Consider the following 57,443-nt stretch of genomic DNA (forward strand, 5'->3'; position numbering starts at 1 on the left):
GGTCTTGCCCACGCCGTTGCGGCCAAGCAGACAGGTGACTTCGCCGACCTTCACGTCAAACGTCAGGCCGCGCAGGATGTGGCTACCGCCGTAGTATTGGTGCAGTTTGTCGACTTGCAGCATGTTCAGATTCTCCTCAGATCCCCTGTAGGAGCGAGCATGCTCGCGATGGCGTCGGCACACTCAACATCGTTGGTGACTGATGCACCGCTTTCGCGAGCCTGCTCGCTCCTACAGGAGGATGTATTGGCAGGTCTATCGACCTAGATAGACCTCGATCACCCGTTCGTTGTCCTGCACCTGCTCCAGCGACCCCTCGGCCAGCACGCTGCCCTGATGCAGCACCGTGACGTGGTCGGCAATCGAGCCGACAAAGCCCATGTCGTGTTCCACCACCATCAGCGAGTGCTTGCCGGCCAGGCGCTTGAACAGCTCGGCGGTGAACTCGGTCTCAGCGTCGGTCATGCCCGCGACCGGTTCGTCGAGCAGCAACAGTTGCGGGTCCTGCATCAGCAACATGCCGATCTCCAGGAACTGCTTCTGACCATGGGACAGCAGGCCGGCCGGACGATTGACCGAGCGGGTCAGGCGAATGGTTTCCAGCACTTCGGCGATGCGGTCTTGCTGCTCGCCGCTCAAGCGTGCCCGCAGGCTGGCCCACACCGACTTGTCGGTTTTCTGCGCCAGTTCCAGGTTCTCGAACACACTCAAGGCTTCGAACACTGTCGGCTTCTGGAACTTGCGACCGATACCGGCCTGGGCGATCTGCACTTCGCTCATCGAAGCAAGGTCCAGGGTTTCGCCGAACCAGGCCTTGCCGTGACTGGGGCGGGTCTTGCCGGTGATCACGTCCATCAGCGTGGTCTTGCCCGCGCCATTGGGGCCGATGATGCAGCGCAACTCACCAACGCCGATGTACAGGTTCAGATTGTTCAGTGCGCGGAAGCCGTCGAAGCTGACGCTGATGTCTTCCAGGGTCAGGATGGTGCCATGGCGCGTGTTCAGGCCTTTGTCGGCACGTTGGCCGAGGCCGATGGCGTCGCGGCTGCTGCCGGCGTCCTTGTTGGGCTCCACAGGAAAGAACGCCGGTTCGAGCATGAATTGAGCGGTTGCAGTGCTCCTCATTTCTACAAGCCTCATTGCTCACCTCTTTTATTCAGCAGACCGATCACGCCCTTGGGCAGGTACAGGGTCACGACGATGAACAGCGCACCGAGGAAGAACAGCCAGTATTCGGGGAACGCCACGGTGAACCAGCTCTTCATGCCGTTGACCACACCGGCACCGAGCAGCGGACCGATCAAGGTGCCGCGACCGCCAAGGGCCACCCACACCGCTGCTTCGATGGAGTTGGTCGGCGACATCTCGCTCGGGTTGATGATTCCCACTTGTGGCACGTACAGCGCACCGGCCAGGCCACACAACACCGCGCTCAATACCCAGACGAACAACTTGAACCCGCGCGGGTCGTAGCCGCAGAACATCAGGCGATTCTCCGCATCGCGCAGTGCGGTCAACACCCGGCCGAACTTGCTCTGCGCCAGGCGCCAGCCGATGTACAGGCTCGCCACCAGCAACAGCACCGTGGCGAAAAACAGCGCCGCGCGGGTGCCTGGCTCGGTGATGCCAAAGCCTAGAATCGTGCGGAAATTGGTGAAGCCGTTATTGCCGCGGAAGCCGGTTTCGTTGCGGAAGAACAGCAGCATGCCGGCAAAGGTCAGGGCCTGGGTCATGATCGAGAAATACACACCCTTGATCCGCGAACGGAAGGCGAAGAAACCGAACACCAACGCCAGTAACCCCGGAGCCAGCACCACCAGGCACAGGGTCCAGAGGAAGCTGCCGGTGCCGGTCCAGAACCACGGCATTTCGTTCCACGACAGGAAGGTCATGAACGCCGGCAAACCATCGCCCGAGGCCTGACGCATCAGGTACATGCCCATGGCATAACCGCCGAGGGCGAAGAACAGGCCGTGGCCGAGGGACAGCAGGCCGGCATAACCCCAGACCAGATCCAGCGCCAGGGCAACGATGGCGTAGCAAAGAATCTTGCCCACCAGCGTTAGCGTATAGGCGGAGATGTGCAGCGTACTGTCCGCCGGTAACAGCGACAGCAGCGGCAATGCCAGCAGAAGAACGAGAATCGCCACACCGACGGCGATCGTGACTTTCGGGCCGGCCTTTTGCGTGGCCGTGAGCATCAGGGGCTGGTTCATCAGTCGATCACCCGTCCTTTGAGCGCGAAGAGACCTTGCGGACGTTTCTGAATGAACAGAATGATCAACGCGAGGATGAGAATCTTGCCGAGCACGGCACCGATCTGCGGCTCGAGAAACTTGTTGGCGATCCCCAGGCCGAATGCGGCCAGCACGCTGCCGGCCAATTGGCCGACACCGCCGAGCACCACCACCAGGAACGAGTCGATGATGTAGCTCTGGCCGAGGTCCGGCCCGACGTTGCCGATCTGGCTGAGAGCCACGCCACCGAGGCCGGCGATGCCCGAGCCGAGGCCAAAGGCAAGCATGTCCACGCGTCCGGTAGGCACGCCGCAGCAGGCGGCCATGTTGCGGTTCTGGGTGACGGCGCGCACGTTCAGGCCCAGGCGCGTCTTGTTCAGCAGCAGCCACGTCAGCACCACCACAAACAGTGCAAAGGCAATGATGACGATACGGTTGTACGGCAGCACGAGGTTGGGCAGCACTTGAATCCCGCCCGACAGCCACCCCGGGTTGGCCACTTCGACGTTCTGCGCGCCGAACACCAGGCGAACCAACTGGATCAGCATAAGGCTGATGCCCCAGGTGGCGAGCAGGGTTTCCAGCGGACGGCCGTAGAGGTGGCGAATCACCGTGCGCTCCAGTGCCATGCCGATGGCTGCGGTGACGAAAAAGGCCACGGGCAGCGCGATCAGCGGATAGAACTCGATCGCCTGCGGGGCTAAGCGTTGGAACATCAGTTGCACGACGTAGGTCGAGTAGGCCCCGAGCATCAGCATCTCACCGTGGGCCATGTTGATCACGCCGAGCAGGCCGAAGGTGATTGCCAGTCCCAGTGCGGCGAGCAGCAGGATCGAACCCAGTGACATGCCACTGAAGGCCTGACCGAGCATCTCGCCGACCAGCAGCTTGCGTTTGACTTGAGCGAGGCTGGTTTCAGCCGCGGTACGCACATTCGCGTCTGTTTCGACGCCCGGCTCCAGCAGGTTTTGCAGGCGAGTACGGGCCAGCGGATCGCCGGTTTCGCCGAGCAGGCGCACAGCGGCGAGGCGCACGGCCGGGTCGGCGTCCACCAGTTGCAGGTTGGCCAGGGCCAGGCTCAGCGCGGCGTGAACGCGTTCGTCCTGTTCACCAGCCAGTCGCTGGTCGAGGTATTTCAACTGCGCCGGTTTGGCGCTTTTCTGCAATTGCTGCGCGGCGGCCAGACGGACTTTGGCGTCGTCGGCGAGCAGTTGATGACTGGCCAGGGCCGTATCGATCAGTCCCCGCAGGCGGTTGTTCAGACGCAGGGTTTTCGCTTGGCCGTCGATGGTCAGTTCGCCTTGTTGCAGGGCGTTGATCAACGCGATACGGGCCGGATCGGGCTGCGCGGCCCAAGACTCCAGCAGCCTGGCTTGCTGCACGGGATTGGCGGCGACGAAGTCTTCGGCGTCGGTGGCATGGGCGGCTATCGGCAAAAAGAGCGCGATGGCCAGGAGGAAGCGGTAGAGGGCAGTGGGCATAAAGAGTCGCCTTGCTCGGACTGAATGTGGGAGCGGGCTTGTGTGGCGAGGGGGCTTGCCCCCGTTCGGCTGCACAGCAGTCGTAAATCGATGCCTTGGATGTACCTGATACACCGCAGTCACCGTTTTGGGGCTGCTTCGCAACCCAACGGGGGCAAGCCCCCTCGCCACAAAAAACCATTCCCACAGGGAGTGATGTTGGGCCTGAACAATTGTCAGGCCCAATGGCTCAGTTGCTCTTCACCGCATACTCCGGCTTTTTGTCGTTGCCCGGAATGAACGGGCTCCACGGCTGGGCGCGGATCGGGCCTTCGGTCTGCCATACCACGTTGAACTGCCCGTCAGACTGGATCTCGCCGATCATCACCGGCTTGTGCAGATGGTGGTTGGTCTTGTCCATGGTCAGGGTGTAGCCGGACGGCGCGGCAAAGGTCTGGCCGGCCAGGGCTTCGCGGACTTTGTCGACGTCGGTGGATTTGGCTTTTTCCGCCGCTTGCGCCCACATGTGGATGCCGACGTAAGTGGCTTCCATCGGGTCATTGGTCACGGCTTTGTCGGCGCCCGGCAGGTTGTGTTTCTTCGCGTAGGCCTTCCAGTCGTCGACGAACTTCTTGTTGACCGGGTTCTCCACCGATTCGAAGTAGTTCCACGCCGCCAGGTTGCCCACCAGTGGCTTGGTGTCGATGCCGCGCAGTTCTTCTTCGCCCACCGAGAACGCTACGACCGGAACGTCGGTGGCTTTCAGGCCCTGGTTGGCCAGTTCTTTGTAGAAAGGCACGTTGGAGTCGCCGTTGACGGTGGAGATAACGGCCGTCTTGCCGCCTGCCGAGAACTTCTTGATGTTGGCGACAATGGTTTGATAGTCGCTGTGACCGAACGGGGTGTAGACCTCTTCGATGTCCTTGTCGGCCACGCCTTTGGAGTGCAGGAACGAGCGCAGAATCTTGTTGGTGGTGCGCGGGTAGACGTAGTCGGTGCCGAGCAGGAAGTAGCGCTTGGCGCTGCCGCCTTCCTCGCTCATCAGGTATTCAACGGCGGGGATCGCTTGCTGGTTCGGCGCGGCACCGGTGTAGAACACGTTCGGCGACATCTCTTCACCTTCGTATTGCACCGGGTAGAACAGCAGACCGTTGAGTTCTTCGAACACCGGCAATACCGATTTGCGCGACACTGAAGTCCAGCAACCAAACACCACGGCGACCTTGTCCTGGGTCAACAACTGACGGCCCTTCTCGGCGAATAGTGGCCAGTTCGAAGCCGGGTCGACCACCACTGGCTCCAGCATCTTGCCGTTGACGCCGCCCTTGGCGTTGATCTCGTCTATGGTCATCAACGCCATGTCTTTCAACGACGTTTCGGAGATTGCCATGGTGCCGGACAACGAATGCAGAATACCCACCTTGATGGTCTCGGCGGCCTGGACGGTCCAGGTCATGCCCATCGCGGCAATGGATGCCGAGAGTGTGAAAGCCTTGATCAAACTGCGACGCTTCATTGTGCGATCTCCATGAACTCATGTGTTTTCTTGGTTGGCAGATGCGGACGGCTGAAGTGTGTTTTGCAAGGGCTGTGCCCGGTTGGGAAAAGGCGGGGGAACCTTGTACTAGAGGGCTTGCGCGGGTTTATGGCGCACCATGAGGGGACATCGGGAGTGGTCCGGTGCGCTGAGGCGCGCCACATTGGGGCGCAGTTTCATGAGCATTGAAAATCAACTGTGGGAGGGTTGTGAATCAGCGGCGGCGCATCAGGCCGATGAAGAACAATCCGCCAATCGCAGCTGTAGCGACGCCGATGGGAAGGTCTTCGGGAGCGATCAATGTCCGGGCGGCGACGTCGACCCAAACAAGAAACAGACTGCCGAGCAACACGCACACCGGCAACAGTCTTCGGTGTTCAGCCCCGACCAGGCGCCGCGCAATGTGCGGCACCATCAGCCCGACAAAACCGATGGAGCCGCTGATCGATACCAGCACCCCGGTCATCAATGACGCAATCAAAAATACCTGCATGCGCACGGTGCGTGCATTCAGGCCCAAGGTCACGGCTGTCTGCTCGCCGGCCATCAGCGCATTCAACGGTCGCGCCATGCCCAACAGCAAAATCAGCCCGAGCAACACACTGGCGGTCGGCACCGCCAGCAATTCCCAGCGTGCCAGCCCGAGCCCGCCGAGCATCCAGAACATCACGGCCGAACTGGCTCGATGGTCACCCATGAACAGCAGCAAATTGGCAATCGCCATCATCACGAACGACACCGCCACGCCGCACAGCAGCAATCGGTCACTGTCGAGGCGACCGTGGCGGCTGGCGATCATCAGCACCACCAGCATGCTCAGCAATGCACCGATGAATGCCGCGATCGGCAAGGTCAGCAGGCCAACGATTTCCCCCACATGCAGCACCACGATCACCGCGCCCAGGGTCGCGCCGGAGGTGACGCCGAGCAAGTGCGGGTCCGCCAACGGATTGCGCGTCACCGCTTGCAGCACTGCGCCGATCAACGCCAGGCCGGCGCCCACCAGCGCGCCGAGCAGCATGCGCGGGACGCGGATCAGCCAGATGATGTGTTCCTGTCCGGTGCTCCAGTCCGGCACACCGTAACCGAACAGTTTGTGCAAGAGGATGCGCCACACCCCATCCAGCGGCACCCGTGCCGGGCCGAAACCCAGGGACACCACGCATGACACCAGCAACAGCGCAGCGAGGACGATCAACGACAAGGCGTAGCGACGGTTGATCATTCGCCGTGGAAACCCTTGGCCAGGGTGGCGACCGCCAACACGTTATCGATCCCCGGCGTGGCTTGCACGTAAGGGATGACGACGAAGCGCCGGTGCTTGATCGCGTCCACCGATTGCAGGGCCTTGTTGGCCAGCAGGAATTGAATCTTCTGTTCGGCGGTGATTTCGCTGTAGTCGACGATCACGATCACCTGCGGATTGTGCTCGACCACGGTTTCCCAGTTGACCCGGGTCCAGCTCGCGTCGACGTCCTCCAGAATATTGCGCCCGCCTGCGGCGTCGATCAGCGCCTGTGGCATGCCCAGCCGCCCCGAGGTCATGGCCCGGTCTTCGCCGCTGTCATACAGGAACACCCGTGGTTTTTCCGCGGGCAGGTCTTTGCCGATGGCCGCCACTTGCGCCTGCATGTCGGTGATCAGGGCATTGGCGCGGTCCTGCACGTCGAAGATCCTGCCGAGGTTGCGCAGGTCGTTGTAGGTGTCTTCGAGGCTGGCCGGCGGGCGCTTCATCACGAAAGCGCAAGACTCGGTCAGCTCATACACATCGATGCCCAGCGGTTGCAGGGTTTGCGGCGTGAGGTCGCCGCCGATGCGCATGCCGTAGTCCCAGCCAGCGAAGAGGAAGTCGACGTTGGCATTGAGCAGGGTTTCCACCGACGGGTACTTGGCCGCCAGCTCCGGCAGGCCTTCGAGGATGACCTGCATCCGGGGTGTCACGGCCTTCCAGCCACTGATGCCGCTGTAGCCGGCCATCCGTGGCTTGAGGCCAAGGGCGAGCATCATCTGGGTCATGTTGATGTCGTGGCTGAGGGCGTGTTGCGGTGCCTGCTTGAAGGTCACTTCGCGGTTGCAGCTTTTGATCGTCAGCGGGTAACGGGTGGCTTCGGCCAATGCCTGGGCGCTGCCCAGCAACATCGCGAGGCAGAAGAGGGAACGCAAAGTCATGGTTGGGTTATCCAGGTGATTCGTGGGTAGCCGTGCAGCGGATGCTCATCGATCAGCGCTTCGACAGCAAAGACATTGCGCAGCAGAGCAGCCGTCAGGACCTCTTTCGGTGTGCCACTGGCAACGATACGGCCATGGTCGATCACATACAGCCGATCACAGAAAGCCGCGGCCAGGTTGAGATCGTGGATGCTCGCCAGGGTGCCGATGCGCAGGCGCTTGACCAACTGCAACAGCTCAAGCTGATAGCGCGGATCAAGGTGGTTGGTCGGTTCGTCGAGGATCAGCAACTGTGGTTGCTGGGCCAGGGCGCGGGCGAGGATCACCCGCTGTTTTTCGCCACCGGAGAGGGTCGCGAAGCCGTGCTCTTCGAAACCCTTGAGGCCGACCGATTCCAGGGCCTGATGGATGAGTTTGGAGTCCTCGAGTGTGTCGCCATCGAACAAGCCTTTGTGTGGCGTGCGGCCCATGGCGACCACCTCGAAGACGGTCAGGCCGAAGGCGTCGGGGAACTCCTGCAAGACCACGGCGATGCGTTGTGCGCACCAGCGCGAGGATTGCTTCCAGACATTCTGGTGATCGAGCCGGACCTCGCCGTGCGCAGGTTGACTGAAGCGCCATGCACAACGCAACAGGCTGGTCTTGCCACTGCCGTTGGGGCCGATCAGCCCGACGAACTCACCGGTGGCCACGTGTACGGAGGTGTCACGCAGCTGGAACTGATGGTGGCAATGGCCGTGACCCAGTGGGGACCAGGTGAGGTTTGTGAGGTTCAGCGAGGACATGCAGTGACTCTTGAGGTGATGCTGATGGCCCCTTCGCGAGCAGGCTCGCTCCCACAGGATTTACGAAACTCCTGTGGGAGCGAGCCTGCTCGCGAAGAGGGCCGAGGTGACATGTGCGGGAGTTTACAGCCCATTGAGCCCCACGCATCTCGCCTGTTTCAAGATGAAGATGAGACGTTCTCAGTTTGCCGGGTGAAGCGCGACAGCAGCACACGATCGAGCACCCACACCGCTACCAGCGAAGCCCCCACCAAGGGGAAGGCCACCGCCAGGGCGAACATGATCACCATGGCGGTTTTCCATTTCGGCAGGTCGTGACGCAGAGGCGGCACGCCGAGTTTTCCTTGCGGGCGACGCTTCCACCAGATCACCACGCCGCTGACGGCACTGAGCAGGATCATCAGGCAGATCAGCAACACGACGATCTGGTTGAACACACCGAACATTTTGCCTTCGTGCAGCATCACGCCGATTTCCGTGGCGCGGGCGACGCTGCCGTAGTGTTCGAAACGTACATCGGCCAGGACCTTGCCGCTGTACTGATCGATGTGCAACGTGGCGTCATTGCGCGGGTCATCGGCGAACACGGCGATGGTGAACACGCCGGTCGCGGTGGTCGGAAGGGTGATGCTGTACCCCGGCTCGACCTTGCGCTCGCTGGCGATGTTTTGCACGTCTTGCAGGCGGACTGTCGGCGCGGCCGGGCCGGCGGATGCACCGTCGTGGGCCATGTGCTCGGCATGGTCGCCGGACATCGGCATCGGTGTGTTTTCCATCGCCCACGGCACGGTCTGGCGGGTTGCGGTGTTGAGGCTGCGCGCCTCGACATCGGACTTCGGCACGTCATCCCACATGGCTGCCGGGAACAGGTTCCACACTTCGGCGTATTGCTTGCCCCAGAAGCCGGTCCAGGTCATGCCGCTGAGCAGCATCACCAGCAACAGGGATGCGCCCCAGAAGCCGGTGACCGCGTGCAGGTCACGCCACAAGACGCGACCACGGCTGTTCAGGCGTGGCCACAAAATGCCTGCCGCCTGACCGCGCGGCCACCACAGGAAAATGCCGGACACCACCAGCACCACGCCCCAACCGGCGGCCAGTTCGATCAGGCGATCGCCAAGGGTGCCGATCATCAGTTCGCCGTGAATCGCACGGGCAATGGCTTGCAGGTTCTTCTTGGCGTCTTGCTCGCCGAGGATGTCGCCGTGGTACGGATCGACAAAGACGTTCAGCTCGTTGCTGCCATTGATCACGACAAACTGGGCGCTGCGTTCGGCATTGACCGGTGGCAGGTACTGTTTGATCGTTGCCTGGGGATACGCATCTTTCACGCGCTTGAGCAGGTCGTCGGCCGGGATCGTGTGATGACCGGCCGGGACATTGAGCAGGCTGCTGTACATCAGCGAGTCGAGTTGCGGTTTGAACAGATAGATAGTGCCGGTCAGGGCCAGCATCACCATGAATGGCGCCACGAACAAGCCGGCATAGAAATGCCAGCGCCAGGCCAGGTTGTAGAAATTCACTTTGGGCTGTTTCATCGCGTGTGCTCCGCTTGGCTGGATCTTTTGGTTGTTTGTTTGGCGGTTGCGTTGCAACCGATCGCGAGCGGGCTCGCTCCTACAGGGGAGCGGGCCTGCTCGCGAAGCGTTTAGAAGCTCATGTCCACCTTGGTCCAGAGCGTGCGCCCCGGTTCCTTGATGGCTTGCGGGTCATTGGCGGGGTAACCGAAACCGGCGTTGCCGGCCAGGTTCAAGTGTTCGGCGTAAGCCTTGCCGAACAGGTTGTCGACGCCGCTGCTGACCTTCCAGTTGCTGTTGATCCGATAGGCTCCATTGAGGGAGAACACGCCGAACCCCGGCGTCTTGTCGAAGTCCTTGCCGACCACGTTGCCTTTGTTCTGGTCGATGCGGTTTTGCGCGGCGACCACTCTCCACAGTGCGCCGGCGCTCCAGTTTTCTTCGCTGTAGGTCAGGCCGAAACGGGCATCCAGCGGCGGCATTTGCGGCAATGCGCTGCCATCGCTGCTGTTCTTGCCCCAGGCGTAGGCCAGGGTCGCGTCGGCTTTCCAGTTGTCGGTGAAGTTGTAGGCGGCGCCCAGTTCGCCGCCCATGATTCGCGCGTCGATGTTTTCGGCTTGCGAAGTCGTACCCATCGTTGTCGGGGTGTAGTTGAACAGGATGTAGTCGCGTACCTGCCCGACGTAGCCCGAGGCCCAGGCTTCGAGTGCTTCGGTCTTGTATTGCAGGCCGAAATCGAGCTGGGTGGTTTTTTCCGGTTTGATCGAGTCGAAGGCATTCACCGATCCGGCAGGGCCGGAATCAGGTGAAAACAGCTCCCAGTAATCCGGGAACCGTTGTGTGTGCCCGAGACCGGCGTAGAGCGTGGTCGGGCTGTCGGCCAGGTCGTGCTCGTAGCGGATGAAACCGCTCGGCAGGGTATCGGCGCGGGTGTCGCCGGCTGTCGGGTTCGGAAGGGTCATCATGCCCGAGCCGATGGTCTGCCGATAATCCTTGGCCGAGGCGCGGTCCAGGCGCGCGCCGTTGATCAGGCGGTCGCGGTCGGCGGCGTACCAGGTCAGTTCGCCGAACACACCGTAGTTATGGAAACCGGCATCCTTGGTGTATGGCAGGTCCTTGTAGGTGTCGATGTCCATGGCGCTGCGCTCGCGATGCTCGTTGGCCTGCGCGTCGATGCCGCTGACCAGTTGCACATCGGCCCAGCGCCAGGTGGCCTTGATCCGTGTGCCGAGGGTGCGGCGGTCGACGTTGGAGGCCATGGGGCCGGCCATCATGCCGGTGCCGGAAGGCGTGCGCAGGGTGTAGTTGTCCATCACGTGGTCGGCGTAGTTGTAGTAGACCTGCGCTTCGACCGTATCCAGAATCTCGCCGATGTTGGACTGCTCGAAACGCAAGCCGAGGCTTTCGCGCAGGAATTGCGCACCATCCATACTGCGTCCGGCGTAGCGGGCTTCACCGTCGCCACGGCCGGCGGTCAGCTCCAGCAAGGTGTCGGCGTTGGGCGTCCAACCCAGCGCTACATCACCGTTCCATTTTTCATAGCGCGATGCCACGGTGTCGTTGTTGCCGTCCTGGTAGTCGTCGGAGTGCGCAGTGTTGCCGATGACTCGGATGTAACCCGACTCACCGCCGGCTGCGGCGTCCACCCGTTTGTCGAAGCGGCCATAGGAGCCGGCCAGAACGCTGGCGTCGACCCGTGTGCCGAGTTCACCGAAGTGCTCAGGCTCGCGTTCGAACAGGATGGTGCCAGCCGAAGAGCCAGGCCCCCACAACACGGTTTGCGGGCCTTTGATCACGGTGAGCTTGTCGTAGGATTCCGGCGAGATGTAGGAAGTCGGAGCGTCCATCCGGCCCGGGCAGGCACCGAGCATCATGCTGCCGTTGGTGAGAATGTTCAGACGCGAGCCGAACATGCCACGCAGCACCGGGTCGCCGTTGGTGCCGCCATTGCGCACCATGGCAAAGCCGGGGATGGTCTTCAGGTAATCGGCGCCGTCACTGGCCGGTACCGGTTGGCGCGGGTCCTTGGGGTTGGTGACGATGGTCAAGGGCGAACTGGGCGCAACGGCGGTAATCACCGTCGGGCTCAGTTCTTCACTGTGACCGGCATGTTCATCGGCGAGTGCAGAGGGCGCCAGCAAAGCACCGCACAGGATCGCGGTGGCGTGCCTGAAACGAACGCCGGATTCGTTCAAGGCATAAGAGGCTTGGGCAGGGCTCAAGCGCGGGACAGCAGAAAACCTGGACATGACAATTTCCATCGAACAGTCGTAAACGACACGGCCGGGCGCCTGAAGCTGTTCCTGTGGGAGCGGGCTTGCTCGCGAGGAGGGCGTGTCAGTCAACACAGATGTCGACTGGCACACCGTTTTCGCGAGCAAGCCCGCTCCCACAGGTTGCTTTGGCTGTCTTGGGGGCCGTGTGAAACCAGAGGTGAGTGTTTACGCGACGACGGGCGGGGCGCGGGTACGGGCGCCGGGGAAGAAAGTTTGCCGGGCGTGGCCCTGGCGCACAGAGGGGGTGGTGAAGGTGTTGACGGGGGGGATGAGGAAGTTGGCGAAAGACACGCCACCGGTCAGCGCCGGGCAATTGAACAGCAGGCTGCAATAGCCGCATTTTTCCCACAGTACATGGTGCCCCGGGGCAGGCGGGCAATGCTCGGCGGAGGCTTGCACGTCATGGTCGGCATGCTCCAGCGCCGACATGTCCATGCTCATACCCATTGGCATGGTCATCGACATGGCGCGCGAGTCCATCGGCATCGACTGAGAAATCAGCGGACCGATGAAGATCATCAGCATGGCGAACAGGCTGATCCAGCTGCCGCGTGTCAGGCTCAAAGCCTGATTGCGCGACCTGGACGACCTGGCGCTAAGCGGGCGCACGGGCGTTTTCAGCTTGGGCGATTACGGATTGTGCGCGTGCGCTGGCATGCTGTCCGGGGCCTGTTTCTGCACCGCGACTTCGACCGTCACATCGCCGGCCTTCTCGAAGTGCAGCGTCATGGGGAAGCGCTTGCCATCAACCAGCAGGCTACGGTCCTTCAGGCCCAGCAACATCACGTGATAGGCCATCGGTGCGAAAGTGACCTCGCCACCGGCTGGCACTGCCACGCTCGGTACGTGCTGCATTTTCATCACGTCACCTTGCATCAGGTGCTCATGCAATTGCGCTTCGCCCGCAATCGGTGTGTCGACGCTGAGCAGGCGATCGTCGGCCGTGCCTCTATTGTCGATCACGAAATACGCCGCGACGGTGGGCGCATTGGGTGGCAACTCCTGGGACCAGGGATGAGCGATTTCCAGTGCGCCGACCTTGTATTCGTGGGCATTGGCAAAGCAGGCAGGCAGCAGCAACGCAGCCAGAACGATGAGTTTGTTCAACATGGCAGTTCTCCGGAACGATTTGAAACGCAGGTCGATTGCGAAAAAATCACACCAGAGGGGATGCGCGGGGATTGAGGCTCGGCCTTTGCTGGCGCGGTGACGGGATTTCGAGAGAGGTCGCAGGCAGGCTTCGGTTGGACTCGAAGTGCGCAAAATACAGCTGTGGCGTATGCCCCGGCAACGCCACCAATGGCGCAGAACCCGAGCAGCACCAGCAATGCTGCATGTTGGAGTGTTCGTCGTTCTGCGGGGCTTTCTGTTCAAGGCCGCCGATGGAAATCGCCACCATCCTGGTGCCGCTGGAGCTGCAGAAACTGCCCCACAACAACTGTTCGGCGGATGACTTCGCTGTTTGCGCCATCGCTCCGGACATCGGCATGGCGAGCAAGTTGAACAGCACTGCGAAGCAGGCTATCCAGGCAATTGCGAGCCGTTGTCGGGACATGGGACAAAATCCGTTTGGTTGAGCGATCAGACGCGGGCTATTTAGCCTGATCAGGGCCGATAAGTAAAAAGGCGACGTGCGGTGTGGTGTCGCAGCACTATCAGACAGCGATGGCGTGCAATCGCAGACCCAAGGCTTTCATAACTTTCATGATAGTCGCGAATTCCGGATTGCCACTACTGCTCAGCGACTTGTAAAGACTTTCGCGTCCCAGGCCAGCATCACGGGCTATTTGTGTCATGCCCTTTGCCCGGGCGATATCGTTGAGCGCTTCACGTATCAGCACGCCGTCTCCAGCATCCTCTTCAAAGCAGGCATCCAGATAAGCCGCCATTTCTTCCGGTGATTTGAGAAACTCGACGGCATCAAAACGCGTAAATTGTTCGGCCATGATTTACTCCTCATTACCGATATGGTGTGCCGGGTGCTCTTGATTGGTTCAGGAGGGGGCGAACAATAGGATTGAGGCTGTAGAGTCGATAGTCAGCTTCGTCTGAGAATACTGCCAGCGGAATCGCAAGGTTTGGTAGGCCTAAGGAACAGTCCTACATCGATAGGGCATCCAGCATATCTGCCACCGAGAAAAATTCCCGATCAACCCCCGGCAACACCGGCCGCTTCAAGACGATCACCGGCACCCCACGCTCACGGGCCACTTCGAGCTTCGGTTCGGTCGCTGTGCTGCCGCTGTTCTTGCTGATCAGCACGTCGATGTTCCGGCGCTCGAACAGTTCACGTTCATCGTCGATCAGGAATGGCCCACGGGCGCCAATCACTTCGCAGCGTTCGTTGCCCGGATACACGTCCAGTGCGCGCAGGGTCCAGAATTGCTCCGGGGGAATTTCATCCAGGTGCTGCAGGGGTTCGCGACCGAGGGTGACCAGCGGTCGGTGGAAGGGCTCCAGGGCTTCGATCAGTTCGACCCAATCGCTGACTTCGCGCCAGTCATCTCCCGCCTGGGCTTGCCACGCCGGACGCCGTAGCGCCCAGCAGGGAACGCCGCTCAAACGCGCGGCAAGCGCAGCGTTCTGGCTGATTTGGGCGGCGTAGGGGTGGGTGGCGTCGAGCAGCAGATCGATCCCTTCATCGCCAATGAACTGCGCCAGGCCCTCGACACCGCCATAGCCACCGACCCGAACCCGGCATTGCAGGTCGGTCGGCACCCGGCCGATCCCGGCCAGGCTGTAGATATGCTGCGGTCCCAGTGTGCGGGCAATGACCAGGGCTTCGGTCACGCCGCCGAGCAACAGGATGCGTTTCATTGAAAGGCTCCCGCGTGGCCAACGATCCCGCCCTGGCGATCGATGGCAAAGACTTCCACCTGGACCTGCGCCGGCACTACGCTGCGGGCAAAATCCAGGGCGTGCCGACAGACCGCATCGCCCAGGGCGACCCCGGCTGCGGCGGCCATGGCCAGTGCCTGCTGGCTGGTGTTGGCTTCGCGGATATTCTGCTGCAACGTCGCATCGGCGCCGACCTGCGCCGCCCACAGTGCCAGTTGCGGCAGATCGATACTCGAATGGCGACTGTGCAGGTCCATATGCCCGGCCGCCAGTTTGCTGATCTTGCCGAAACCACCGCACAGGCTGAGTTTATCCACCGGCACTTTGCGCAGGTGCTTGAGCACGGCACCGACGAAGTCGCCCATTTCGATCAGGGCGATTTCCGGCAGGTTGTAGACCCGACGCATGGTGTCTTCGCTGGCGTTGCCGGTGCAGGCGGCGATGTGCAGATAACCGTTGGTTTTCGCCACGTCGATGCCCTGGTGGATCGAGGCGATGTAGGCTGCGCAGGAAAACGGCCGGACGATGCCGCTGGTACCGAGGATCGACAGGCCGCCCAGAATGCCGAGGCGCGGGTTCATGGTTTTGAGTGCCAGTGCCTCACCGTTTTCGACATTGACCGTGACGTCGAAACCACCGCTGTAGCCGAGTTCGTCGGCCAGGCGCGCCAGGTGTTCGCTGATCATCTTGCGTGGCACCGGGTTGATCGCGGGCTCGCCGACACCCAGCACCAGCCCGGGCCGGGTCACGGTGCCGACGCCGCGACCGGCATGGAAGCGAGTCCCCGGCTCGGTGCTCAGGCGCACCTGGGAGTAGAGCAGGGCGCCGTGGGTCACATCGGGATCGTCACCGGCGTCCTTGAGGGTTCCCGCTTCGGCGCCGTCTTCGGTGAGGCGACAGAATTCCAGGCGCATCTGCACCTGCTTGCCTTTGGGCAGCACGATTTCCACCGCATCGGCCGATGTGCCAGCCAGCAGCAGACGCGCGGCGGCGAGGCTGGTAGCCGTGGCGCAACTGCCGGTGGTCAGGCCACTGCGCAGGGGGGCGGGTTGTTCGGCGGTTTCATCGCGCATCGGAGGGTTTCGTCACGTCCAGCAAGGTAATCGGCAAGGCCTGACGCCAGGTGTCGAAGTCGCCCAGCGGTTGCGCCTGGGCGATATGAATGCGGGTCAGTTCACCGCCGTGTTGCTCTCGCCAGGCCATCAGGGTCATTTCACTTTGCAGGGTGACGGCGTTGGCAATCAACCGGCCTCCGGGTTTGAGTTCGGCCCAGCAAGTATCGAGCACGCCTTCGCGAGTGACACCTCCACCGATGAAAATCGCGTCCGGCCGCTCAAGCCCCGCCAGGACCTGTGGCGCACTGCCGCGAACCAGTTGCAGGCCAGGAACGCCAAGGGTATCGCGGTTGTGTTCGATCAATGTTTGTCGGCCCGCATCCGCCTCGATGGCCAGGGCGCGACAACTCGGATGAGCGCGCATCCATTCGATGCCGATCGAACCGCTGCCGGCACCGACGTCCCACAGCAGCTCTCCGGGGACCGGTGCCAGGCGTGCGAGGGTGATGGCGCGCACATCGCGTTTGGTCAGTTGGCCATCGTGCTTGAAGGCTGAGTCCGGCAGGCCGGCCAGTCGCGACAGGCGCAGCGTGTTCGGCTCGGCAATACACTCGATGGCGATCAGGTTCAGGTCGGCGATCAGCGTATCGCTCCAGTCGCTGGCGATACCGTCGACACGCCGCTCGGCTTCACCGCCCAGGTGTTCCAGCACGCTGAGACGGCTGGGGCCGAAGCCACGTTCGCGCAACAGTGCGGCGATGGCGGCAGGGCTGCGGCCATCGTTGCTCAATACCAGCAGGCGCACGCCGCTGGACAGGTGGGCATTGAGTGCGGCGACAGGCCGGGCCACCACAGAAACAGTGACTACATCCTGCAGGGGCCAGCCCATTCGCGCGGCGCCCAGTGAGCAGGAGGATGGCGCGGGAAGCGTCAGCATTTCGGCGGCGGGGAGTTGGCGGGCGAGACTGGCGCCGACGCCGTAAAACATCGGATCACCACTGGCCAGGACGCAAACGGGTTCGCCACGGTGGGACAGCAGCGGCTCAAGGGAGAAAGGGCTCGGCCACGACTGGCGCTCGCCACGTATGCACGGTGGGAGCAAATCCAGATGCCGCTGGCCGCCGAATATTTTCGAGGCGCGCAACAGCGCATGCCGGGCGTTCTTGCCCAGGCCCTTGAAACCGTCTTCGCCGATGCCTACTACCGTCAGCCAGGGTGTCATGCCGTTCCTCAGTCACGCGTTCAACGTTGTTGGGCGGCATGATAGCGCGGGTTCCTTGAGCTGACTGCCTTCTCTTCCCGACCGGAGTCTTTTCATGCAGCGAAGTAAAGCAGGCATAATACCGCGCACTTTCGCCGTGAATCGCCTCGCCACCTGAACGGGTCCGCCTTGAACCAACGTCCGCTGTCCACCGCCTTGCGTCCCTCGGCTTGCCCGGGGTTGCTGCGTATTGTCCCGGCGCTGGATGGCGGTATCTGCCGGATCAAGTTGAATGGCGGTTCGATCAGCAGCGACCAGGCCGAGGCCGTGGTGGCTGCGGCCGAGTGTTTCGCCAGCGGGGTGATCGAGGCGACCAACCGGGCCAACCTGCAGATTCGCGGTATCGGCAATGAGCAATCGGCGTTGATCGACAACCTGCTGGCTGCCGATCTGGGGCCGCGCACGGCGGGTGGCGACGACGTGCGCAACCTGATGCTGAGCCCCGGCGCCGGGATCGACCGGCGCATGCTGTTCGACACGCGCCCGCTGGCCGGGCAAATCCTCGCCACACTGCAAAGCCACGAAGCTTTTCACGGCCTCAGTGCCAAGTTCGCCGTGCAGCTTGATGGCGGTGAAGACCTGGCGATGCTCGAACATCCCCATGACCTGTGGCTCTCGGCGTTTGCGCAAGACGGTGAGCAACGGCTGGCGTTCGGCCTGGCGGGATGCCCGACGGACAGCCCCGTCGGTTCGGTTGCGCTCGCCGACGGGCATGCGCTGGTGGTCGCGGTCCTTGAGTCGTTCCTTGAACTGGCGCGCCCCGAGCAGACGCGGATGCGCCATTTGCTGACTGAATATTCGGTCGAGGCCGTACTGCTCAGGCTGGCTGAGCGAGTGCCGCTGCAAGCCGTTGTCGGTTGGCAGCGGGTTTCAGGCTCCAGTGATTTGCACGTGGGTGCCCATCCCCAGGGCAAGCCCGGTGTTGTCTATGTCGGGGCTGTCCCGCCGCTGGGGCGGCTCGATCCGGCGATGCTGCGGGGCGTGGCACGACTGGCACGTGAGTTCGGAGACTCCAGCCTGCGTTTCACGCCCTGGCAAAGCCTGCTGCTGCCCAATGTCCGCGGGGAAAACGCCGCTGAGGTCATTGGGCAATTGCAATCTCTGGGCTTGCACTGTGAAACCGATCAGCCATTGTCCCGGTTGATCGCCTGCACCGGCTCGAACGGCTGCGGCAAAGGCCTGGCCGAAACCAAGGGCGATGCGCTGAAACTGGCCACCTTGCTCCGGCGTCACAGACAAACGCCGAGCGTGCACTTGAGCGGATGCGCGCGCTCCTGCGCCGCCGCGCATAGGGCGCCCGTCACAATGCTGGCCGTCGCCCCCGGTCACTACGATCTCTATTTTCGCGATGCAACGCAGCCGGGTTTCGGCGCGCTGCACGCACGCAACCTTACTATTGAAGCGGTCGCGGCCTTGCTCGACGCCCGCTCACGGAGCCCCCTTGATGCTTGATTACATCCGCGACGGTCAGGAGATCTATCGCAACTCCTTCGCGATCATTCGCGCCGAGGCCAACCTCGACCGAATCCCGGCCGATCTGGAGAAACTCGCGGTCCGTGTGATTCACGCCTGCGGCATGGTCGAGGCTATCGACGGTCTGCAGTTTTCCGAAGGGGCGGGCAAGGCCGGGCGTGATGCGCTGGCGGCCGGCGCGCCGATTTTGTGCGATGCGCGGATGGTCTCCGAAGGCGTGACCCGCGCACGGCTGCCGGCGAACAACGCGGTGATCTGCACCTTGCGCGATGAGAGCGTTCCAGACCTGGCCCGTGAGTTGGGCAATACCCGCTCAGCCGCTGCGCTGGAGCTGTGGCGCCCGCATCTGGAAGGCAGCGTGGTGGTCATCGGCAACGCTCCGACCGCGCTGTTCTATTTGCTGGAAATGCTTGATGCCGGTGCGCCGAAACCGGCGTTGATCCTTGGTTTTCCAGTAGGTTTTGTCGGCGCCGCCGAATCCAAGGCTGCGCTGGCGGCTGACAGCCGCGGCGTGCCTTTTGTCATCATGCAGGGCCGCTTGGGCGGTAGCGCCATGGCTGCCGCCGCCATCAATGCCCTCGCCACGGAGATCGAATGATGCAGCAACCTGGACGTTTGATCGGTCTCGGCGTCGGCCCCGGTGATCCGGAGCTGATTACCGTTAAAGCCCTGCGCCTGCTGCGCGAATCGCCGGTGGTGGCCTATTTCGTCGCCAAGGGCAAAAAGGGCAATGCGTTCGGCATCATCGAAGCGCACCTGCAGGACGCGCAGAATCTGTTGCCGCTGGTGTACCCGGTGACCACCGAAGCCTTGCCGGCGCCGTTGTCCTATGAGCAAGTGATCAGCGATTTCTACGATGACGCTGCGCAAGAGCTGGCGGCACACCTGGATGCCGGCCGCGACGTGGCGGTGATCTGCGAGGGTGATCCGTTCTTCTACGGCTCCTACATGTACCTGCACGACCGGCTTGCCGAGCGTTATCAGGCTGAGGTCGTGCCGGGTGTGTGCTCCATGCTGGGTGGCGCCTCGGTACTCGGTGCACCATTGGTGTATCGCAATCAGAGTTTGTCGGTGTTGTCCGGCGTATTGCCGCACGACGAACTCAAGCGTCGCCTGGCCGATGCCGATGCGGCGGTGATCATGAAGCTGGGGCGAAACTTTCCCAAGGTGCGCCAGGTGCTGGAAGAACTCGGCCTGGCCGAGCGTGCGCTGTACGTCGAACGCGCCACCATGGCGAATCAGAAGATCGTGCCGCTGGACCGGGTCGAGCCGATGTCCTCGCCGTATTTCTCGTTGATCATCGTTCCCGGTGAAAGGTGGCAAGGCTGATGACCCGTCCAGTTCCGGCGATTGTCATTCTCGGCAATGGCAGCCTCGCGACCGCGCGCAGCATTCAACAGGTGTACCCCCAAGCCTTGATCCACGGCCTGGCCGAACGGGTCGAAGGCGCGGATCGGGTTTATCACGAATTTGGCACGACCTTGCGCGAGCTTTATCAGCAGGGCACACCGATCATTGCCCTGTGCGCGGCCGGAATCGTGATCCGCACGCTGGCGCCCTTGTTGCTGGAAAAGGGCGCCGAGCCACCGGTACTGGTGGTGGCCGAAGACGGCAGCGCCGTGGTCCCACTGCTGGGTGGCCTCGGCGGGGTGAATGTAATGGCCCGGGAGATTGCCGCCGCGCTTGAAGTCGCTGCGGCGATCACCACCAGCGGCGAGTTGCGTTTCGGCACCTGCCTGCTCAACCCGCCCAGCGGTTATGCCCTTGGCGATCTGGAACTGGGCAAGCGTTTCGTTTCCGATTTGCTCGCCGGCGAAAGGGTGCGCATCGAAGGTGACGCCCCGTGGCTGGCGCAGGCGCAGTTGCCCGAAGACGCCCAGGCACGGTTGGCGGTGCATGTCAGTCATGCCGAGCGGACACCCGCGGCCAACGAATTGCTGATCTATCCGCGCAATGTGGTGGTCGCTGTGGATGCGGGCCTGGCGAACGTCGCGGGGGCGGTGCGCGAGGCGTTGCATCAGGCAAAAATCGCCGTGCAGTCGCTGGCTTGCCTATTGGCCGCCGACAGCGAAATGGCCAGTCCCGAGTTGCGCGAAGCGGCGCTTGAACTGGGCGTGCCGCTGCGTTTTGCCAGCGCCGAGGGTGGTCTCGGCGAGCGCCTGCGTTTGGCGATCGACGAGTCTGTCAGCCTCCATGGCGACGATACGCTGAGCATCGCGATTGCCGGTCATCCGCTGGATCCGTTGCAGATTGGCCGGCCTCGCGGACGTTTGGCCGTGATCGGCCTGGGGCCGGGTGCCGCGGAACTGATGGTGCCGGCCGTGAAGGCGGAACTGGCCCGCGCAACCGACGTGTTGGGATACGAAACCTACGTACGCATGGCCGGGCCGTTTCGCGCCGACCAGGTGCTGCATTGCACCGACAATCGCGAAGAGATGCAACGCGCCCGCCACGCTTTCGAACTGGCAGCCCAAGGGCGTTCGGTGGTGGTGGTTTCTTCCGGGGATCCGGGGGTTTTCGCCATGGCCGCCGCGGTGCTTGAAGCGTTGCATGAGTCCACCGATGCGGCATGGCACAGGGTCGATCTGGAAGTCCTGCCAGGTGTCTCCGCATCACTGGCAACCGCTGCCCAGGCTGGCGCGCCCTTGGGTCATGACTTCTGCGTGCTATCGCTGTCGGACAACCTCAAGCCCTGGTCGATCATAGAAAAACGTCTGGATCTGGCGGCCCAAGCCGACCTGGCCCTGGCGTTCTACAACCCGATTTCTCGCTCTCGCCCGTGGCAACTTGGGCAGGCGCTGGACATCGTTCGCCGTCACCGCGCGCCGCAGACGCCGGTTGTGCTGGGGCGGGACATCGGCCGTCCGGGTCAAACCCTGCGTGTCCTCACCCTCGGGCAGTTGACCCCTGATCAGGTCGACATGCGCACCATGGTATTGATCGGCTCTTCCACGACCTGCGTTTTTCCCCGCGCCGGGGGGCGTGAATGGGTATACACGCCGCGCTGGTACGGGACCAAGCCGGGCTGTTGATCATTACGGCCTCGTTCCGGGGCCGTTTTGCCCAGATAATAATGTGAGCAGTTTTTTGTTGTGTTTGGGGTGGCAACTAATTGTATAAGTTTCCGTTTATGATTGATTGAGTCTTGTTGGTTAATGCTTTAGTTTGAATTTGTCGCATGAGGCGGCTTAATGCTAACTAAGGAATTAATTATGGATGATTCTATTTCAGCGGACGTTTTGTTTGATCCCATATCGCAGGATTCTTATTTTGAGAAAATTGAGAGTCGGCTAGCCGAAGTTTCTTCACGCCCGCGTGCCAGAAGTTTCAGTGAGGGACTCAATGTTGCGATCGATCGTACAGAGCAAGAGCATGATGCGTCGATTATCGGTCAATCCCTCGTAGTGTTCGAGGAGCGTCTCTCCGAGGACGACAAACAGGATGCATTGGATAGTCAGGCCTTTGCCGAGGCCGTCGTTCGCGAGCTGCCTGCCGGCAGCTCCCAGGAGCAGCGTTACGCCGCGTACAACGAGGCATTGACTGCGATCGGTTGGGTTACCGAAAGCTATACGCGCAAAAAGTACGATTCCAAAACACTGACGCTGACTATGAATGAAGCACTTTTACAGGTACTCCAGACCGTCATCAGTGCTGGCTCGGGTAACGTGTTAAGTCTGGTGGCCAGCGGCTTCGAAAAGCTGAAGGGTGACCAGGCAGCACTGAAAATTGTCGATTCGAGCAGCAAGAACAGTCAAGTCGTCAGCTTCAAGGCTGTCCCCTGCATCGTCGCTCCAGGTGGTGGTATGGCTATGGTCATGGGAGGGCTGGACGTCTATAGCAAGGATTACAACGGCGACTTTTTGTTCTTCACCTTCAATACTCAAGGCGTGCATTTTTTTCAGGCAGCTGGAGTTCGAAAATTCAATAAACGTGCTTTCGATCGCAAACGTCAGCAGGTGTATAGCTATATCGATGCGTTTGGTGACGGGCTATTTAAAAAGTTGGTGGATTAACAGCAGCAAGTAAAGTTGTGAGCTGTTCTGGGTTTGTTGAAGTTCGGCTGGCGAGGTGTTGATATGCCGGTACTTGCTGATGCTGTTGTTGTGGGTGGTTGTTTGCTTGCCTTTGACTCAAAGGTGGACTTGCAAGATCAACAGGATATACAGGATTGTTTGCTATATGCCGAATTGACGGCAAATGACAGATACCCTGAACACTCCACACAGAAGGTTTGGTTCGATTGCTACAAGAGACAATTGCTGGAAGTCGGTTTTACCCTGGACGCCATGGTTCACACCGAACCGTTCCAGGTGGCGAATGTTCCTCAATTACTAAGGATTGGTCGTGATGTTATTGTCCGGCTGGGTTCCAAACGCATGGGGGAACTTTTCGAACATACCTACAAGGCAATGGAATTAGACAAATTCGCCTGGGAGTTTTTCCACAATAACGTGATGCAAGGTGGTCAAGGCATTCTCAAATGCGCACCTTGCGAGCGTCTCGCCTCGGGCAAAACGGTTGTTTGTCTTTTTGGCATGCGTGTCAGCACCACTGTGAAGGAGGAGGACTTCTTTTTCTGGAAGGAGTTTGACAAACGGATGCTGATTGTCCCGGATGGCGGTGTCTATGCCTTCAAAAGAAAGATTTTTGAGGATCACCGTGTGCGGGTGCACGAGAAAATCGACGCTTACTCCGACAAATTACTTGTGCACAAACTCAAGCTCTGATTTTTAGGGGTAGAAATGACAGGCCTTGTCTTGACGACAAGGCCTCTTTGCGAGAGTGATGCCCGTCAGGTCAAGGCACCAGATAGCCCTTGACCCCGGTAAAAATGATCTGCGCCGCCAGTGCACATACAAACAACCCCATCAAGCGGCTGACGATCTGTAAGCCCTGATCGCCGAGAATGCGCTCGATGCGGTTCGACAGATAAAGCACCACCCCGACAGTAAAACTGGCCAGGGCAATACTGACAATTGCCATGAGCTTGTCGTCCCAGTGTGGTTGGCTCACGCCCATCACCAGCAAAGCACCGATGGTGCCGGGGCCGACGGTCAGCGGAATGGTCAGCGGGACGATGGTCACATCCTGCTGCACGTTGTCGGTCTGTACTGCCGATTTGCCTTGTGCCATCCCGAGCGCCGAGATGAACAGGACGCTGCCTGCACCGATGCGGAACGCATCCACGGTAATGCCGAAAACACTGAAGATCGCCCGGCCGAACAAATACAGCAGCACACTGGAGACCAGAGTCGCGACCGCCACTTTCCAGGCCAGCCGATGCTGTTCCTTGCGCGAGTAACCGCGGGTCAGGCTGATGAAGCAGGACAACACGAAGAATGGGCTGTAGAGCACCAGCATCTTCAAGTAAACGCTGAACAACACATGGAGCATGGTGCCGGGCTCGCTGGCAAGGGAAGTCGAGGGGGAGTCTATCAGGGGTTGCGCCGTCTGTCGGCTCAGGACGTTTGGGTCGTTGCGCGATTCTGCTGATCACGCTGGGCGACCCAGTGTTCGATCAATTCGCGCAGTTGCGACAGTTCGACCGGTTTGGCCATGTGTCCATCCATGCCGGCCTGACGTGCACGCTCTTTGTGCTCGGCCAGGATATGCGCGGTCAATGCCACCACGGGAGTACGGACCCGCTGGTTGCCGACTTCCCAGGCGCGCAATTGCTGAGTGGCCGAGAAGCCGTCGAGGATCGGCATTTCGCAGTCCATCAGCACCAGGTCGTAACGCTGGGCTTTCATCGCCTGCAAGGCTTCTTCGCCGTTGCAGGCAGTATCCGGTTGCAGGTTGAGCTTGCTCAGCATGCCGCGGATCACCTTGGTCGAAATGCTGTTGTCTTCGGCCACCAGAATGCGGAAATCGCTGGGGACCTTGATCGGCAGGGCAGGGCCGCTTGGCAGTGGCGGGATGACGACCAGGCCTTTGTTGCGTTGGGTGAGTTCGTCGGCCAGGGTGGTCTTGAGGGTGTAGCCGGCCACCGGTTTGGCGAGGATGCGCTTGATCCCGGAGTTGCGCGCGATGATCTTGCTCGGCGCATTGCTGATGCCGGTGAGCATGATCAGCAGGATGTCATGGTTCAGGCTCGGGTCTTCCTTGATCTTGGCCGCCAGTTGCATGCCGGTCATGCCGGGCATGTTCTGGTCCAGCAGGACCACATCGAAGTAATCGCGCAAATGAGCCTTGGTGCGCAGCAGCGCCAGTGCTTCCTTGCCGGAAGATGCGGCGCTTACGTTCAGGCCCCAGGCGCTGCATTGCTGCACCAGCACTTTGCGACAGGTGTCATTGTCGTCCACCACCAATACCCGCGCGCCTTGCAGCGGGCCGTCGAGGTCGGAGGTCGGGTGTTCGAGGCGATCCGGGTCCAGTGGCAGGGTCAGCCACAGGGTGCTGCCCTGGTTGCTGCCGCTCTTGATTCCGAATTCCCCTTGCATCAGGCGGATCAGCTGGCGGGCAATCACCAGCCCCAGGTTGCCGCCCAGGTGGGTGGCCGAGAGAAAATGTCGGCTGTGCAGTTCGGCGTGCATCAGGGCGTCGCGTTCTTCGGCGTCCATCGGCTCGCCGCTGTCCTGCACGGCGATGCGCAGGCGTGGTTTGGCGTTGCGCTCATCGAGCGCCACGACGATCAGGATTTCCCCTTCATCGGTTTTCTTCAGGGCGTTTTCCAAAAGGCTCAACAGCGTCTGGCGCAGGCGAGTCGGATCACCACTGATCACCCGCGGCACTTGCGGCTGGATGAAACTGATCAGCTCGACGTTTTGCTGCTCGGCCTTGGCGCGGAAGATGCTCAGACAGTCTTCGATCAGTGCGTTGAGGTCGAACTGCACATCGTCCAGTTCGATCTGCCCTGATTCGAGTTTGGAAATGTCGAGTATTTCGTTGATCAGTGTCAGCAGCTCGTTGCCGGCGCTGTGGATCGTCTGCACATAGTCGCGTTGCTTGACTGAAAGCGGTGTGCCCAGCAGCAACTCGGTCATGCCCAGGACGCCGTTCATCGGTGTGCGGATCTCGTGGCTGATCTTCGCCAGGAACTCGGCCTTGGCGTTGATCTCGGCATTGCTGGCCGCCAGGTCGCGGCTGATGCTGAAACGGTCTTCGATGATGCGGCGCTGGCGCTCGCTCAATGCAATGCTCATCAGCAGGCCGCTGATGCAGATGAAGACCAGCAAGGTGGTGATCAGGTCGTGGGGTTCGATCAGGGTCAACCCCAGCAGCGCGGGCAGGATGACCAGTGTCCCCAGGTTGAACACCACCATGGCTGCCACGAAGAGGCGAGCCGGGCGATAACCCTTTTGCCAGTGATAGGCGCTGATGAACAGCATGGTCAAGCCTGCCAGGGCTACCAGGCCGTAGGTAATGAAGTTCAGCGGCAAGGTATTGACGAACAGCAGCATCAGGCCGCAGGCGGTGATGAGCAGGACCTCGCCCAGCAGCAACCGGTTCAGCGGGTGCGGCCCGAGCGGGGAGAAGAAGCGATAGGCAAGCATCAGCCCGCAGGGCGCAGTCAGTAGCAGTGCCAGGTAAGCCCCCGGCGTTTGCAGTGCACGCCAGTCCGGTAGCCAGGGGCCAATGAGGTTCAGCAACAGCAGCAGGCTGAGCATCAACAGCCCTTCGCACGTCGCCAGCCAGACGGCACTGTGCGAGCGGGTGTAGGCGTAGCGGATGAGATTGTGCAGGATCAACATGGCGATGCAGCCGAACAGCAGGCCATAGATCAGCGTCTGGGTCTGGTTGGCAGCCGCGATGATCGCCGATTGCAGGGTGATATGGGGGCGCAACTGGTGATCGGAGGCCAGTCGCAGGTAGACATCGAGGGGGTTGTCGCTTTGCGGCAAGGCCAGCATGAAGTCACTGCTGGGCAGTGGTCGCTCGGATTGGGGCTGTTCGTTGCCCGTGCTGGATTGATCGATCAGCCTTTCGCCATCCAGTACGTACATGTTGAGCTGGTGCAGGTCAGGCGCGAACACTCGCAGCAACTGCTCGTGTTTACCCGGTGCAAGCCTGAATCGCAACCAAAGCGCGCCATCGGGTTCGGCCGCGGTGATGCGGTCGAGTTCGATAGGGCTGAATTGATTGGTGTAGCGTGCGGAGCGGATGTCGCTCAGTTGCAGGTCGCCCTGTTCGTCGAGCAATACTGCCCAGCCACTGCCTTGCGCGGCCTGGGCCGGTAGCATGCAGAGCAGGGTCAGCAAAGTGACGGTCAAGCTTATGGCGATCCTGAGCCAGCGCACGGCGAAATCCCTTCGTTAGGTTGATGCCAGAATATAACGATGCGCGGCGCCGGAATAGCCAGGCAATAAACCCTGTTCATTGCCTGGCGCGGTGTTTACCTTATTCCTGATTTTCGCCACGCTCGCGGGCAATGGCGCGGTAGCCAATGTCCTTGCGGTAGAAACAGCCTTCCCAGTCGATGGCAGCCGCCAGCTTGTAGGCCTGCTGCTGTGCAGCGTCGACGCTGGCACCCATGGCCGTGGCGCACAGCACGCGACCACCGGCCGTCACTACCTGGCCATCCTTGAGCGCAGTGCCGGCGTGGAAGACTTTGCCTTCCAGTGCCGCCGCTGCATCCAGGCCATTGATGGCCACGCCCTTGGTGTAGTCACCAGGATAGCCGCCAGCTGCCAGCACGATGCCGACGCTCGGGCGTGGATCCCATTGTGCTTCTACTTTATCCAGGGCCTGGGCCAGGGCGGCTTCGACCAGCAGTACCAGGCTCGACTGCAGGCGCAGCATCACCGGTTGGGTCTCGGGGTCACCGAAACGGCAGTTGAACTCGATGACTTTTGGATTGCCGGCCTTGTCGATCATCAGGCCGGCGTACAGGAAGCCAGTGTAGACGTTGCCTTCCTCGGCCATGCCACGCACGGTCGGCCAGATCACCAGGTCCATGACACGTTTGTGCACGTCGGCGGTGACCACTGGCGCCGGGGAGTAAGCACCCATGCCGCCGGTATTCGGACCCGTGTCGCCGTCACCGACGCGCTTGTGGTCCTGGCTAGTGGCCATCGGCAGGACGTTCTTGCCGTCGACCATGACGATGAAGCTGGCTTCTTCGCCGTCCAGAAACTCTTCGATGACCACGCGCGAACCGGCATCGCCAAAGGCATTACCCGCCAACATGTCACGAACCGCGTCTTCGGCTTCGGCCAGGGTCATGGCCACGATCACGCCTTTACCGGCCGCCAGACCGTCGGCCTTGATCACGATCGGTGCGCCTTTTTCGCGCAGGTAAGCCAGGGCAGGCTCGATTTCGGTGAAGTTCTGGTAGTCGGCAGTCGGGATCTTGTGGCGAGCCAGGAAGTCCTTGGTGAAAGCTTTCGAGCCTTCCAGCTGCGCAGCGCCGGCGGTCGGGCCGAAGCAATCCAGGCCGCGGCTGCGGAACAGATCCACAACACCGGCGACCAGCGGCACTTCAGGGCCGACAATAGTCAGGGAAACGTTTTTCTCGGCAAAGTCTGCCAGTTGCTCAAGTGCCAGTACGTCGATGGCGACGTTCTCGCACTTGGCTTCGATGGCGGTACCGGCATTGCCCGGAGCCACGAACACCTTCTGCACGCGCGGGTCCTGAGCCACTTTCCAGGCCAGGGCGTGTTCACGGCCACCGCTGCCAATGATCAAAACATTCATTTCAAAAACCTCGGATGACGCAAATCTGGGAACTGTAGGAGCGAGCATGCTCGCGATGGTGGTTAACGATAACGCGGGGCCTCTGGAACAGCGCGGCGTCTAATCGATCATCGCGAGCATGCTCGCTCCTACAGGGGAAGCCGTCCTATCAGTGACGGAAGTGGCGCATGCCCGTAAAGACCATCGCGATGCCTGCTTCATCCGCCGCCGCAATCACTTCAGCATCACGCATCGAGCCGCCCGGCTGGATCACCGCGGTGATCCCGGCCTTGGCTGCATTGTCGATGCCGTCGCGGAACGGGAAGAATGCGTCGGAAGCCATGACCGCACCGGCAACCTGCAGGCCCGCATGCTCGGCCTTGATCGCAGCAATGCGCGCCGAGTTCACGCGGCTCATCTGGCCGGCGCCGACACCGATGGTCTGGCGATTCTTGGCGTAGACGATAGCGTTGGACTTCACGTACTTGGCGACTTTCCAGGCGAAGATCAGGTCATGGATTTCCTGTTCGGACGGTGCGCGCCTGGTGACCACTTTCAGGTCGTCGGCACTGATCATGCCGATGTCGCGGCTCTGTACCAGCAGGCCACCGTTGACACGCTTGTAGTCCCAGGCCGCCGCACGGTCAGCCGACCACTCGCCGCAGGCCAGCAGGCGTACGTTGGCTTTGGCGGCGACAATGGCGCGGGCTTCTTCGCTGACCGATGGAGCGATGATCACTTCGACGAACTGACGCTCGACGATGGCCTTGGCGGTCTCGGCGTCCAGCTCGCGGTTGAAGGCGATGATGCCGCCGAAGGCGGATTCGGTGTCGGTGGCGTAGGCCAGGTCGTAGGCCTTGCGAATGCCACCTTCGGCGTCAGGGCTGACCGCCACGCCGCACGGGTTGGCGTGCTTGACGATGACGCAAGCCGGCTTGACGAAGCTCTTCACGCACTCCAGGGCGGCGTCGGTGTCGGCCACGTTGTTGTACGACAGTTCCTTGCCCTGCAGTTGGGTCGCGGTGGCGATGCCGACTTCGGCGGGCTTGGCTTCAACGTAGAACGCCGCGCTCTGGTGCGGGTTCTCGCCGTAGCGCATTTCCTGGGCCTTGATGAACTGGCTGTTGAAGGTGCGCGGGAACTCGCTGCGACCTTCCGTGCCGAGGGTGTCGGCGGCCTGGTTCACGGTGCCCATGTAGTTGGCGATCATGCCGTCGTAGGCCGCGGTGTGCTCGAAGGCCTTGAGCATCAGGTCGAAACGCTGGGCGTAGGTCAGGCCACCGGCCTTGAGGTTTTCCAGGACGCTGGCGTAATCGCTGGCGTTGACCACGATGGCCACGTCTTTATGGTTCTTGGCAGCGGAACGGACCATGGTCGGGCCGCCAATGTCGATGTTCTCGATGGCGGTCGGCAGGTCGCAGCCTGGCTTGTTGATGGTGGCTTCGAACGGGTACAGGTTGACCGCTACCAGGTCGATCGGCTTGATGCCGTGCTCGTTCATGATGGCGTCGTCGATACCGCGGCGACCGAGGATCCCACCGTGGATTTTCGGGTGCAGGGTCTTCACCCGACCGTCCATCATTTCCGCGAAACCGGTGTAATCAGCGACTTCCACTGCGGCGACACCGTTGTCCTGCAGCAGCTTGAACGTCCCACCGGTGGAGAGGATCTCGACGCCCAGGGCTTCAAGCTCCTTGGCGAATTCGAGGATCCCGGTCTTGTCGGAAACGCTGATCAAGGCGCGGCGGATCGGCAGGCGGGTAGTCTGGTCGGTCATCTCAATTTCCATCAAAAGGGTCAGCAAAAAAGGCGACCGGTTTTACGCGGGCGCCTTTCTGGTTTGATTGAATGCTTACAGCAAATCGTACTGCTTGAGTTTCTTGCGCAGCGTGCCCCGGTTCAGTCCGAGCATCTCGCTGGCCTTGGTCTGGTTGCCCTTGACGTAGTTCATCACGCATTCGAGCAGGGGAGCCTCGACTTCGGAGAGCACCAGGTTGTACACATCCGTGACGGCAGCGCCCTCAAGGTGGGCGAAATAATTGTGCAGCGCCTTCTCGACACTCCCGCGAAGGGTCTGGCCTTCTTCGCTTGGCGTATTGAGGTGCTGTTTCAAATTTACGTTGTCGCTCACGGGTGTTGTTCCACTCACTAAAGTCTCGGTCATCATCGTCATGCGGCCACCCACTCTCCGTCCCCTGTCAGGCTCTTGTAACGCTCGGCGAAAAATGCCCGAACGTTGGCGCATTGTGTATCCGTACCATCCAAACGATTGAAGTGGGCGCGAAACTCCCTGGCGCCCGGCAGGGTTGCGAGATACCAGCCCACATGCTTTCGAGCAATGCGCACACCCATGACATCGCCATAGAAGGCGTGCAGGGCGGCCAGATGCTCTAGCAGAATGCGTTCCACCTCGATCAGTTCCAGCGCCGGGAGTTTCTCGCCGGTACGCAGGAAATGGTCGATCTCGCGAAAAATCCATGGCCGCCCCTGGGCGGCCCGGCCAATCAACAAACCATCGGCACCGGTCGCATCGAGCACGTACCGGGCTTTTTCCGGCGAATCGATATCGCCATTGGCGAAGACCGGGATCGACACCGCCTGCTTTATCGCGGCAATGGTGTCGTATTCGGCTTCACCGGTGTACAGGTCGGCACGGGTGCGGCCATGCACCGCCAGCGCCGTAATGCCTGCCTGCTCGGCGATCTTCGCCACCGTCAGGCCATTCTTGTTGTCCCGGTCCCAACCGGTCCGGATCTTCAGGGTAACCGGCACATCGACTGCAGCCACGACGGCCTGCAGGATCTCGGTTACCAGGGGTTCATCCTTCAACAGTGCGGAACCGGCAGCCTTGTTGCAGACCTTCTTGGCCGGACAGCCCATGTTGATGTCAATAATCTGTGCGCCCATTTCAACGTTGGCACGGGCAGCGTCCGCCAGCATCTGCGCGTCCCCACCGGCGATCTGTACCGAGCGTGGCTCGGGATCACCCTCGTGGATCATGCGCATGCGCGACTTGCGGGTGTTCCACAAACTCATGTCGCTGGTGACCATTTCCGAGACGACCAGTCCCGCGCCCAGGCGTTTGCACAGCTGACGAAAGGGCTGGTCGGTGACACCCGCCATGGGAGCGAGGATCAAGCTGTTATGTAATGTGTATGGGCCGATGCGTACCGCCGACATAGGACTTCCCTGTTGTGGGGCCGGATCATGAGAGTTCGAAAAAGGGTTGGCATGATACCCGCTCTCGATGACTGGATAAAGGCTGAATTGAACAAAATCTGAACAGCTAATCTGTTATTGCCCATGGTTTGGTTTGCCAAGGGGAGTCGAAAAGCCGGAGATCGGTGAAGCGTTTCACTCCGGAGAGTGAAAGCTCAGACTGTAGTTCACGGCTTTGGCGCCGGGGTCGAGAATGTCCAGGGCGATGTGGATTGGTGTTTGCGGAGGCATTTCCGCCATGCCTTCGAGATCGCCATTGAGGTATTCACCGGGTTTGAAGCGGCGACTGGCGATCAGGTGGCCATTGAGATCGGCGAAGCGCAATTCCAGCAGCGGGAAGGGCTGGGAGAAGGTCGCGCGGTTATAGATGATTGCATCGACCACCAGGGCGCCATTGAATTCGGGATGGCTGCGCACCACCAGGTTGCTGCTTTTGATTTTGGCGATGTCGACTTTGGAGGGCACGGTGCAGCCAATCTGCGGGCACAGTTGCTGGAACCAGGGGCGATATTGATCCTGTCGCGCCAGCTCGTCGAAATGGTAGGCGATGTACTGGCCGGCGAGGGCGCCAGCGGCAATCAGCACCAGCAGCAGCCACAGCAGCCGTCGGCCCCAGGGCGAGCGGCGTTTTTGCCAGTCCAGCTGCAGCGGGTCGTCGGTCAGGTCTTGCAGCACTTCGGCACGCACGCCCGGTTCGCTGCGTCCGCGTCGCTTGCCCAGTGGTTCGATCGAGGGCAGATCGTCGTCGATTTCGTTCTCGTCGGCGGCCGACAGGCGTTCTTGCTGCAGCGGTGCATCGAGCGGGTCGTGCAAGCGCAGTTGAGGCGGCTGCTCTTCGTCCTCGAGATCAACCGGCTCCAAAGACAGCGAGGGTTCGGTGCGCGAGGTATTGCCCGGTTCGACCGGCGGCTCTGGTGGCTCAAGGCTGTCGAGCGGTTGGTCGACTTGCGCCCGATCGGCCGCCGACTCACTGAACAGGCTGTCGGGCCACTGCTCCTCGTCATCCTGTCCGGTGCTGTCGCGACGGGCGCTCAGCGAGTCGTCGCGGTGGCGGCCGAGTTCGGTGGCCGGCTGGATTTCCCGCTGTTCGAGCCGGGCAAGTTCTTCGTCGAGGTCGAGGCTGTCCAGGTCCAGCTCGGTCGCGCTCCATTGCTTTTGGCTGATGGCGCGCGGTTCTGTGGGCTGCGGCGTCTGGGTGATGACCGGTGCGACTGGCTCTTTGCCGGCCTGCTCCAGCAGCTGTTTGGCGGCATTGAACACCTGCAGGCAGGAGCCGCAACGAACCACCCCGCGAGCCACGCTCAACTGAGCATGGCTGACGCGGAAGCTGGTTTGGCAATGCGGGCACTGAGTGACGAAGCTGTCGGTCATGCGGCGATCCGGATTATGCAGACGGCCATTCTAGCGCCGACGGCCAGTGATGCGCACCCAGCCATCGCGATTGGCGATCGGGTCCAGATCGAAGTCCCTGGCGTAGGCGGCTGCGACTTCGTCGCCCTGTTCGGCGAGGATGCCCGACAGCGCCAGGCGTCCGCCCGACTTGACCAGGCTGGAAAGTTGCGGTGCCAACGAGACCAGCGGGCCGGCGAGAATGTTGGCGACCAGCACGTCGGCCTGTACTGGCGGCAAGTCTTCCGGCAGATACAGCGGGAACAGGTGTTCGGCTATGTTGTTGCGTCCAGCGTTGTCGCGGGAGGCTTCCAGTGCCTGCACGTCGATATCTGTGCCCACGGCCTCTTTGGCGCCGAGCAACAGTGCGGCAATCGCCAGGATTCCCGAGCCACAACCGAAGTCCAGCACGTTGCAGTCTTTCAGATCCTGACCGTCGAGCCACTCCAGGCACAACGCGGTGGTCGGGTGGGTGCCGGTGCCGAACGCCAGACCCGGGTCGAGCAGCAGGTTCACTGCGCCGGGCTCAGGGGCAGCGTGCCAGCTCGGCACGATCCACAGGCGCTGGCCGAAACGCATTGGCTGGAAATTGTCCATCCAGCTGCGTTCCCAGTCCTGGTCTTCGATCACTTCGCTGTGGTGTTCAGGCAGCGGGCTGCCGGTCAGCAGCTCCAGGTGGGCCAGTACTGGGCCAGGCTCGGTGCCACCCTCGAACAGGGCCAGCAGGTGCGTGTGCGACCACAGCGGCGTGGTGTTGAGTTCCGGCTCGAAGATCGGCTGATCTTCGGCGTCCATGAAGGTCACCGACACGGCGCCCACTTCAAGGAAAGCGTCTTCATAGGTTTCGGCTTGTTCTGGGCTGATGGCGAGACGTACTTGCAGCCAAGGCATGGCGGGCACCTTTGAAAATTGTTGATTGCAGCCTAGCGGGCTGCCAGAAGCGCGCAAGTTTACGCGAGAGTGCGGGTTTTGTGGGAGTGGGATGAGCTTGGGGGCGGCGCTTGTCTTGAGTCGTTCGCAATCCTGTGGGAGCGAGCCTGCTCGCGAAGACGGTGTGTCAGTCCACGTCTGTGTCGAATGTAGCGGCCTCTTCGCGAGCAGGCTCGCTCCCACAAGGGGATTTGTGAGGCTTTCAGATACAACAAAGCCGCCCGAAGGCGGCTTTGTTGATGGGGTCGAAGCTTAGTGCTTCTCGCCAGCCAGCTTGTGCTCGAGGTAGTGAATGTTCACGCCTCCTTTGCAGAAGCCTTCATCGCGGGTCAGGTCGCGGTGCAGCGGGATGTTGGTCTTGATTCCGTCGACAACGATCTCGTCCAGCGCATTGCGCATGCGCGCCATGGCTTCGTCACGGGTTGCCCCGTAAGTGATCAGCTTGCCGATCAATGAATCGTAGTTTGGTGGAACGGCATAACCACTGTACAGGTGCGAATCGACGCGAACGCCGTTGCCGCCTGGGGCGTGGAAATGCTTGACCGTGCCCGGGCTCGGCATGAAGGTTTTCGGGTCTTCGGCGTTGATCCGGCATTCCAGCGCGTGACCGCGGATGACCACGTCATCCTGGGTGATCGACAGCTTGTTGCCGGCGGCGATGCTGAGCATCTCCTTGACGATGTCGATACCGGTGACCATTTCCGAAACCGGGTGCTCTACCTGGACACGAGTGTTCATCTCGATGAAGTAGAAGCGACCGTTCTCGTACAGGAACTCGAAAGTGCCTGCGCCACGGTAGCCGATGTCGATGCACGCCTGGACGCAGCGGGCGAAGACTTCCTGGCGAGCCTTCTCGTCGATGCCCGGTGCCGGCGCTTCTTCGAGAACTTTCTGGTGACGACGTTGCAGCGAGCAGTCGCGGTCGCCCAGGTGGATGGCGTTACCCTGGCCGTCGGAAAGTACCTGGACTTCCACGTGGCGTGGGTTGGTCAGGAATTTTTCCAGATAGACCATCGGGTTGCCGAACGCTGCGCCCGCTTCGGAGCGGGTCAGTTTCGCCGAGGAAATCAGGTCTTCTTCCTGGTGTACAACGCGCATGCCGCGACCACCGCCGCCGCCAGCGGCCTTGATGATCACCGGGTAACCGACTTCGCGACCAATGCGCAGGGCGGTTTCTTCGTCTTCCGGCAGCGGGCCGTCGGAACCTGGAACGGTCGGTACGCCAGCTTCGATCATGGCGTGCTTGGCCGATACCTTGTCGCCCATCAGGCGAATGGTTTCGGCTTTCGGGCCAATGAACGCGAAGCCGGATTTTTCGACCTGTTCGGCGAAGTCGGCGTTTTCCGCAAGGAAGCCGTAGCCAGGGTGAATGGCGGTGGCGCCAGTCACTTCGGCCGCGGCGATGATTGCCGGAATGTGCAGGTAGGAGTGGGCCGCCGATGCCGGACCGATGCAGACGGATTCGTCTGCCAGGCCCAGGTGCATCAGTTCCTTGTCAGCCTTGGAGTAAACGGCGACGGTCTTGATGCCCATCTCTTTGCAGGCGCGCAGGATCCGCAGGGCGATCTCACCGCGGTTGGCGATCAGAACTTTTTCCAACTTCGCAGTCATCAAAGGCTCTCCGCGGTTCAAACGATGGTGAACAGCGGTTGGTCGTACTCAACCGGCTGGCCGTCTTCGACAAGGATGGATTCGATCACACCGCTGGTTTCAGCTTCGATGTGGTTCATCATCTTCATGGCTTCGACGATGCACAGGGTGTCGCCTTTCTTCACGGTCTGGCCGACTTCAACGAAAGCTGCCGAGGTTGGCGACGCTTTGCGATAGAAAGTACCCACCATCGGCGAACGGGCAACGGTGCCGTTCAGTGCTGGAGCGGCGGCGGCAGCAGGTGCGGCAGCGGCAGCCGGAGCGGCGGCAGCGGCAGGCGCGGCAGCCGGAGCAGGCATTGGAGCCGGTGCGTAGTACTGCTGAGCCGGGGTTTTGCTATGACGGCTGATGCGTACGGACTCTTCGCCTTCCTTGATCTCGAGCTCGTCGATGCCGGACTCTTCCAGCAATTCGATCAGTTTCTTAACTTTACGGATATCCATGAATCATCAACTCCCAAGGGTCGGTCAGGGGCGTTTAACGCTTGTTGTTCAAGCTTTTGCCTGTGTTTCAAGCTGCTCTAGGGCGGCCTCCAGGGCCAGTCGATAACCGCTGGCGCCAAGGCCGCAGATCACTCCCACCGCTACGTCGGAGAAGTAAGAGTGATGGCGGAAAGGTTCGCGTTTGTGCACGTTGGACAAATGCACTTCGATGAATGGGATGCTCACCGCCAGCAGCGCGTCACGTAATGCGACACTTGTATGTGTAAAAGCTGCCGGATTGATCAAAATGAAGTCCACGCCTTCGCTGCGGGCAGCGTGAATACGGTCGATCAATTCGTATTCGGCATTGCTTTGCAGGTGCAGCAAATGGTGACCGGCTTCGCGGGCGCGGCGTTCCAGGTCCTGGTTGATCTGCGCCAGCGTCGTGGCGCCATAGGTGCCCGGTTCACGAGTACCGAGCAGGTTCAGGTTGGGTCCGTGCAGAACGAGTAGCGTCGCCATCGGCGGTTCCTTTGATATCTGTGTGCAATTGTCAGAACCCGGCGACTATGCCGCAAAGCCTTTGTGACTGTCCAGTTCTCTGCAATAGCCAGCACGATGACCGATGTTTGCGCGAAATATATGACTGCTTGATTAAATTTGGTCATTCGCCCTGGCAACGCGCTCGGCGAACTCTTTGGCGCTGATCTCGCCGATCACCCGCACATCGGCTCGTTCGACGCCATCTTTGCCGAAAAACATCAGGGCCGGTGGACCGAACAACTGGTAGCGGTCGAGCAAGGCGCGTTGCTCGGTGTTGCTGGCGGTGATGTCGAAGCGGAGCAGTCGGTAGCCCTTCAAGCGTTCGAGGACGACAGGGTCGTCCAGCACCTCATGCTCGATGACTTTGCAGCTGATACACCAGTCGGCGTACCAGTCGAGCAGCAGCGGAGTGCCGGACGACCGGGCCTCAGCGAGCGCGCGGTCGAGGTCGGCGGGCGTGCTGACGGTTTGCCAGGCACTGGCGTCCTGCACAAGCTGCTTGTTCTCGACGACGCGCGGCTGGCCAATAGGATTGAAGGGGTCGGTCTGGCCGCTGAATGCGCCGTACCAGCAGGCCAGGGCGTAAAACACCAGGAACATTCCGATCAACTGCCCGAGTCGCTTGCGCGGCGGCTTGTAGACGAACTCCAGCGCACCCATGAACAAGCCAACGCCACCGGCCAGAAGGCCGATCAACAGCAAGGTGACCTGGCCCGGCAGCACGCGGCTGAGCAGGCCAATCGCCAGTCCGAGCAACAACACGCCAATCGCGTTTTTCACGTAGACCAGCCATGGACCGCTTTTCGGCAGCCAGGCCGCGCCACCGGTGGCTACCAGCAACAGCGGTGCGCCCATGCCGAGGCCCAGCATAAACAGTTTCAAGCCGCCGCCCAGCGCATCGCCGCTGGCGCTGATGTACAGCAGTGCACCGGCCAGGGGCGCCGAGACACAGGGCGAAACCAGCAAGCTGGAGACCACGCCCAACACCGCGGCGCCCCACAGGGACCCGCCTTCGGTGCGACCGGCGATGCGGTCCAGGCGACTGCTGATGGCGTGCGGCAATTTAAGTTCGAAAACGCCGAACATCGCCAGCGCGAACAGCGCGAAAAACATCGCGAAAGGCACCAGCACCCAGGCCGATTGCAGCCGCGCCTGCAGATTCAGTTGGGCACCGAACAGGCCCATCAGCGCGCCGAGCAGGGCAAAGCAGGCGGCCATCGGCAGCACATAGGCCAGTGACAGATTGAAACCGCGCCAGCCGCCGACCTGGCCGCGCAGCACCACACCGGAAAGGATCGGCAGCATGGGCAGCACGCATGGCGTAAAAGTCAGGCCCAGGCCGGCGAGGAAAAACAGCGCCAGTTCGCGCCAACTCCATGGATAAGCTGTCGTCGGAGCACCACTGCCGTCGATGCTCAAACGCTCGGTTTCCGGCGGATAGCACAGGCCTTTGTCGGCGCAACCTTGATAGGTCACGACCAGGGTGAAGGCGCGTTGGTCGGTGCGCGGCAACTCGACATCGAGAATGCCGTGGTAGACCTCGACATCACCGAAGTATTCATCGTGCTTTTTCTGGCCGTCGGGCAGTTTGGCCGCACCCAGGGCTACATCGGCAGGATCGGCGCGAAACTGAAAACGGTGACGGTAGAGGTAATAGCCCTCGGTGGCGACAAAGCGCAGCTTGATCGATTGCGCTGTGCTTTCTACCAGGCTCAACCGGAAGGCTTCGCGTACCGGCAGGAAGTCGGCACTGTTGTTGATCGAGCCCAGGTTGGAGCTGGGTCGGTTCTCCAGCAAGCCAGTGGCGCTGGCCGGCAGGACGAACACTAAAAACAGCAGGCAGAGCAAACGGCGCATGACGATCTCGCGTATCGGAATTGGGGGGATGATAGCGGACGGTGGGCAGGTGTGCAGGGGGGAGTTTTGCGCTGACTTTTCTGACGCCTTCGCGAGCAGGCTCGCTCCCACATTCAACCGCATTCCCATGAAAAAATGCGGTCACCTGTGGGAGCGGGCTTGCTCGCGAAGGCGATCTATCAGACGCGGAAGGCTTGAACGGCCGTGTGCAGTCGCCCGCCCAGTACCAGCAGATTCTCCCCTTGCTCACGCCCTTCGCCAATGCGCAGCAAATTATCCCCGCCCAACTGATGAATCCGCTCGCTGTGATCACGAATCTCACTGACCGCGCCGCTTTGCTGGGCGGTGACATCGGCGATGCGTACCGCCGTGTCGGAAATGGTCTGGATCGCCCCGACGATCTTGTCCAGCGCGCCATCGGCGGCCTGGGCCTGGTTGGCCGTGGCCTCGGCGTGTTCGACCTGGGCGCGCATGCCTTCCACTGATTGCCGCGCGGCGGTCTGCAGCCCTGCGATCAGCGTCTGGATTTCTGCCGTGGCCCCGGCGGTACGTTGCGCCAGTGAGCGCACCTCTTCCGCCACCACCGCAAAGCCGCGCCCCATCTCCCCGGCCCGGGCCGCTTCGATGGCGGCGTTCAGGGCCAGCAGGTTGGTCTGGTCGGCAATCGAGCGGATCACCGTCAACACGCCGCCGATGGTCGCGGACTCTTCGGCCAGATGCTCGATCATTTGCGCATTGCCTTGCACTTCGCCCACCAGCGCATGCAGGCCGGTGAGGCTCAGGCCAATGACTTTCTGTCCGTGCTCCACGGCCAGGCCGGCGTGACGGCTGGCGTCGGCGGCCTGGCTGGCGTCACCGGCAACTTGTTGAATGGTCGCTTCCAGCTCGCTGAGAGAGTCGCGGATCAGTGCCGTATCGCCAGCCTGATGTTCGGCACCGCTGTGCAAGTCGTTGCTCAGGTCTGCCAGGGTGCGGCTGCTGCCGGCCACCTGCTCGGCGTTGCGGCGAATGGTCCCCACCAAGTCCACCAGATACGCGCGCAAACGGTTGAGCGACGCTTCTATGTCATGCAATTCGCGGTTGGTGTTGCCCAATTGAATGTCGCGGCTGAAGTCGCCTTCGGCCCAGGTCGACAAGGCTGGGGCGAGGTTGGTCAGGGTTCGCGCCAGTTTGCGCTGCAGGGTGTCGATCAGCAGGGCGATCAACAGAATCAGACCGATCATCACGCCTTGCATCAGCCGTACTTCACCCTGGATCTGCCCGTGCTGGGCGCGCACCACCGGTTCCAGCCCGGCAATGGCCTGTTGCACGTCGGCGATTTTCAAATGAGTCGCGTTGCTGAGGTCGGCGCGTTTGCGGATTTGATCACGGGTGCGCGAGAGTTCGGCCGGGTAGCGTGTGAGCAGGCTGTTGAGCTCGCGCTTGAGGCCGACGCCGGCATCTTCGGCGACGGTTTTTTCCTGGTTTTCAAGGCCCATCATCGAGGCGAAATCATCGGTGTTCGATTCGCTGCTGGTGGTCACGCCCAGCAAGGGCAGGGCATCGAGCTTTTCGGCCTGGGTGCGGATGTTTGTCACTTCGCGTTCAACGTCGGCGGCCAGCTCACTGCGGCCGCTGCTGACCAATTTGTCCCGGGCCAGGGACAACTTGCCCAGGTGCTGCGATGCGATGAGCAGCGGCGACAGATAGGCCGCATTACCGCTGGCGTATTGGCTGAGTTGATCGAGACTGGCGCCCAATTCGCGCTCGGCCTGCAGCAGCAAGGCCTGTGGATCGCCAGCCAGTTTGCCGGCGGCCAACAGGTCTGTGTTGCTGAATTCCTCAAGGGTCGACAGGCTGGGACGCAGAGTCTCGGCCAGGGCCGGTGGCAATTCGCCGAGTTCTTTTTGCAGGTTGGCGATGCCTTGGGCGGCACTGCTGAGGCGCAGTGCATCGCCGCTGCCCAGGTAATCCTCGATGCTGCGGACGACTTCATTCTGAAATTGCTGCGACAGGCCCAGATAGCGTTCCATTAACAGATAGGGGCGCTCGAGGGCTTTCTGCGACCACCACAGCGTAGCGCCGAGGGCCACGCACACGGCCACCAGAAGGAGGGTATTGAGATTGGTCAGCAGCTTCAGGCGCATTACGGACTACCAGCGGCAGAAATGGTAAGCGCCAAAAGTTATTGCGTTTCTGTTACAGGGTTATGACCGTATCGGTCGATTCCGATAAAAAAGTGGCACTTTGCTTTGATGTGCGTGCCGCTTGTACGCGATTGCGTCCGCCGCCCTTGGCACGATACAGCGCTTCGTCCGCCTGGCTGGCCATCATCAGGCTGTCGGAGCTTTCGCAAAGCTCAACCACCCCGGCGCTGAAGGTGCACCACAGATCCTGGGGTTGAGCAGGGTAGTGAATCTCGGCAAAACGCTGACGGATTTCATCGAGCACGTTGTAGGCCGCTTCGATATCGGTGTCCGGCATGACGATGGCGAATTCTTCGCCACCGTAGCGGCCGATGAAGTCGGTTTTGCGCAGGCGTTGCTTGAGAAACAGCGCCAGGCTCTTGATCACCCGATCGCCCATGGGGTGGCCGTGACTGTCATTGACCCGTTTGAAGTGGTCGATGTCGAGCATGGCAAAGCTCAGCGGCTTGTTCTCGCGACGGGCGCGGAACGAGCAGTCTTCGAGCAATTGCAGGATGTGCGTGTGGTTGTACAGGCCGGTGAGGCTGTCGCGGACCATCCGTGCCTTGAGGTTGCGGGCCCTCGCGGCGCGGTTGCGCACGGTGGTGATCAGGTGCCGGGGCTTGATCGGTTTGGTCAGGAAGTCATCGCCACCCTCGCTCATGGCGTCGAGCTGCTTGTCCAGGTCGTCTTCGGCCGACAGGTAAATGATCGGCACGCTGACATAGCGGTCGTTATGGCGGATTACCTTGGCCAGTTCCGTACCGGTGCAGGCCGGCATGTACATGTCCAGGATGATCAGGTCCGGCTGGAAATCCGCGAGTTCGGCCATGGCCTGGATCGGCTCGATCAACGTCCGGGTGACGATCCCGGCGCTGTTGAGCAGGCGCTCGGTGTGCAGGGCCTGGGCACGGGAGTCGTCGATGATCAGCACTTTATAGGGTTCGTACTGGGCAACGCAGGTCAGGACTTCGATTTTCTCCAGCAGGCTCGACGCTTCGAGGGTGCCGGTGAGAAATTCCTGGCCGCCGGCACGCACGGCAGCGAGGCGGGTCGGGGTGTCGGTTTCGTGCAGGCTGAAGAACAGCAGCGGCAGTTTGTGGTCGAGGCCTTCCTGGGCTTCGGCGGCCAGTTTCAGGCCGACGCCGGGGCCGCTGAAATCCACGTCCATGACGATCGCCGCCGGTAAACGCTCGACCATCGATGAGCGAAACGCGTCCACGCTGGCCAGGGACTGGGCGCTGAGCCCGAAGAATTCCAGCTGTTTGGCCAGGCGCTCGGCACGGTCGTGATCCTGCAGCACTACATAAATGGGTTTGCGCAGTGGCGGCAGGAAGGTTTGATCGAGTTGGTCGCCATGGCGCAGGCCGGTGCGTGACAGGCGCTGCATCAAACGATTGAGATCAGTGATCAGGCCGCTGCTCAGGCGCCCGCGATTGGCGTCGACCGCTTCCAGGGATTGACCGATATGGCGCGCCAGTTGCGTGTGTTCCGGCTGCTCGAAGCGCTCGGCGAAACGCAGCAGGCGCAGATTGGCCTCGCTCAGTTCAGAAAGGTCGCCGGTGGACCACTCACTGCGTTGCAGGCGCTGCCATATCTCAAGAATCTGACGAGCCTGATGAATTACCCGCTGGGCAAAGTGGTGCTTGAGGCGCTCGCGGCTGGGGTCTTCTGACTCGGTCATATCCTGACTACTAGTTAGGGTGCACACTGAGGTCGACTGGTGGCTCTATGCTAGCACCACTTTTCCATTACATGAGTGCTGTACGTCAATAATCTGCAATGCGGCCTCATTCAGTTCGTGACCGATCGGTCTGGTTCTGGCCTTTGAGTTCGCGGTGTGCGGAGGGCGAAGTGCTTTGATCAGGGCACTTGACGGGTATGGGGTGGCCATTGGCGAGTGGCTGGCATTGGGCCGCGCCTGAGTGTCCTGTCAATTGTGACCGGTCCTTTTTTTCAGGTTTCAGAGGGTCGGGGATTCCCTTAGGAGTCTCATCCAAACCATTAGGTGGTTTTCGAGGGCCGCCGCGTCATCGTATGGGCGGGAACACTTTTCATCGGCAAGGCCGGTAATTTCTCCCATCGGTGCGATGGCGGGTGCCGGGCCTGGGCACGTTGTTGTATGGTTGTCGTCGAACCGTTGAACTCAAGAGATTGAAAGGATATCGCCATGCTGGACTGGAAGAACCGCACAGACAGTGCGCCTGAACGTGCTGCTGAACCGAAGTCGGAGGCCCGCAGTTATCTGGGTGGTCTGTTGTTCAGCCGGGCGCTGGCCACCCTGCTGGGCATCTACCTGTTGGTGGCGAGTGTCCTGGGCTGGTACTGGAGCCAGGAGCCGGCGCTGTTCCCGGTCCAGCAGACCGCGCAGATGGCGGCGGAGAAAGAAGGCAAGCAGATGGTCGTTGGCTACACCACGGTGGAAACCCTCAAGACCGTCGCCGGCACCTTGCTGACCAAGCCGGGTGGCTATATTTCCAATGACCGGTTCCCGCCAGGCCTGTGGATGGACAACATGCCGAGCTGGGAATACGGCGTGCTGGTGCAGGTCCGCGACCTGAGCCGGGCACTGCGTAAAGACTTCGCCCGTTCACAGTCGCAGTCCGCCGAAGACGCCGATCTGGCCAAGGCTGAACCGCGTTTCAACTTCGACAACAAGAGCTGGGTGCTGCCGTCCAGTGAGTCCGAGTACCAGGAAGGCATCAATTCCCTGAGCCGCTACCAGGCGCGTCTGTCTGATCCGAACCAGAAGACCGCGCTGTTCTATGCTCGCGCCGACAACCTGAACAACTGGCTGGGTGACGTCGGCACCCGACTGGGTTCGCTGTCGCAACGGCTGTCGGCCAGTGTGGGCCGGGTCAAGCTCAATACTGCGCTGAAGACCGAGGTAGTGGCGCCGGGTGTGGCGCCTCAGGTCGACGAAGAAATCGTCGAGACCCCATGGCTGCAGATCGACAACGTGTTCTACGAAGCCCGCGGCCAGGCTTGGGCACTATCGCATTTGCTGCGTGCCATCGAAGTCGATTTCGCCGATGTGCTGGCCAAGAAGAACGCGACGGTCAGCGTGCGTCAGATCATTCGTGAGCTGGAAGCGTCGCAGGAGCCGGTGTGGAGCCCGATGATCCTCAATGGCAGTGGCTTCGGTGTGTGGGCCAACCACTCGTTGGTCATGGCCAATTACATTTCCCGGGCCAACGCTGCGGTGATCGATTTGCGTCAATTGCTCAATCAGGGCTGAGTCATGGTCGATAACGCCAGGGAGGCCGCGCACCGTGCGGCCTCCGATGCCGAACAGATCGCCTGGGTCGACGAGCAGGACAACCTGCTCGGCGCCCTGGTGCGCTCCGACTTGCGCGAGCGCGGGCTGATCGGGCGAGGCACCTACATTATGTTGTTCAACTCCGCGGGCGAGTTGTGCGTGCACCGTCGGACCCTGAGCAAGGCGATCTATCCGGGTTACTGGGACGTGGCGGCGGGCGGCATGGTCCTCGCCACCGAAACCTATGCCGAGTCGGCGGCCCGGGAACTGGAGGAGGAGTTGGGGGTGAGCGGTGTCGAGTTGACCGCCCATGATCACTTTTTCTTCGAAGACACCGGCAATCGCCTCTGGTGTTCGGCGTTCTCGGCGGTGTGGGACGGCCCATTGGTACTGCAACCGGAAGAGGTGCTGGAAGCGCGCTTTTTGCCTGTTGAAGAAGTACTGCGGGAAATCCGGCAGAAGCCCTATTGCCCGGACTCCCTGGCTGCGTTGAAACGCTATCTGCGTTCTCGCGGCGAAGACGTCGCAAAAGAGCTATAAATTGGCGCCGATTGGCTCTTAGCAATCGGCGTTTTTGCCGTTACACTGCGCGACCTTTTCAAGCTGTAACGGTATTGCCGTACCTGTAGGAGCGAGCACGCTCGCGATGGACCCGAGAGCACCGTTGGGTGTCAGGGCTCCAGCGTCATCGTTGACGACCATCGCGAGCATGCTCGCTCCTACAGGGAGCCAACCGTTTCAGTAGCGCTGCCCCTGCCTGAGTGGGGCTTCGCGGTCGATAGCCTTCCCAAGTGCTGCGACCAGTCTTTGTCCTCCGAAGAGGATTGCCGGTGGCCAAAAAAGCCGCATCCTTCGCCGCCCTGGGCGGCCTGGTATTTTCCACCGACGCAGGTCGTCATTGCCCGGAATGCAGTAAACCGGTGGACGACTGCATCTGCAAACAGACCGTTATCCCTGCCGGCGACGGCATCGCGCGCGTGCGTCGCGAAAGCAAGGGCCGTGGCGGCAAGACGGTGACCACCATCACTGGCGTGCCATTGGCTGAAGACGCGCTCAAGGAACTGGCCACGACGTTGAAGAAACGCTGTGGGACCGGTGGGGCGCTGAAAGACGGTGTCATCGAAATCCAGGGCGATCATGTCGAGCTACTCTTGGCAGAACTGATCAAGCTCGGTTTCAAAGCGAAGAAGTCCGGCGGCTAGCAGCCTCTGTGAAAACCACCCTCGGCTTGATCCGGTCCTGATGGCATTCAGGCCTGGCTTCGTCCACATGGTTTTCACAGAGCCTGTTCATGACCGGTTTCTAAACTCACTGCGGTCGGCGGGGTCTATTGCCTCGTTGACGAACCGTCATTTTCATTCTTTAGACTGCGCCGGCCTGAATCCAGGCGACGCACTATGACTTCTTTATAGGGGACTTCGATGTCCGTACGACGCACACGCAAAGACGATGGCAGCCAATGGACAGTTGCGGACAGCCGCAGTGTTTACGGGATTCGCCATTGGGGGGCCGGGTATTTCGCGATCAATGACGCCGGTCGCGTCGAAGTTCGTCCGAACGGTCCGAGCAGCTCGCCTATCGACCTGTTCGAGCAAGTCGACCAGCTGCGCAAAAGTGGCCTGTCCTTGCCGTTGCTGGTCCGTTTCCCGGACATTCTGCAAGACCGCGTGCGCCAGCTGACCGGCGCGTTCGACGCCAACATCGAGCGTCTGGAATACCAGAGCAAGTACACCGCGCTGTACCCGATCAAGGTGAACCAGCAGGAAGCGGTGATCGAGAACATCATCGCCACCCAGAACGTCTCCATCGGTCTGGAAGCCGGCTCCAAGCCTGAGCTGCTGGCGGTGCTGGCACTGGCGCCGAAGGGCGGCACCATTGTCTGCAACGGTTACAAGGACCGCGAGTTCATCCGCCTGGCGCTGATGGGCCAGAAGCTCGGTCACAATGTGTTCATCGTGATCGAGAAAGAATCCGAAGTCGGTCTGGTGATCGAAGAAGCCGCTTCGCTCAAGGTCAAGCCTCAGGTCGGCCTGCGCGTGCGCCTGTCGTCCCTGGCATCGAGCAAGTGGGCAGACACCGGCGGCGAGAAATCCAAGTTCGGCCTGTCGGCGGCGCAACTGTTGTCGGTGGTCGAGCGTTTCCGTGCGGCGGGCCTGGATCAGGGCATTCGCCTGCTGCATTTCCACATGGGGTCGCAGATTGCCAACCTGGCGGACTACCAGCACGGTTTCAAGGAAGCGATCCGTTACTACGGCGAGTTGCGCAACCTCGGCCTGCCGGTGGACCACATCGACGTCGGCGGTGGCCTGGGCGTGGACTACGACGGTACGCATTCGCGTAACGCCAGTTCGATCAACTACGACATGGACGACTACGCTGGCGTCGTGGTCGGGATGCTCAAGGAGTTCTGCGATGCGCAGAGCCTGCCGCACCCGAACATCTTCTCCGAAAGCGGCCGCTCCCTGACCGCGCACCACGCCATGCTGGTGGTGCAAGTGACCGACGTCGAGAAACACAACGACGACGTGCCACAGATCGAGAACAAGGAAGCGCTGCCGGAAACCGTGCAGTGGCTGGTGGACCTGTTGGGTCCGACCGACATCGAGATGGTCACCGAAACCTACTGGCGCGCCACGCACTACATGAGCGATGTCGCCGCCCAGTACGCCGACGGCAAATTGACCCTGGCCGAAAAAGCCCTGGCCGAGCAATGCTACTTCGCCGTGTGCCGTCGTCTGCACAACTCGCTGAAGGCGCGCCAGCGTTCCCACCGTCAGGTGCTGGACGAACTCAACGACAAGCTGGCCGACAAGTACATCTGCAACTTCTCGGTGTTCCAGAGCCTGCCGGACACCTGGGCCATCGACCAGGTCCTGCCGATCATCCCGCTGCACCGCCTGGACGAAGAGCCGCTGCGTCGTGCGGTACTGCAGGACCTGACCTGCGACTCCGACGGCAAGATCAACCAGTACGTCGACGAGCAGAGCATCGAAACCAGTTTGCCGGTGCACGCGCTGAACGAAGGTGAAGACTACTTGCTGGGTGTGTTCCTGGTCGGTGCCTACCAGGAAATTCTTGGCGACATGCACAACCTGTTCGGCGACACCGACTCGGTGAACATCTACCAGAATGCCGATGGCAGCGTGTACCACGCCGGTATCGAAACCCACGACACCATCGAAGACATGCTGCGTTATGTGCACTTGTCGCCGGAGGAACTGATGACTCACTACCGCGACAAGTGCGCCAGTGCCCGCATCAGCGCAACCGAGCGCACACAGTTCCTCGATGCCTTGCGACTGGGGCTGACCCGTTCGTCTTACCTGTCTTCCTGAGGCAGCGTCACGCCCATCGGGTTGTCTGAAATTTTTCCGTTTGCCGCGGAATTTTCAGATGACCTGGTGCGGCAATTCTCCTGTTCCATACGAAATTTCCCGCGTACTCGACTACTCAGGCATTTGGTCTTCTTTTCGCGTAGGCGATTTCCTAATCTGTATTTCGGCACTCTACTCGGCCATGTCTCTCAGCGAGAATCCCCGGCCGCCCCTCCTGTAGAGAAACGCCGATGTTCAATCCAGTCAGTGAACCGTCATTTCGTCTGGATGTTGCAGGTCTGCCCGGCTCCCTTGAGGTCCTGTCCTTTACCGGTAGAGAAGCCATCAGTGAGCCGTTCGTATTCGACCTGGAACTGCTGATCGATGACCCGCTGCTTGACCTTGCCAGTTTGCTGTACCGCCCGGCCTCGCTGCATTTCGGGCCAGCCGGAAGCCTCGTGCATGGACAGTTGCATGAACTCGTCCAGCGTGATCATGCCTCGGGACCTCGACTCTGCCAGGTGCGCCTGGGGCCAAAACTGGCTTGCCTGGCCCAACGCTTCAGCCAGCGAGTGTTCAGTGCCCGTTCAGTGCCGCAAATCCTCGACCAGGTGCTCAAGGAGCATGGTATTACCGGTAAAAATCGACGCCTGGAGCTGAGTGGCGACCACCCACCCCGGGATTTTTGCACGCAATATCGAGAGTCAGACCTGCAATTTCTCCAGCGACTTTGCGCCCAGGAACGGCTTCACTACTACTTCGAACACCGGTCCAGCGGACACTGCGTGGTATTCGGGGATGATCAACAGCATTTTCGAACCGACGAACCGGCGGAATTGCGCCACGAGGGTGATCGACCGGCGGTGCGGCAGTTCGAACGTCAGCGCTGCACGGTGACTGCGGCGCAGTGTGCCGAATGCCGGACAGACCTGGCGACGCTGCGCAGCGGTCGGCTGATGCCGCTGTCCGGTCATCCGATTGCCAATTGCAATCGACTCTGGCTGCTGACCCAAATTGAACATTGGGGCAGCCAGGATGCGGCGATGCCGTACCGCAATCAGGCCCGCGCCGTGCAATGGCCAGCGTCCTTCGAGCCGCCCCTCGCGACGGTCAAGCCACGGATGCATAGCCTGCAACGGGCGTGGGTCGTGGAGGTCGATGAACCGGGTCCCGACCTTGCAAGGCCGATACCGGTGCAGTTCGACTGGCTTTATCAGGGCGAAGGGGCGGCACCCAGTCACTGTTGGCTGCCATTGGCCGGCCCCTTGCAGGCCGAGACGCTCTCGCCATTGTGCGAAGGAACCGAGCTGGTGGTGAGTTTTATCGACGGCGATCCCGACCAGCCGCAGATCTGCGGGGTGCTGCATGCACCGACACCGGTCGAGGTGACAGGGGCTGCCGGGCCCCAGCCCGTCTGCACGAGTGACGATGGCCTGGAGCAATGGTTACGGTCGTCGGAGCCATTACTGATGCTGTGCCTGCTGCCTGGCGGTGGCAGTTTCAACCATTGTGCACAGGCGTTGTGTACCTGTCGTCTGGCGACACGGCTGGGCCAGAGCTCTGGAGCATGATCGTCACGTGCACGCCCGAGGCACCCCCGCAGTGGTTGTTGCTGGATGTGCCGGGCTCGCCGCAGGCGGGTGTCACACTTCGGCAGCTGTTTGCGCAGGCCAGCCGGTCCTGGCTGTTCGAAAGTACGCAGTGGCATGCGCTGCATGAGCAGGGACCGCTCCTGGTCGATCTGCGTACCTGCCCGGCACTCGCCGATTTATGCATCGTCGATGGACAACGCTGGCCCGGATTGCTGATAGGTAGCGAGGCCAGCGCTTCGTCGTTGCTGGCGCATTTACGACGCATGCTCACAGTTACGCTTGGCCTGCACCGGGCCCTTTTGAGCTACTACAACCCGATCACCGCCAGCTATTTTTTCGATGCCTGCGATCCCGCTGAGTTGAGTCGCTGGCTAGGGCCTGTCCAGCAGTTGCGCTGGTTCGGCGGCAGTTGGGGCGACCGTGCGATGGGATGTGAAGGCTGGCAACGCTTGTCCAACCCGGGACTGGTGGTCAGACCGTTGGCAGTAGAGGAGAGCCTGAGCACCAGGCAAAAGGAGAAGCTGCAAACCTGCCTGCTCGAGCAATATGCCTGGCGCTGGAGCCGATCCACCGGTGCCGATTTTTCCCGCCTGTGGACCCATGTGCAGGAGGGGCTGGCGCTGGGGTTCAGCGAACGCCCGGTGCTCGATGGCTGGATATGGCTTCGCTTGCAGTATCCCGACGCCGTCCCCGTTCAGCCGCTGCCGGGACGGACTCAACAGGAGCGGCTCGATAGCCTGCGAAGCCAGTGGCAGAACGACCGACCCTGGCCGTGAGGTCGAAACAGTCCGTTCAGTGAGTGCTGCCAGCGAACCAGCCATCGTGACGGCGCAGGCGCCAGGCGATCACGCCGAGGGTCAGGCTGCGCAGCAGCATGAACAACAAAAAGGTCATCCACAGGCCATGGTTGCCCCAGCCTTGCAGTGCCCAGCCGAATGGCAACACCAGCGCCACGGTCAGCAGCATGCCATTGCGCATTTCCCTGGCCCGGGTGGCGCCGATGAACAGGCCGTCGAGCAGGTAACTCCAGACGGCGATCAGCGGCAAGACGGCGAGGTAGGGAAGGTAGATGAACGCGGTATCGCGCACACTTTGAATGTCGGTCTGCATCTCGATGAACAAGTGCCCGGCGAACAGAAACAGCGCGGCGAAACCCAGGCTTGCCAGCAACGACCAACCGCCAGCCACCACCAATGAACGGCGCAGGGCACCGCGATCACGAGCGCCGAGGGCATGCCCGCACAGGGCTTCGACGGCGTGGGCCAGGCCGTCCAGTGCGTGGGCGGTCAGTAGCAGGCCATTGAGCAAAAGGGCATTGGCTGCGACTGTGGCGTCGCCCAGCCGCGTGCCTTGTACCGTGATCAGGAAAAACACCGATTGCAGCGCCAGGCTGCGGATGAAGATGTCGCGGTTGACCGCCAGCAGTGGCCGCCAACTCTGCCACAGCGCCAATGCCGCCCAGACGATATGCCCGGGATAGGCGCGCAGGGCTTTGCGGGTCATCAGCAAGCCGATCAGGGCCCCCGTCCATTCGGCAATCACCGAGGCCCGGGCCGCACCGACCACGCCCCATTCCAGTCCGAGGACGAACCACAGGTTCAGGGCAATGTTGACCAGGTTGGTGCTCAGCAAAATCGCCAGCGGCGCCCGGGCGTTCTGGGTGCCGAGGAACCAGCCGACCAAGGCATAGCTGGCCAGCGCTGCGGGGAGTCCGAACAGACGGGTGTGGAAAAACTCGCGGGTCAGTTGATCGAGCTCCGCCGACGGTTGCATGAAGTGCAACGCCACCCCGCTCAACGGCACGCCCGCCGCCCCCAACACCACGGCCAGGCCGATGGCGAGCAACAGGCCTTGCAACAGAATCTGCCGTAAGGCCGCGCCATCGCCACGCCCTGCAGCCTGGGCGGCGAACCCGGTGGAGCCCATGCGCAGAAAACCCATGGCCCAGGCGAGGAAGGTATACAGGCTGGCCCCGACCGCGACGGCGCCGAGTTGATGGGCATGGGGCAGGTGGCCGATGACGGTGCTGTCGACCAGGGCCACCAGCGGTACGGAAAGGTTCGAGAGAATCATCGGCGCGGCGAGCGCCCAGACCCGGCGATGGGTAGGGCGGTCGCGCCAGTCGGCGGTCAGGTTGGACATGCAGGCTCCTTGGGGGAGCCGGCATTGTAGCGGCACATTTGAAATCTTCCGCGATCCATTGTGGGGTCAGTGGATGATCCAGCTGAGCAACCAAAGCCCCAGCATCAACCAGATGATCCCCATGATGAACGACGCATTGAGAAAGGCGCGGATCGCCGACCACAACAGGATCAGTCCGAGGATCAAGGTCATGATGCTGACGACCGAGGTATCCATGCCCAGCGCCTGGGACAAGCCTTCGACAAAGTTGCTGCTGGCGTTGCTCAACAGGTTGAACAGCCCACTGAGGCCGTCAACGATAAAGCGGATGATCGAGCCGAGTACCTGGCCGAGCCATTCGGAAAAACCTTCTACCTGCATGGAGTGGCGTCCTGATCAAAGAGAATCGAATCTTGGGCTGTCGAGTTCCCACAAGCATAGAGCGTTGCACCATACCCACAATAAACAATGCCGACCGCCCAATCTTGTCACTTGCCTTCACCCGTCATCCCCCCGAAGCTATACGTCTTCAGGAGAGCCCGATGAACCTTGTTGAACTGACCGAACGCCTGCACGCCATTCGTGACCGCAATGACTGGCGGCAATTTCACAGCCCGAAAAACCTGGCCATGGCCGCGAGCGTGGAAATGTCCGAGCTGGTGGAGATCTTCCAGTGGCTGACCGAAGACCAGTCACGCCAGTTGCCTGCGGACAAACTCGCCCACGCCGGGCAGGAAGTCGGTGACATTGTGCTGTATCTGTTGCTGTTGTGCAGCGAGCTTGGCCTGGACATGGATGCAGTAGTGCGCAGCAAGCTGGCGGACAGCGAACGGAGGTTCAGCTGATGAGCGACCGTCATTTCGATCAACTGGCGACCCGATTCGCCGAAAAAATCTACGGCGGTGCCAAAGGTGCGATCCGCCTGGCGGTGTTGCAGGCCGATCTGGCCGAAACCTTGCCCGACCGTCCGCTGCGCGTGCTCGACATCGGCGCCGGCCTTGGTCACATGTCGCTGTGGCTGGCCCAGCGTGGCCATCAGGTGACCCTCGCCGAACCTGCCGAGCCCATGCTCGAAGGCGCCCGCCAGCGTTTTGCCGAAGCCGGGCAGAGCGCCACGTTCATTCAGGCACCCTGGCAGGAACTGCTCGGCCAGCTCACCGAACCCTACGACCTGGTGCTGTGCCACGCGGTGCTGGAGTGGCTGGCCGACCCCCACGCCATCCTGCCGGTGCTGCATCAACTGACCAGGGCCGATGGCTGGCTGTCCCTGGCGTTCTACAACCGCGACGCACTGATTTATCGCAACTTGCTCAAAGGCCATTTCCGCAAGATGCGCAAGAACGACATGGCCGGCGAAAAGCAGAGCCTGACCCCGCAGCAGCCCCTCGATCCACGCGAGCTGGCGGCGCAACTTGCAGGTTTGTGGCAGGTCGAAACCCAGAGTGGCGTGCGGGTTTTTCACGATTACATGCCGTTGGAATTCCAGTCCCGCGCCGAACTGGTGGACCTGCTGGAAATGGAGTTGGCCCACCGCCGTCATCCGGCCTTTGCCGGGCTTGGACGTTACCTGCACTGGATCTGTCGGCCTGTCTGATCGGAGCGCACGATGAAAAGCCATTCAGGTGTACTGGTGTTCTGCCTGGGGCTGGCCGCCTGTCAGGGGGCCAACCCCTATGTCGCCACATCCAACCCGTTGCCTGCGGCGCCGCCCCAGGCCGCCAACACCTTTGATCGCAGCGCTTATCCCGCCGCCCCGCGTGACTATGGACGCTATCGCAGTTGGGCCTGGCTCGACGGGCATCTGCCGGCGGGCACCGCCTGGGCCGACTCGGCGCAGGTCGCCGAAGCGGTCAGCAATGCGCTGGATCAACGGGGCTTGCGCCCCCTGCACGACAATCGCCCGGCGGACCTGTTTGTCAGCGCCGACCTGCGCCTGGAAACCCGCTTGCGCCAGGTTCGGGACGATTACGGTTACTACGGCGGTTACGGTGGTTACGGCCCCGGATATGGCATGTACGGCAGCGTGCCGGTCGTGCGCACCTATTCGGAGCAGGTCGTGGTGGTTCAGGTGGATATGTATGACGCCAAAAGCGGCCAGCCGATATGGAGCTCCAGCGCCGAAACCGGCAACCGGGGCAGCGAAAGCGAGCGGGTCGATGCGATTCGGGAGGCTGTGGAAAAGGCGATGTCGGCGTATCCTCCTAGTTAGCTTCTTGTAGATAAGAAGCATTCCACAGGATCATGCCTCAACCGGAGAACCATCATGTTCCGCCGTTTTGCTTTACTGGTCATGGCCGCGCTGCTCAGTGCCTGCGCTGCCAACCAGGTCAATCATGACTTCGACGCCAGTCGCGATTTTGCGGCCTATCGCAGCTGGACCTGGAAAGAACCCGCCCTGCAATACCGTCCCGATGACCCACGGATCAAGAGCGACCTGACCGAACAGCGCATCCGTCAGGCGGTTGCCGGTCAACTGGACCAGCGCGGCCTGCGCCCGGCCGCCGCAGGCGCCAAGGGCGATTTGAATGTGCAGACCTACTTGATTGTCGAAGAGCGCCAGCAACAGGTGACCACCAATTACGGCGGCGGTTGGGGTAACCCGTGGTATGGCTACTACGGCGCCCCCATGTATAACGAAACCCGTAGTGTCAGCTACAAGGTAGCGACCATCCAGATCGACCTGCTCGATGGCAAGGACGGCAAGCTGGTATGGCGCGGCAGTGACGAGCAGATATTGAGCAGCACGCCGAACCCGTCGGACCGTCGCGATGCCATCCTGGAAACGGTCACGCGGATACTGGCCAACTACCCACCGCACGCCTCCTAGAAACACCCCGGCCCCATAACCCCTGTGCTCTCACAGGGGTTTTTTGTGCTCGATACCGGCAAGTTGCCAGCGGTCATCGCCACTGCTGGCGAGCCTGGGGATCGATCTGAACAACGTCGAAACAGGTGCCAACCTCAGTCGTCACTCGGGACGCCCATCCCTGGTGATCTAGTCCGCCAGCACAATTGGCAGTTCGATGCAGAAGCGCGCGCCTTCGGTGGAGTTCCTTACGCTCAGTTTGCCGCCCATGTTCTCGACAATGCCGTAGCTCACCGACAGCCCAAGACCGGTGCCGACGCCGACCGGTTTGGTGGTGAAGAACGGCTCGAAAATCCGTTCCAGCAAACGTGGGTCGATACCGCCGCCGTTGTCTTCGACCCACAGGCGTACCGACTGCTTGTCCCGTTCGGCGTACAGCGCAATCCATGGCTTGAAGCCGGGGTGTTTTTCGCGCTTTTCGAGCAGGGCATCCCGGGCATTGACCATCAGGTTGATCAGCACTTGTTCAAGCTGATCGACGTAGCCGCGCACCTGCACTTCAAAGGCGATCTCGCTGATGCGCAGGTCGACGCCTTTGCCGCGCATGTCCTCGGCCAACAGCGACAGCGTGCCTTCGATGGCCTGGGCGGGGTTGAACGGTTGCTGTTCGATTTCCGAGCGGCGACCGAACACCCGCATATGGTCCACCACCCGCGCGGCGCGTTGCACCTGGGAATCAATGCGGGTGAGCTTGTCGATCAGGTAATCGACCTGTACGTCGCCGTTGTTCAGCCGTTTGAGGACATTGACGATGGCCATGTGCATCACGTTCAACGGCTGGTTGATCTCATGGGCCAGGCCGGTGGCCATTTCACCAAGGGTGGCCATTTTCGCGCTTTGGGTGAGCTGCTGCTGCGAGCGCCGCACCTCGGTGTTGTCGCGCCCAACGGCCTGGATCTCGAGCAAGCGGCCCTGCTCATCGAATAGCCCGCGATCGGACCAGACCCACCAGGCGTGTTCGCGCCCGGGCAGTTGAAGGTTGATCTCGGCGGTGCTGACTGGCAACTCGGGGGTCAACCGGTTCAGTCGTTGGGTGAACGCACCGCGCTGTTCCGCGGACATCCAACTGCCCAGGTTCACCCCCGGCAACTGCTCGGGCGCCAGTTCCAGATACGTGGCCAGCGGGCGATTGCCGAAGGTCAGAGTCAGGTCCGGCAGGTAGCGGCAGATCATCGCCGGCGAATCTTCCACCAGAATCCGGTAGCGCTCCTCACTCTGCCTGACCTGTTCGGTGGCCAGGGTCGCGTCCGTGACGTCGAGCCACAGGCCCACGGCTTCCACCGGTAAGCCGAGATCGTCGCGCAACAACTTCGCTTCATCGAGCAGCCAGTGATAGTCGCCGCGATTGTCGCGCAACCGATAGCGGGCGCGCACCGAGCCTTCACGCAGCAACTGCCGGGTGCGCTCGAAATACTGCGGGCGGTCGTCGGGATGCACCCGCTCCACCAGCGTTCCGGGTGTGCAGTCGGCCAGGGTCCAGCCGAGCAGCGGCAACAGGCTGTCGCTGAAGAACACCGGTTGCAACGTGCCTTCGACATAGCGCTGTACGTAAATCACTGCCGGCGAACTGGCGATTAGGTTGTCCAGACGTGCATGGGCGTCGGCTGCGCTCTGCTGCTGATTCTTGATGTCGCTGATGTCGAGCATGAAACCCACCAGTCGGCGGTTTTTCCCTACGCCCAGCACCTGACCCTGCAGGCGATACCAGACCGGTTCGGGACCATCGTCGGGGCGATACAGGCGCACGCACGACAGCAATGGCATGCCGGAGTCCATCAAGTCTTGCAAGTGGATGCGCAGCTCCTCGCGGTCGGCGGGATACACCTGATCGAGCCAGTCCTGCACGGATAAACGTGACGTTCCAAGGTTCAGGGTCGTGACCAGCGAAGGAGCCAGCTGTACCTCGTTGCTGTCGCTGAAAACCTCCCACCAGCCAGTGCCGAGCAGCGCTTGCAGCGATTCCAGGTGTTCCAATTGCAGATGATGCCGATGCTCGCGCAGGCGTTCGAGCAAGGGGCTGGCGAGCGCGGCGGTGATTTGCAGCCAATCGCGCTCAGTGACATCGGGGGCGTGATGTGGCGCCGTGAAGAAACCACACAGCAACCAGGCGACCACCCCTTGCGCATCGTGATAGGGCACGGCGAAGCCATCGGTATTGCCGAAAGTGTCTTGCAGGCGCGGATGTTCGCGCAGGGTCAAGTGCTGCGGTGCCGAGCCACTCAAACTGTCCAGCCCCGTGCCCAGCCGTTGGCCGTTTTGCCACAGTTGCGGCGCATCCAGGGCTGCGTAGTGCTGGTGAATTTGCCAGCCCTGGCCTTGCTCATCGAGCAGGGCCAGGGCAATGCAGGGGACCTGAAAACGCTGGGCCAGGCTTTGCAGTTGTGCGCCCAGTACCTCGGGCAGGCGCGTCAGGCTGCATAGGCGCAACTGTTCGGCGATTTGCATCGCCAGCACCTGGCATTGCTCGCGGTTGCGCGATTGCCGGCGTTCGAGCAACAAATCGCCGATGTCGAGCATTTGCAGCAACCAGGTATCGGCCAAGGGTTGCACCCAGCCGCGCAAATACAGAGGTGGACCGTTGAGGCTATAGAAATCCAGGTCCAGGGTTTGTCCCTGCCAATCCGCTGGCGCACCTTCGACGACAAGGCTGCTTTGGGGCAACAGGAAGTCGAGCAGATGCGGTGCCTGAGTGCCGGGATTTTGCCGGGACAGCAGGTGCCGCAGCGGACCGCTCATTTGAATGACACGCCCCGCGGCATCGAGCTGCATCTGCAATCCGAAACTGTGCACCCGTTGTGCCTCTTGCGACTCCGGCGGGGGCGGCGGGTGACGATTGAGCAGGCGCCCGAAGAGTTTGTCGCCGGCACTCAAAATTGCAGGCTCGCGCTAGCCGTAAGAGTCGCCGGCAGATTCGGTACCTGGCCGATGCCTGGCAAGTTCAGGAACGGGATGGTGGCTCTGATTTTATTGGTGGGGTAACTGATGCGCACGGACAGCAACCCACCCACGCTGCGGCGCTCGGCTTCGGCGGTCGACTGGTTGAATGACTGCATCAACAGCAGTGGCAGGCTGTAGCTGATGATGGCGTAGGACACGCCGAAAAAAATCATGAATACCAAGGCGAATTCAATCGCGGCGGCGCCTTTTTGTTTAAGGGGGAGGCTGGCTTTCATGAGTGCGTCTACCCTGACCAACACTGTGTAATGTCAGCATAGAATCATTCAGCCAAAACGGACGTTTTTTACCGAGTGCAGAGCTTTGTCCTGGTTCCAATAGTCGGCCCTGTCATGTACAGGGCCGGAAACTGCGTCTACTTTTCAGGCAGCAGTTGAACAGCGGTGGCTTTCGGTGAGGGACGGGTCAACCCTTGGCCTGACAGGGAGTTACATGTGAGCAAGTTTACTTCGGCAGTAAAAGTCCTTGTGGTTGACGATGCGCCATTGATCGTTGAAGAGCTTTGCGAGTTTCTGGAGGGCAAAGGTTACTGTTGTGTTCCCTGCGAGTCGGGCCATCAGGCGATAGAGCGTTTCAACGAAGACCTCGATATCGGTCTGGTGCTGCTGGACTTGCACATGCCCGGCATGGATGGCCTTGAGCTGTTGCAGGAGCTGCAACGGCTATCGGGCAAGCACCGGGCGTTCGAGGCGATCATGCTCACCGGGTGTGCCGACAAGCAGGACGTGATCAAAGCCTTGCGCGCTGGCGTTGCCGACTATTACCAGAAGCCGATCGATCTGAATGAATTGCTCGAAGGTTTGCAGCGTCAGGAAGTGGTCTTGCAGGAGAAGCACAAGAACTTGCAGTTGGGGCATCTGGATCAGAAGCTGCAGTATTTGTCCGAGTCGATCAATGATCTGTATCAGGACCTGGACAAGGTTCGGCGCGGACCGCAAGCG

51 protein-coding genes and 1 pseudogene (2 of these 52 running past the window's edge) are annotated in these 57,443 nt (G+C 61.3%); 17 read left to right on the plus strand and 35 right to left on the minus strand.

Annotated elements, in window-relative coordinates:
* The 17 genes and pseudogenes from urtE to cbiE all read right to left on the minus strand — a co-directional run.
* On the minus strand, positions 1-123 hold the 5' end (the start) of the coding sequence (gene urtE / locus CAG47_RS22035) for an urea ABC transporter ATP-binding subunit UrtE (protein WP_085727366.1). 576 nt of this gene lie to the left of the window's left edge; 123 of the gene's 699 nt are visible here — the first part of the coding sequence; its start codon is at positions 121-123; its stop codon lies off the left edge, out of view.
* Positions 124-255: 132 nt separating this feature from the next.
* Positions 256-1,125 carry an urea ABC transporter ATP-binding protein UrtD gene (urtD, locus tag CAG47_RS22040; protein WP_085727368.1) on the minus strand — a complete coding sequence of 290 codons (870 nt, stop codon included), beginning with the start codon at positions 1,123-1,125 and terminating at the stop codon, positions 256-258.
* An 11-nt stretch (positions 1,126-1,136) separates the two neighbouring features.
* The gene (urtC, locus tag CAG47_RS22045; RefSeq protein ID WP_085727370.1) at positions 1,137-2,216 is read right to left on the minus strand and encodes an urea ABC transporter permease subunit UrtC; all 1,080 of its coding nucleotides are present in this window, start codon (positions 2,214-2,216) and stop codon (positions 1,137-1,139) included.
* Positions 2,216-3,718: an urea ABC transporter permease subunit UrtB gene (gene urtB / locus CAG47_RS22050; RefSeq protein WP_085727372.1), complete on the minus strand. Its 1,503-nt coding sequence runs from the start codon at positions 3,716-3,718 to the stop codon at positions 2,216-2,218. The genes urtC and urtB overlap by 1 nt, the downstream gene beginning before the upstream one ends.
* A gap of 229 nt (positions 3,719-3,947) precedes the next feature.
* The gene (urtA, locus tag CAG47_RS22055) at positions 3,948-5,213 is read right to left on the minus strand and encodes an urea ABC transporter substrate-binding protein (protein WP_007996683.1); all 1,266 of its coding nucleotides are present in this window, start codon (positions 5,211-5,213) and stop codon (positions 3,948-3,950) included.
* Between the two features lie 235 nt (positions 5,214-5,448).
* Positions 5,449-6,459, minus strand: a complete 1,011-nt coding sequence (locus CAG47_RS22060; RefSeq protein ID WP_085727374.1) for an iron ABC transporter permease — start codon at positions 6,457-6,459, stop codon at positions 5,449-5,451.
* On the minus strand, positions 6,456-7,403 hold the full coding sequence (locus tag CAG47_RS22065; protein WP_085727376.1) for an ABC transporter substrate-binding protein: 948 nt from the start codon (positions 7,401-7,403) through the stop codon (positions 6,456-6,458). Before CAG47_RS22065 ends, CAG47_RS22060 begins: the two co-directional genes overlap by 4 nt.
* Before the next feature lie 247 nt (positions 7,404-7,650).
* Positions 7,651-8,188: pseudogene (locus tag CAG47_RS22070) on the minus strand (ABC transporter ATP-binding protein); the annotation flags it as partial.
* A 158-nt stretch (positions 8,189-8,346) separates the two neighbouring features.
* Positions 8,347-9,726 carry a PepSY domain-containing protein gene (locus CAG47_RS22075; protein ID WP_085727380.1) on the minus strand — a complete coding sequence of 460 codons (1,380 nt, stop codon included), beginning with the start codon at positions 9,724-9,726 and terminating at the stop codon, positions 8,347-8,349.
* Between the two features lie 110 nt (positions 9,727-9,836).
* The gene (locus CAG47_RS22080; protein ID WP_085727382.1) at positions 9,837-11,954 is read right to left on the minus strand and encodes a TonB-dependent copper receptor; all 2,118 of its coding nucleotides are present in this window, start codon (positions 11,952-11,954) and stop codon (positions 9,837-9,839) included.
* A gap of 192 nt (positions 11,955-12,146) precedes the next feature.
* A complete protein-coding gene (locus CAG47_RS22085; protein ID WP_085727384.1) occupies positions 12,147-12,590 on the minus strand; it encodes a DUF2946 domain-containing protein in 444 nt (147 codons plus the stop codon).
* A gap of 21 nt (positions 12,591-12,611) precedes the next feature.
* Positions 12,612-13,091 (minus strand): copper chaperone PCu(A)C, encoded by a 480-nt coding sequence (locus CAG47_RS22090; protein WP_085727386.1) that lies wholly within the window; start codon positions 13,089-13,091, stop codon positions 12,612-12,614.
* 46 nt (positions 13,092-13,137) lie between these two features.
* Positions 13,138-13,536, minus strand: a complete 399-nt coding sequence (locus CAG47_RS22095) for a DUF2946 domain-containing protein (RefSeq protein ID WP_085727388.1) — start codon at positions 13,534-13,536, stop codon at positions 13,138-13,140.
* A gap of 100 nt (positions 13,537-13,636) precedes the next feature.
* Positions 13,637-13,927 (minus strand): addiction module antidote protein, encoded by a 291-nt coding sequence (locus CAG47_RS22100; protein ID WP_085727390.1) that lies wholly within the window; start codon positions 13,925-13,927, stop codon positions 13,637-13,639.
* 154 nt (positions 13,928-14,081) lie between these two features.
* The gene (locus CAG47_RS22105; protein ID WP_085727392.1) at positions 14,082-14,798 is read right to left on the minus strand and encodes a cobalt-precorrin-6A reductase; all 717 of its coding nucleotides are present in this window, start codon (positions 14,796-14,798) and stop codon (positions 14,082-14,084) included.
* A complete protein-coding gene (locus CAG47_RS22110) occupies positions 14,795-15,892 on the minus strand; it encodes a cobalt-precorrin-5B (C(1))-methyltransferase (RefSeq protein WP_085727394.1) in 1,098 nt (365 codons plus the stop codon). The genes CAG47_RS22105 and CAG47_RS22110 overlap by 4 nt, the downstream gene beginning before the upstream one ends.
* On the minus strand, positions 15,882-17,096 hold the full coding sequence (gene cbiE / locus CAG47_RS22115; protein ID WP_085727396.1) for a precorrin-6y C5,15-methyltransferase (decarboxylating) subunit CbiE: 1,215 nt from the start codon (positions 17,094-17,096) through the stop codon (positions 15,882-15,884). Before cbiE ends, CAG47_RS22110 begins: the two co-directional genes overlap by 11 nt.
* Before the next feature lie 168 nt (positions 17,097-17,264).
* Here cbiE and cobG point away from each other — a divergent pair, with 168 nt between their 5' ends.
* The 6 genes from cobG (at position 17,265) to CAG47_RS22145 (ending at position 23,335) form a co-directional block, all read left to right on the plus strand.
* Positions 17,265-18,587 carry a precorrin-3B synthase gene (cobG, locus tag CAG47_RS22120; RefSeq protein WP_085727398.1) on the plus strand — a complete coding sequence of 441 codons (1,323 nt, stop codon included), beginning with the start codon at positions 17,265-17,267 and terminating at the stop codon, positions 18,585-18,587.
* Positions 18,580-19,206: a precorrin-8X methylmutase gene (locus tag CAG47_RS22125; protein ID WP_085727400.1), complete on the plus strand. Its 627-nt coding sequence runs from the start codon at positions 18,580-18,582 to the stop codon at positions 19,204-19,206. Before cobG ends, CAG47_RS22125 begins: the two co-directional genes overlap by 8 nt.
* Positions 19,206-19,937, plus strand: coding sequence for a precorrin-2 C(20)-methyltransferase (locus CAG47_RS22130; protein ID WP_085727509.1), 732 nt, complete (start codon positions 19,206-19,208; stop codon positions 19,935-19,937). The genes CAG47_RS22125 and CAG47_RS22130 overlap by 1 nt, the downstream gene beginning before the upstream one ends.
* Positions 19,937-21,640 (plus strand): precorrin-3B C(17)-methyltransferase, encoded by a 1,704-nt coding sequence (gene cobJ / locus CAG47_RS22135; protein ID WP_085727402.1) that lies wholly within the window; start codon positions 19,937-19,939, stop codon positions 21,638-21,640. The genes CAG47_RS22130 and cobJ overlap by 1 nt, the downstream gene beginning before the upstream one ends.
* A gap of 180 nt (positions 21,641-21,820) precedes the next feature.
* Complete coding sequence (locus CAG47_RS22140; RefSeq protein ID WP_256577512.1) at positions 21,821-22,621, plus strand: hypothetical protein; 801 nt, start codon at positions 21,821-21,823, stop codon at positions 22,619-22,621.
* Between the two features lie 63 nt (positions 22,622-22,684).
* On the plus strand, positions 22,685-23,335 hold the full coding sequence (locus CAG47_RS22145) for a hypothetical protein (RefSeq protein ID WP_085727405.1): 651 nt from the start codon (positions 22,685-22,687) through the stop codon (positions 23,333-23,335).
* A 70-nt stretch (positions 23,336-23,405) separates the two neighbouring features.
* Here the strand turns inward: CAG47_RS22145 and CAG47_RS22150 are convergent, their stop codons facing one another.
* From CAG47_RS22150 to gcbA, 14 genes are all read right to left on the minus strand, one after another.
* Positions 23,406-24,002: a MarC family protein gene (locus tag CAG47_RS22150; protein WP_085727407.1), complete on the minus strand. Its 597-nt coding sequence runs from the start codon at positions 24,000-24,002 to the stop codon at positions 23,406-23,408.
* Between the two features lie 65 nt (positions 24,003-24,067).
* Positions 24,068-26,845, minus strand: coding sequence for a hybrid sensor histidine kinase/response regulator (locus CAG47_RS22155; RefSeq protein ID WP_085727409.1), 2,778 nt, complete (start codon positions 26,843-26,845; stop codon positions 24,068-24,070).
* Positions 26,846-26,945: 100 nt separating this feature from the next.
* Positions 26,946-28,241 carry a phosphoribosylamine--glycine ligase gene (gene purD / locus CAG47_RS22160; protein ID WP_085727411.1) on the minus strand — a complete coding sequence of 432 codons (1,296 nt, stop codon included), beginning with the start codon at positions 28,239-28,241 and terminating at the stop codon, positions 26,946-26,948.
* 148 nt (positions 28,242-28,389) lie between these two features.
* A complete protein-coding gene (gene purH / locus CAG47_RS22165) occupies positions 28,390-29,997 on the minus strand; it encodes a bifunctional phosphoribosylaminoimidazolecarboxamide formyltransferase/IMP cyclohydrolase (protein WP_085727414.1) in 1,608 nt (535 codons plus the stop codon).
* Between the two features lie 75 nt (positions 29,998-30,072).
* Positions 30,073-30,393 (minus strand): DNA-binding transcriptional regulator Fis, encoded by a 321-nt coding sequence (gene fis / locus CAG47_RS22170; protein WP_015093301.1) that lies wholly within the window; start codon positions 30,391-30,393, stop codon positions 30,073-30,075.
* A complete protein-coding gene (gene dusB / locus CAG47_RS22175) occupies positions 30,390-31,400 on the minus strand; it encodes a tRNA dihydrouridine synthase DusB (RefSeq protein WP_008016791.1) in 1,011 nt (336 codons plus the stop codon). The genes fis and dusB overlap by 4 nt, the downstream gene beginning before the upstream one ends.
* 174 nt (positions 31,401-31,574) lie before the next feature.
* Positions 31,575-32,810 (minus strand): DUF3426 domain-containing protein, encoded by a 1,236-nt coding sequence (locus CAG47_RS22180; protein WP_085727416.1) that lies wholly within the window; start codon positions 32,808-32,810, stop codon positions 31,575-31,577.
* Positions 32,811-32,840: 30 nt separating this feature from the next.
* Positions 32,841-33,719, minus strand: coding sequence for a 50S ribosomal protein L11 methyltransferase (gene prmA, locus CAG47_RS22185; protein ID WP_085727418.1), 879 nt, complete (start codon positions 33,717-33,719; stop codon positions 32,841-32,843).
* A gap of 291 nt (positions 33,720-34,010) precedes the next feature.
* A complete protein-coding gene (gene accC / locus CAG47_RS22190; protein WP_085727421.1) occupies positions 34,011-35,369 on the minus strand; it encodes an acetyl-CoA carboxylase biotin carboxylase subunit in 1,359 nt (452 codons plus the stop codon).
* A 17-nt stretch (positions 35,370-35,386) separates the two neighbouring features.
* Entirely contained in the window at positions 35,387-35,851 is a 465-nt protein-coding gene (accB, locus tag CAG47_RS22195; protein ID WP_085727423.1) for an acetyl-CoA carboxylase biotin carboxyl carrier protein, read from the minus strand.
* 48 nt (positions 35,852-35,899) lie between these two features.
* A complete protein-coding gene (gene aroQ, locus CAG47_RS22200) occupies positions 35,900-36,352 on the minus strand; it encodes a type II 3-dehydroquinate dehydratase (RefSeq protein ID WP_085727425.1) in 453 nt (150 codons plus the stop codon).
* A 132-nt stretch (positions 36,353-36,484) separates the two neighbouring features.
* Entirely contained in the window at positions 36,485-38,230 is a 1,746-nt protein-coding gene (locus CAG47_RS22205; protein ID WP_085727428.1) for a protein-disulfide reductase DsbD, read from the minus strand.
* Positions 38,231-38,409: 179 nt separating this feature from the next.
* Positions 38,410-40,356, minus strand: coding sequence for a methyl-accepting chemotaxis protein (locus tag CAG47_RS22210; protein WP_085727430.1), 1,947 nt, complete (start codon positions 40,354-40,356; stop codon positions 38,410-38,412).
* A gap of 52 nt (positions 40,357-40,408) precedes the next feature.
* Complete coding sequence (gene gcbA, locus CAG47_RS22215; RefSeq protein ID WP_085727432.1) at positions 40,409-42,079, minus strand: diguanylate cyclase GcbA; 1,671 nt, start codon at positions 42,077-42,079, stop codon at positions 40,409-40,411.
* A gap of 486 nt (positions 42,080-42,565) precedes the next feature.
* Here gcbA and CAG47_RS22220 point away from each other — a divergent pair, with 486 nt between their 5' ends.
* From CAG47_RS22220 to CAG47_RS22245, 6 genes are all read left to right on the plus strand, one after another.
* Positions 42,566-43,633, plus strand: coding sequence for a DUF2333 family protein (locus CAG47_RS22220; RefSeq protein WP_085727434.1), 1,068 nt, complete (start codon positions 42,566-42,568; stop codon positions 43,631-43,633).
* Positions 43,634-43,636: 3 nt separating this feature from the next.
* Positions 43,637-44,194 (plus strand): NUDIX hydrolase, encoded by a 558-nt coding sequence (locus CAG47_RS22225; RefSeq protein WP_085727437.1) that lies wholly within the window; start codon positions 43,637-43,639, stop codon positions 44,192-44,194.
* A gap of 290 nt (positions 44,195-44,484) precedes the next feature.
* Entirely contained in the window at positions 44,485-44,856 is a 372-nt protein-coding gene (locus CAG47_RS22230) for a translation initiation factor Sui1 (protein ID WP_085727439.1), read from the plus strand.
* A gap of 219 nt (positions 44,857-45,075) precedes the next feature.
* Entirely contained in the window at positions 45,076-46,989 is a 1,914-nt protein-coding gene (speA, locus tag CAG47_RS22235) for an arginine decarboxylase (protein ID WP_085727441.1), read from the plus strand.
* Positions 46,990-47,219: 230 nt separating this feature from the next.
* Positions 47,220-48,539: a contractile injection system protein, VgrG/Pvc8 family gene (locus CAG47_RS22240; RefSeq protein ID WP_085727443.1), complete on the plus strand. Its 1,320-nt coding sequence runs from the start codon at positions 47,220-47,222 to the stop codon at positions 48,537-48,539.
* Positions 48,536-49,336, plus strand: a complete 801-nt coding sequence (locus CAG47_RS22245) for a DUF4123 domain-containing protein (protein ID WP_085727445.1) — start codon at positions 48,536-48,538, stop codon at positions 49,334-49,336. Before CAG47_RS22240 ends, CAG47_RS22245 begins: the two co-directional genes overlap by 4 nt.
* Before the next feature lie 16 nt (positions 49,337-49,352).
* Here CAG47_RS22245 and CAG47_RS22250 read toward each other — a convergent pair whose 3' ends face one another.
* On the minus strand, positions 49,353-50,702 hold the full coding sequence (locus CAG47_RS22250; protein WP_085727447.1) for an MATE family efflux transporter: 1,350 nt from the start codon (positions 50,700-50,702) through the stop codon (positions 49,353-49,355).
* A gap of 66 nt (positions 50,703-50,768) precedes the next feature.
* Positions 50,769-51,062 (minus strand): hypothetical protein, encoded by a 294-nt coding sequence (locus CAG47_RS22255; RefSeq protein ID WP_085727449.1) that lies wholly within the window; start codon positions 51,060-51,062, stop codon positions 50,769-50,771.
* A gap of 161 nt (positions 51,063-51,223) precedes the next feature.
* Between CAG47_RS22255 and CAG47_RS22260 the strand changes: the two genes are divergently transcribed.
* Genes CAG47_RS22260 through CAG47_RS22275 form a run of 4 tightly spaced genes read left to right on the plus strand, consistent with a single transcriptional unit; the run spans position 51,224 to position 53,508 of the window.
* Positions 51,224-51,526, plus strand: a complete 303-nt coding sequence (locus CAG47_RS22260; RefSeq protein WP_085727452.1) for a MazG-like family protein — start codon at positions 51,224-51,226, stop codon at positions 51,524-51,526.
* On the plus strand, positions 51,526-52,275 hold the full coding sequence (locus CAG47_RS22265; protein ID WP_085727454.1) for a methyltransferase domain-containing protein: 750 nt from the start codon (positions 51,526-51,528) through the stop codon (positions 52,273-52,275). Before CAG47_RS22260 ends, CAG47_RS22265 begins: the two co-directional genes overlap by 1 nt.
* A 12-nt stretch (positions 52,276-52,287) precedes the next feature.
* Positions 52,288-52,890, plus strand: coding sequence for a DUF4136 domain-containing protein (locus tag CAG47_RS22270; RefSeq protein ID WP_085727456.1), 603 nt, complete (start codon positions 52,288-52,290; stop codon positions 52,888-52,890).
* Between the two features lie 54 nt (positions 52,891-52,944).
* A complete protein-coding gene (locus CAG47_RS22275) occupies positions 52,945-53,508 on the plus strand; it encodes a DUF4136 domain-containing protein (RefSeq protein ID WP_085727458.1) in 564 nt (187 codons plus the stop codon).
* Between the two features lie 168 nt (positions 53,509-53,676).
* Here CAG47_RS22275 and CAG47_RS22280 read toward each other — a convergent pair whose 3' ends face one another.
* Both CAG47_RS22280 and CAG47_RS22285 read right to left on the minus strand, forming a co-directional pair.
* The gene (locus tag CAG47_RS22280) at positions 53,677-56,418 is read right to left on the minus strand and encodes an ATP-binding protein (RefSeq protein ID WP_085727460.1); all 2,742 of its coding nucleotides are present in this window, start codon (positions 56,416-56,418) and stop codon (positions 53,677-53,679) included.
* Positions 56,415-56,720, minus strand: a complete 306-nt coding sequence (locus tag CAG47_RS22285) for a TadE/TadG family type IV pilus assembly protein (RefSeq protein ID WP_085727462.1) — start codon at positions 56,718-56,720, stop codon at positions 56,415-56,417. Before CAG47_RS22285 ends, CAG47_RS22280 begins: the two co-directional genes overlap by 4 nt.
* Before the next feature lie 216 nt (positions 56,721-56,936).
* On the opposite strand from CAG47_RS22285, the gene CAG47_RS22290 reads away from it, so the two are divergent.
* Positions 56,937-57,443, plus strand: the 5' portion of a protein-coding gene (locus CAG47_RS22290; RefSeq protein ID WP_085727464.1) for a response regulator transcription factor. 258 nt of this gene lie beyond the right edge of the window; 507 of the gene's 765 nt are visible here — the first part of the coding sequence; the start codon lies at positions 56,937-56,939; its stop codon lies off the right edge, out of view.

Source organism: Pseudomonas sp. R37(2017), from assembly GCF_002113375.1.
Classification (GTDB): Bacteria; Pseudomonadota; Gammaproteobacteria; order Pseudomonadales; family Pseudomonadaceae; genus Aquipseudomonas.

Excerpts from the sequence above, each read along its gene's own strand:
- CAG47_RS22220 (WP_085727434.1), top strand. The coding sequence starts at position 42,566 with ATGCTGGACTGGAAGAACCGCACAGACAGTGCGCCTGAACGTGCTGCT.
- CAG47_RS22285 (WP_085727462.1), bottom strand. The coding sequence starts at position 56,720 with ATGAAAGCCAGCCTCCCCCTTAAACAAAAAGGCGCCGCCGCGATTGAA.
- CAG47_RS22095 (WP_085727388.1), bottom strand. The coding sequence starts at position 13,536 with ATGTCCCGACAACGGCTCGCAATTGCCTGGATAGCCTGCTTCGCAGTG.
- CAG47_RS22205 (WP_085727428.1), bottom strand. The coding sequence starts at position 38,230 with ATGCGCCGTTTGCTCTGCCTGCTGTTTTTAGTGTTCGTCCTGCCGGCC.
- CAG47_RS22240 (WP_085727443.1), top strand. The coding sequence starts at position 47,220 with ATGTTCAATCCAGTCAGTGAACCGTCATTTCGTCTGGATGTTGCAGGT.
- speA (WP_085727441.1), top strand. The coding sequence starts at position 45,076 with ATGTCCGTACGACGCACACGCAAAGACGATGGCAGCCAATGGACAGTT.
- CAG47_RS22250 (WP_085727447.1), bottom strand. The coding sequence starts at position 50,702 with ATGTCCAACCTGACCGCCGACTGGCGCGACCGCCCTACCCATCGCCGG.
- prmA (WP_085727418.1), bottom strand. The coding sequence starts at position 33,719 with ATGCCTTGGCTGCAAGTACGTCTCGCCATCAGCCCAGAACAAGCCGAA.
- CAG47_RS22110 (WP_085727394.1), bottom strand. The coding sequence starts at position 15,892 with ATGCGCGATGAAACCGCCGAACAACCCGCCCCCCTGCGCAGTGGCCTG.
- CAG47_RS22245 (WP_085727445.1), top strand. The coding sequence starts at position 48,536 with ATGATCGTCACGTGCACGCCCGAGGCACCCCCGCAGTGGTTGTTGCTG.
- urtB (WP_085727372.1), bottom strand. The coding sequence starts at position 3,718 with ATGCCCACTGCCCTCTACCGCTTCCTCCTGGCCATCGCGCTCTTTTTG.
- CAG47_RS22065 (WP_085727376.1), bottom strand. The coding sequence starts at position 7,403 with ATGACTTTGCGTTCCCTCTTCTGCCTCGCGATGTTGCTGGGCAGCGCC.
- CAG47_RS22130 (WP_085727509.1), top strand. The coding sequence starts at position 19,206 with ATGCAGCAACCTGGACGTTTGATCGGTCTCGGCGTCGGCCCCGGTGAT.
- CAG47_RS22140 (WP_256577512.1), top strand. The coding sequence starts at position 21,821 with ATGGATGATTCTATTTCAGCGGACGTTTTGTTTGATCCCATATCGCAG.
- CAG47_RS22080 (WP_085727382.1), bottom strand. The coding sequence starts at position 11,954 with ATGTCCAGGTTTTCTGCTGTCCCGCGCTTGAGCCCTGCCCAAGCCTCT.
- accC (WP_085727421.1), bottom strand. The coding sequence starts at position 35,369 with ATGACTGCGAAGTTGGAAAAAGTTCTGATCGCCAACCGCGGTGAGATC.
- CAG47_RS22090 (WP_085727386.1), bottom strand. The coding sequence starts at position 13,091 with ATGTTGAACAAACTCATCGTTCTGGCTGCGTTGCTGCTGCCTGCCTGC.
- accB (WP_085727423.1), bottom strand. The coding sequence starts at position 35,851 with ATGGATATCCGTAAAGTTAAGAAACTGATCGAATTGCTGGAAGAGTCC.
- CAG47_RS22105 (WP_085727392.1), bottom strand. The coding sequence starts at position 14,798 with ATGAAACGCATCCTGTTGCTCGGCGGCGTGACCGAAGCCCTGGTCATT.
- CAG47_RS22275 (WP_085727458.1), top strand. The coding sequence starts at position 52,945 with ATGTTCCGCCGTTTTGCTTTACTGGTCATGGCCGCGCTGCTCAGTGCC.
- CAG47_RS22075 (WP_085727380.1), bottom strand. The coding sequence starts at position 9,726 with ATGAAACAGCCCAAAGTGAATTTCTACAACCTGGCCTGGCGCTGGCAT.
- CAG47_RS22145 (WP_085727405.1), top strand. The coding sequence starts at position 22,685 with ATGCCGGTACTTGCTGATGCTGTTGTTGTGGGTGGTTGTTTGCTTGCC.
- CAG47_RS22180 (WP_085727416.1), bottom strand. The coding sequence starts at position 32,810 with ATGACCGACAGCTTCGTCACTCAGTGCCCGCATTGCCAAACCAGCTTC.
- urtC (WP_085727370.1), bottom strand. The coding sequence starts at position 2,216 with ATGAACCAGCCCCTGATGCTCACGGCCACGCAAAAGGCCGGCCCGAAA.
- CAG47_RS22125 (WP_085727400.1), top strand. The coding sequence starts at position 18,580 with ATGCTTGATTACATCCGCGACGGTCAGGAGATCTATCGCAACTCCTTC.
- CAG47_RS22100 (WP_085727390.1), bottom strand. The coding sequence starts at position 13,927 with ATGGCCGAACAATTTACGCGTTTTGATGCCGTCGAGTTTCTCAAATCA.
- CAG47_RS22265 (WP_085727454.1), top strand. The coding sequence starts at position 51,526 with ATGAGCGACCGTCATTTCGATCAACTGGCGACCCGATTCGCCGAAAAA.
- gcbA (WP_085727432.1), bottom strand. The coding sequence starts at position 42,079 with ATGACCGAGTCAGAAGACCCCAGCCGCGAGCGCCTCAAGCACCACTTT.
- dusB (WP_008016791.1), bottom strand. The coding sequence starts at position 31,400 with ATGTCGGCGGTACGCATCGGCCCATACACATTACATAACAGCTTGATC.
- cbiE (WP_085727396.1), bottom strand. The coding sequence starts at position 17,096 with ATGACACCCTGGCTGACGGTAGTAGGCATCGGCGAAGACGGTTTCAAG.
- aroQ (WP_085727425.1), bottom strand. The coding sequence starts at position 36,352 with ATGGCGACGCTACTCGTTCTGCACGGACCCAACCTGAACCTGCTCGGT.
- urtD (WP_085727368.1), bottom strand. The coding sequence starts at position 1,125 with ATGAGGAGCACTGCAACCGCTCAATTCATGCTCGAACCGGCGTTCTTT.
- CAG47_RS22255 (WP_085727449.1), bottom strand. The coding sequence starts at position 51,062 with ATGCAGGTAGAAGGTTTTTCCGAATGGCTCGGCCAGGTACTCGGCTCG.
- urtA (WP_007996683.1), bottom strand. The coding sequence starts at position 5,213 with ATGAAGCGTCGCAGTTTGATCAAGGCTTTCACACTCTCGGCATCCATT.
- CAG47_RS22225 (WP_085727437.1), top strand. The coding sequence starts at position 43,637 with ATGGTCGATAACGCCAGGGAGGCCGCGCACCGTGCGGCCTCCGATGCC.
- cobJ (WP_085727402.1), top strand. The coding sequence starts at position 19,937 with ATGACCCGTCCAGTTCCGGCGATTGTCATTCTCGGCAATGGCAGCCTC.
- CAG47_RS22210 (WP_085727430.1), bottom strand. The coding sequence starts at position 40,356 with ATGCGCCTGAAGCTGCTGACCAATCTCAATACCCTCCTTCTGGTGGCC.
- purD (WP_085727411.1), bottom strand. The coding sequence starts at position 28,241 with ATGAATGTTTTGATCATTGGCAGCGGTGGCCGTGAACACGCCCTGGCC.
- fis (WP_015093301.1), bottom strand. The coding sequence starts at position 30,393 with ATGACGATGATGACCGAGACTTTAGTGAGTGGAACAACACCCGTGAGC.
- purH (WP_085727414.1), bottom strand. The coding sequence starts at position 29,997 with ATGACCGACCAGACTACCCGCCTGCCGATCCGCCGCGCCTTGATCAGC.
- CAG47_RS22150 (WP_085727407.1), bottom strand. The coding sequence starts at position 24,002 with ATGCTCCATGTGTTGTTCAGCGTTTACTTGAAGATGCTGGTGCTCTAC.
- CAG47_RS22060 (WP_085727374.1), bottom strand. The coding sequence starts at position 6,459 with ATGATCAACCGTCGCTACGCCTTGTCGTTGATCGTCCTCGCTGCGCTG.
- CAG47_RS22260 (WP_085727452.1), top strand. The coding sequence starts at position 51,224 with ATGAACCTTGTTGAACTGACCGAACGCCTGCACGCCATTCGTGACCGC.
- CAG47_RS22270 (WP_085727456.1), top strand. The coding sequence starts at position 52,288 with ATGAAAAGCCATTCAGGTGTACTGGTGTTCTGCCTGGGGCTGGCCGCC.